Raw genomic sequence first — 57,671 nt, 5'->3', positions numbered from 1 at the left:
ACCCTGTCCGTAGGAATGAGTGGTGATGCAGAAGCTGCTATTGAAAACGGCTCGACCATGGTCAGGATCGGTTCTGCCATCTTCGGTGCCCGCGAGTAAAGCGCCTTTGGTCATCATATTGGTTTAAACAAAGAAATAGGGTATCCATGCAACAGAAAAAATTAGCATTTATCGGCGCAGGTAACATGAGTCGCAGCATTATCAGCGGCCTGATCCAGTCTGGCTACGACAAGGACCGTATCCTTGCCAGTAACCCGTCTACTCCGAAACTGGATAAGCTAAAAGAAGAATTTGGAATCCGAACCACCCAATCTAACGACGAAGCCTGTGACTTTGCCGATGCCATTGTCCTTGCTGTTAAGCCGCAAATCATGGGCGACATGTGTGCGGAATTGCAAAAAAATAACGACCTGTCAGATAAGTTATTTCTGAGTATTGCAGCAGGGTTGCCGGTTAGTCGGCTGCAGGCCATGCTGGGCGGTGACTACCCGGTTGTGCGTATTATGCCAAACACGCCAAGCCTGCTTGGTAAAGGCATGTCAGGCATGTATGCCGACAGCACCGTATCTGACGAAAACCGCCAGTACGTAGACGATGTGATGGGCAGTGTGGGCGAAACCGTGTGGGTTGAAGAAGAATCTGGTATCAATGGCGTGATTGCCGCCGCAGGCAGCAGCCCGGCCTATTTTTTCCTGTTCCTTCAGGCCATGCAGGAAGAAGCCATGAATATGGGCTTTGACAAAGCGTCGTCCAGAGCCATGGTACAGCAAGCGATGTTAGGCGCTGCAGAAATGGTTTGTCACAATCAGGACCTTGAATTAAGCGAGCTTCGGGCCCAAGTTACTTCTAAAGGCGGAACTACAGCTGCAGCCGTCAACACGCTGATTGATGAAGGCCTGCAGGAAACCGTATCTAAAGCAATGCGCGCGGCCGTGGCCCGTGCAGAAGAAATGGCTAAACAGCTTTAACCTTTCAGGATGTAGCAAGCATGAGCGCAACGGTATTTCTCGTCAGTACCTTATTTAATCTGTATTTAATGGTCGTGATTTTGCGACTGTGGCTACAAGTGGTGCAGGCGGATTTTTATAATCCCCTGAGTCAGTTTGTCGTGAAAGCAACCCACCCCATTGTGGGGCCGTTGCGCCGGGTCATTCCCTCTATTGGTCGCTTTGATACCGCGACCTTTGTGCTTGCGCTGGTGGTAGCCTGCGCTAAAATTTTCACCCTGGCCATGATGCTTGGTGGGGCAATTAACCCACTAACACTGGTTATTGTCGCCTTCTTTGATGTCATAAAAGAAACCTTATCCCTGATGTTCTGGGTACTGTTGTTGCGCGCGATTCTAAGCTGGGTCTCACAAGGCCAGTCGCCGATAGATTATGTTTTACATCAGTTAACCGAGCCGTTTCTGGCACCAATTCGCAAAATTATCCCGCCTATTGGTGGCCTGGATTTATCAGTATTGGTTGCGATTATTGTACTTCAGTTTCTACAATTACTGATTCAGGACACCTTTGGGGTGTTTTAATCCGGTAGTAAAGAGGTAGCTATGACATTACTGCGTCAGTTAGCGTGGGTTGGAATGCTGTTAATCACATTCCCGGCTCTCGCTGAACAAAAGGAGAGCCTTGGCGATTGGGACGTGCATTACATGGTTGTGAATACCACGTTCCTTACCCCTGAAGTGGCTTCAACGTATGGCATCGTGCGCAGCAAATATAATGCGCTGGTAAACATTTCCGTGCTGGATAAAGCCTCTCACAAAGCGCAGCGCCTTTCGGTATCTGGCGAGGCTACAAACCTGCTGGGTAACACGCGGGATTTGTCATTCAAAAAAGTAGAGGATGGCGACGCCATTTATTATCTCAGCGTGCTGCCATTTCGCGACCAGGAAACTTTCCGCTTCAATATCGAAATACGAAAGAATAATGATAGCGAGACGCTGCGGTTTAAGCAGCAAATGTACACCGACTAGCGAGCCTGTTAGCTATGCTGCCAGTATTTTATACTGAGTCCGGCTTGAGTTTGTGGCGCGCCACGTTGGTGAAGCGCCTCACATCTCAGCTGGCATTTTAAATTTGTTGTGCTGTCGCGTAGCAGGCATAAACCAAATCCGACATAACAGCGCTACCCTACCGTGCTACAACCATTCTATCTGCTGGTTCGTTTCCAGATGACGCTGCGCAATCAGTTGTTGCAAATCGATTACATCATCCAGCGCGCGAATTTCGCGTACTGAGACAAACGGCTTTGCAGCGCGGTAATCTTCTACTTTTTGCAGATGCAATTGTAATATCTCTTCGGGAAACAAGCTTTCGGCAACAGGGGTAACCAATAAAGAGGTATTGCTGTGCTCATCTTCACCTGCGCTTTCTGTAGTGGTACAGAGTACTGTCCCATCCGACATTAATGACTCAAGTTCCGTGATCCGTATTGCGGTCTCCGGCAACAATGTTCCTTTTGCAACGGTAGAGGTTTGCGGATGCAACAGATAGCGCGTGAAGGTATGAAGATCGGTTTGTTCTGTCAGGCGTTCCTCTTCCAGATCGGCAATGTGCGAGAACCCCAATGCGCGGAACTCGAGCGTTAACTCCTGATAAAATGTGGCATCAAGGTGAGGGAATCGTGCTGGCGTCGTGATCCTGAAAGACTGGCAGACTTCGCCACCCTTCACGCCGGGCTCCTGCCCGAGAATATGAAACTCCTCCCCGGAACTTACCGGCTTTGTCGCAACAAGTCTGCCACGATAAAGCAATACCTGCTCGACCAGAGTTTCACAAAACGCCTGTGTTTCGGGGCTATCCTGTGTAAGCAACCTGGCCATGGAACACAACCAGATTTGCGACGACTGCGGCGTCACCTCGCTTTCGCATTCGAGTTCGGCTGTTACCGGGTCATTAAGAAAATATCCTGCCTGATCCTGGCAATGAAATTCGCAAAGAAACAGAAACATTGTGGCATTGTTATGATTCAGACCTGCGCTTTGCACAGTTTGTCTGATGTTCCGCAGTAGCGCTTCTGGGGTGGTGAAGCCCAAATGCTGCTCGCTCATGGCCAAGTCCTCACATCTGAAGCTGCAAAGGAAATCCTTAACAGCTTGTTGGCTACATAAACGATACTAATACACTACTAGTCAGGCTAAGGTATTACGATAGACACTTAGTGAGAAGAAACCATACCCGTTAGCCAGTGAGCAGCGCAAACGTCGCCGGCTTTTCAGAAGTGAATCAGAACTGGTCAAACATGATCTGGTTGCCATCAGGATCTTTCAGTACACAATGCCCAGGGCCACTGTCGCCTTTCACCGGCACATCGATGTTTATACCCTGCGCTTTCAGGGACGCCTCGACAGCCCGGACATCCGTAGGGTTGAAGGTAATGATGTTTTCATCAAACATGCCCTCAAACAGGCCAATCATGACATCTCCGTGCTTCATGATCAGCCATTTATCCTCCACCGAGCCGCATTCGGTCATGGCACTGAACCCCAGCGCTTCATAGAATGCTTTTGATTTTTCAATATCTTTGACTGCAAGGCTTAAAGAAAATTGCCCTAGTGTCATGCCAGCTTCCCTGTGTGAGTGTGAAAACTATTACTTTAGTCTACCGGTGCTTCTTTGCAAATCGTTCTTCAATCACACCAGAAATTATGCGGTCTGTCAGATGCCTGACTCGACTTAGCCTTTGCCTGACGATGATAGCTGGCGCGTAACCTTATCCAGTTTAGCGGTGGGATAGTGTCCACCAAGAGGAATTGCCCCAAGGGACTTAACCAAAGCTTTTCTTAATAATCGGGAAATCCTGAACCGGTTTCCAACGGTTCTGTTTATGTACCGCATCAGACACAGGTTATTGTAGGCAGGGCTTCGGTTACTGACCCGCTGGGGAAAACGCAATTTATCGAGGTTATGGCTTTTCTTATCACCAGTAACAATGCTGAGAAGTGCTTTTTGCAATTCACTTCCATTGACATACCCTTTACCGACCTGAATTTGATGAACCGGAGAGTCCGGGAAAGCCGCCCGCCACTTTCTCAGCCTGTATTGATAATCGTATCGTGACTTTGTATTTACTGACGCCAGGAACATATCAAAAGACTCTGTGTAAGCACGCGGCCCCTTCACCAGTTGAGCGTAAGCGCTGCGGATGTACGCTTTCTGATCGCGGAATGTGAAAACAAGTTCAATCCGCTTGAAGTGCCTGCTCAGCAGCGAGTGTAATCTAACCAGATGCCTGTCGCTTTCACATTGTGAATACAGATACTCTGATGAGGCAAATACTGAGGCATTCGGATCATCGCGCTCGATTTCACTGATGATCCGACCAAATTGTTGTGGATAACTCAGACAATGGGCTTCCAGTTCAGAACGGGAAAAGCAATGAAGTGTATTCAGGTAGTAATTACTGTTTTCAGGATAAGCACTGTAGCAGGCCAACTCCCAGTTGCGTTTAAAGACCAGACATTCAGGCGCCCATAAATGAAAGTCAGTCTTCAATATCGTACGATTATCGTGAACAAAATCCTGTACACTGGTTGTACCGGATTTTGGTGTTCCTATATGAAGATAGAGTGTCGGTAACATGATCATCCCTAACGCACAGATAACCACTTACATGCGCACAAGCTGAAGACATAAATTAAAATGAGCAAGACTGCCTTCCAAGCCCGGTGTGCTGGTAGCGAACAAGGTCCACTGCCAGTCCTTACTACGCTAACAATAATAAACCGGATTGTCTCTAATCAATAAAACGGGCAAACGCTATTTCGATAAAAAGTCTGTTAATGCCTTACTAAAACCGCTTTCATCACACCATGGATCGCCATGACCACAATCTTTGTCCAGCGTAACTAAGGTGGCATCAGTAAGCGTTGCCAACGCAATGACCGGTTCCGGCGTCACGACACGATCGTCAGCTCCCACTACTATCAGTAGCTTACCTCTTATTTGCTGTGCCGCCACAGCCATATCATCATTGAGGTTACGGGCAATATTATGTGTCATCATCGCCTGTGCCTGCCGGACTTGATCCCACGCTTTACCTGCTGATAACTGCATTTCACTAGCCTCTTTTTCTATAGCAGAATGCACCTCCAGCCTGCTGACATCCTGACTAAGTTTCTCTGGCACGCTTCCCAGCATCCCTATTCCGGCTAACGCTTTTTTTGGCTCCTCACACTGGCATTCAAGATACCAGCGAAGCAATGTATTGCGGGTAGACCACAACGCAATATCAAAAGAGGCCAGTCGCGGCGTACCGATAATGGCTGCGTAGCGGGAAGTCATATTCGGGTATTGAACAGCCCATTGAAGCGTTTGCATTCCTCCCATCGACAGTCCAGCTACAGCGTAAAGCTCAGAAAGTCCAAGCACCTCTGTAACCAGACGGTGCTGGCTTGCAACAATGTCGGCAATCTGAAAGCGGGGAAACTTCTCTTCAGTCTGAACTTTACTATTAGACGGTGAAACCGACACTCCGTTGCCAATAGCGTCGACAATGATGACAAAGAATTTTTCCGGGTCGATAAACCTGGTATCAGCCAGATACGCGTGGTTTTCTGAGTTGCCCCCATACCAAGTAGGAACAAGCACCGCATTGCTTTTGTCTTTATTCAGAGTGCCAAAAGTGCGGTAGCCAATTACACAGTTTTCTACACGCTCTCCACTGGCAAGAGAACAGAACTCGAAGGTGGCAAAACGCTGTTCCTGCGCACTGACAAGAAAAGACGCAGTTAGCGTCAACATCAAGAAAAAACCAAGATATAGCTTACAATGTGACGTCATTTGTTGCTCCTTGCTCCAATCAATCGAAAAGTGTCGTGTTGGCGCCTGCCTAGCAGACTTAATACCAACTCGTAATAATGTGTGATCAGCTCAGAGTGAGCACTCATTATTGCAGATTGGAATTACAGAGACGCCGGAAGATGTGCAGTTTCATTTTTCCAGGCGCTTTCATAGGCCGGACGTGAAAGTACCCGGTTGCTGTATGCCACGACGTTTTCTATACCGATTGGAGCAGACGCGCCTTTTGCCCATGCCAGTAATTGCCCCGCCACGATATCAGCAACTGTGAACAAGTCTCCGCATACAAATTCACTATCGCCAAGCATTTGTGAAAACGCTTTAAGTGCCCTCTCGAACTCCCAAAGCGCAGTGTCTTGCATGGCTTTAATCCGATACTGTTCGGGTAACGCAAAATCGTGCTTTGCCATGCTCCATAACGGCTGCTCCAGTTCGGTAACCAGAAAATGCATCATTTGTTCGAAACAACCTCGCCGATAGGTTCCCGGCTTGGGAATAAACTCTTCCATGCCATGCTTTTCAGCCAGGTAGGTAACGATGGCTGCGGATTCAGCGAGCGGGCCGTCTTCTGTTACCAGCAAGGGAATTTTAGCTGCCGGATTCAGCGTCCGGAATTGTGCAGAAAGGTGCTCGCCAGCGCGCAAATTGACGAGTTGATACTGATAGTCCAGCCCGAGCTCTTCGAGAGCCCACGCCACACGCACTGAGCGCGTTTTGGGAAAGCCATAAAGGGTGTACATCGGTCGCTCCTTGGAATGTTGTAGCAACCGATACTGTTTAACATCAAAGATATCAGGCCAATACACCCGGTTGTAACATGTCCCTGCCATCGTAATGCATGCGATTGCGCATCAATCATTACCGACAGTGCCGCCATGTTTCGTCGGGCCTTTAGCTTTCCTGATTTCTTAAAAAGACCAGTTCTGTTGCACTACTTTGTTCTTCGCTGTATCGGTAGCCGTCAACATCAAATTGCTTGAGACCTGCTACGTCACTTACGCGATTTTCAATAATATAGCGTGCCATACTTCCGCGCGCTTTTTTGGCAAAAAAGCTGATGACCTTGTATTGACCGTTTTTATAGTCTTTAAAATTAGGCGTCACGATCATGCCGTCAAGCTCACGCTTCTTCACTGACTTAAAGTACTCGTTAGACGCCAGATTCACCAGTACATTATCACCCTGCTCCGCCAGCGCTTCATTGAGTTTACTGGTAATATCACTTCCCCAGAAGGCGTACAGGTCTTTGCCTTTAGCATTGTCCAGCTTGGTGCCCATTTCAAGACGATAAGCCTGCATTAAATCTAATGGTCTGAGCACACCATACAAGCCCGAAAGAATTCGCAGATGAGACTGGGCATAGCGGGCATCGTCCTCAGACAATGAATAGGCATCCAGTCCGGTATAAACGTCACCATTAAAGGCATACATCGCCTGGCGGGCGTTATTATCCGTAAATGGCGTTGTAAATTCCGTAAACCGGTTGGCGTTGAGTGTTGCCAGCTTATCACTGATACTCATCAGCGAACCGAGCTCAGCAGGAGAAAGTTCCCGGCAACGCGATACTAATTTTTCAGCCTGACTGAGCATCTCGGGCTGCGTATAGTCTTTGACCGGCACGTCGGTCTCAAAATCGAGGTTTTTCGCTGGTGAAACAACAACTAGCATCATGACTCCTTATTCGTTACTGGCGCAAAGTATACCACTGACACGCATTGAGATAAGTGCGATCTTGCGTGGTTTTATAGATTGAGAGGTTCGCTCCGTCCGATTACGTATCAACACACGACGAAACTGTAATTTCCGATGGGGGTTTGATATAACTACGGTAATAAAAACGCTGGCAGTGTTACGTCTGTCACAGCACCCCCTACAGACATTAGTACAATAAAACTTTCCCTCGGTTTGCCCGTATGCAATCAGCAAACCTGAGCAACAACTATTGATTTACATCCAGAGTTAGAGAGAACTATGAGCAATCAGTTAGCAGCATTACGTGAAATCACCACCGTGGTAGCAGACACCGGCGATATTGAAGCCATTAAAAAGTATGAACCGGTAGATGCTACTACTAACCCTTCTCTGCTTCTTAAAGCAGCCAGCCTTCCTCAGTACAGCGTGCTGATTGACGATGCGGTAGCATGGGCAAAATTACAATCGAAAGATGCCGAGCAACAACTGATGGATGCATCGGATAAACTTGCTGTTGCCATCGGTAAAGAAATTTCTGACCTGATTCCAGGTCGTATTTCAACGGAAGTGGATGCGCGCTTATCCTTCGATAAAAACGCCACGATTGAAAAGGCCGAACGTCTTGTCCAGCTGTACGAAGATGAAGGGGTAGATAAGTCCCGTATTCTTATCAAAATGGCATCGACGTGGGAAGGGATCCAGGCCGCTGAAGAACTTGAGCAAAAAGGCATCAACTGTAACCTCACCCTACTGTTCAGCTTTGCTCAGGCGCGTGCCTGCGCTGAGGCCGGCGTTTACCTGATTTCTCCTTTCGTAGGCCGAATTCTTGACTGGTATAAGAAGAGTACGGGTAAAGAAGATTACACCTCAGAAGATGATCCGGGTGTGGTTTCTGTTACCAGTATCTATAACTACTACAAAGAACACGGTTATGACACCGTAGTTATGGGTGCAAGCTTCCGCAACATCGGAGAGATTCAGGCTTTGGCAGGCTGTGACCGCCTGACAATCAGTCCGCAACTGTTAGAGGAACTGGCAAACACCGACGCCCCGCTGGAAGCGAAGCTGGTAGACAATGGCGCTTCGAAGACGCCGGGCGATCGCATGACAGAAACAGAATTCCGCTGGGAAATGAACGAAGACGCGATGGCGACCGAGAAACTTGCAGAAGGGATCCGCAATTTTGCTGCCGACCAGAAAAAACTCGAAACTATGTTGAAAGAGAAGCTGGGTATATAATAATACAATATTAATATTTTAGCGTTTGACATAATGGAGTACTGAGATGAGCAGATTGACCAGCCAGCCTGCCTGGCAACGTCTTTCACAACTTGCCGCCACGGTAAGAGATACACATATGCGCGACTGGTTTGCCGATGACCCGTCGCGTGCATCAATAATGCAAACCGAAGCCTGCGGCCTGTTTCTCGACTATTCGAAAAACCGCGTTACCACCGAGGTAATGGACACACTGGCTGCACTTGCTGACGCACAAGGCGTAGAAACCCAGCGACAAGCCATGTTTAGTGGTGACCACATCAATAGCACCGAAGACCGCGCGGTTTTACATACCGCACTGCGTAATTTCTCTGGTGAACCCGTGTATGTGGACGGCGAAAATGTGATGCCAGAAGTGCTGGCAACTCTGGACAAGATGGAAGCCTTTACGAAAGCCATCCACAGTGGCGAGCATAAAGGCTACACCGGAAAAGCCATTAAGCATATCGTTGCCATCGGTATAGGCGGTTCATTCCTGGGTCCGAAGATCATGACCGAGGCGTTGAAGCCCTACACCTCAGATGCAGTGAAAGTACATTTCGTTGCTAACGTCGATGGTTGCCACATCCACGATGTACTGAGTTCGCTGGATCATGAAGATACGCTTATCGTGATGTCTTCTAAATCCTTCTCCACGCAGGAAACACTGCAGAACACGCTGTCAGCAAAAGACTGGTTTTTAAAAGCGGGCGGCTCTCAGCAGGATATTGCCAAGCACTTTGTCGCCGTATCGTCTAACGTGAAGGCTGCAACAGAGTTTGGCATTGCAGAAGAAAACATCTTCCCGATGTGGGACTGGGTGGGTGGACGCTATTCATTGTGGTCTGCCATTGGTTTGCCAATTTCTCTGGCCCTGGGCTTTGAGAATTTTAAAGGCTTACTGGAAGGTGCACACGAAATGGACAACCATTTTAAATCTGCACCATTTCAAAGCAACATGCCCGTTATCCTCGCGATGCTGGGTGTATGGTATCGCAACTTCTTTGAAGCGCAATCGCATGTCATGTTGCCTTACTACCATTATCTGCGCGGACTGCCTGCGTACGTCCAGCAGCTGGATATGGAAAGTAATGGTAAACAGGTGACGCAGTCCGGGACGCCGGTTGATTATCCGACAGGCCCGATTATCTGGGGAAGCGAAGGCACCAATGGTCAACATAGTTTCCACCAATTGATCCATCAGGGCTCAGGCATTATCCCTGCTGACTTCATCATGCCGCTGACAGTGCCGAATCAGGACGATACGCACCATGCCATGCTGGCCTCAAACTGCTTTGGTCAAACGCAGGCATTAATGCAGGGTAAAACCTTTGAAGAGTGCTATGCAGACCTTGATGGCAAAGGTCTTACAGACGATGAGCGCACACGTCTGGCACATCACAAAACCATGCCGGGCAACAAGCCCAGCAACACAATTTTGTTCGAAAAACTGGATCCGTTCACACTTGGCGCGCTGGTTGCTATGTATGAACATAAGGTTTTCGTTCAGGGTGTTGTCTGGGAGCTGAACTCGTTTGACCAATGGGGCGTAGAGTTAGGAAAAGTCCTTGGCAATCAAGTTCTTGCAGGTATTCAGGGCGAAAAAGACAGCAGCGCGTTTGATACATCCACGCAGCAGTTGATTGAACGCTTCAGACACACCAATGCACCAAAATAAGGATATTTTAACTCGACAGAGTTAAAAAAGGTGCATGCTGACACGGCCGCGAGGCGGCCGTTCTACGCTGGATGATAACCACTGTAATCAGAATGTCACAATGTGTTAATAAAAAGTAAACTTACTTGTTTTATTTTCATCGTGGCTGTGATACAAAATTGTACAGAAGGATTAGATAAAACCTCTGTACTGTTGTTAGTGGTAATAAAAAGGAGATCCTCGTGGATAAGTCAGATCTATTTGCCATGCTTGATATTGAAACCAGTTCAGCTAAAACGAAAAGTAAAAAGCGTAAATGGAGAGAAATTGAAGCCCTGCAAGATCGCTTCGCTCTGGAGAAAGAGTTGTCAGAGTTAGATTGCGGATTTGAATACGAGTTAGAGACTCTGGAAAGATAAACAAACGGCCGCCTGATGATTCAGGCGGCCTTTTTACTTTTCAGACAGTATCTCGACCTAGTCGCAGCCACTAAGCAGCGACTCAAATAAAGACGCTCACAATGAAAACGTGACTGAAGGCGCAGGAATGTGTGTCTGCGGTTATCTGTTGGTTGATATTGTCAGTGTGGCGAAGCGTTGTACTGTTTACGCTCTGTACTGCCATGTTACGCAGAGAACGTAATATATGCCGTAATGGTTTACTGCGTGCGTTAGCCGTACTGTCTGATGAGTATACCTACCCAGGGTAATGTGAGTACCTGAGGCAGAGTCCGAAATCCCTGAGGATGCTGTTACGGGAGAGGATACTATCACCGATTTCTGCTGTCAGCGGTGCAAGCGAGCATCAATGACATAATCTGCAAGCCATTACCTTGGCATTTCTCAGCGCGTTAGTTATGCCCCCCGCTTATACAGATTCCACTTACTACAACTTTGCTATGATGTGTGCTCAGCACGAAGGAAGCGGATTGGTATTACACCTGCCAGTTAATCGGCTGTTTCCCCTTTGCCTGTAGATAGGCGTTAGCCTGGCTGAAATGCTTACAGCCTAAAAAGCCTCTGTGGGCTGATAACGGCGACGGATGCGGCGCTTCCAGAACCTGATGCCGGTCACGGTCGACGGCCCTCCCCTTCTTTTGCGCATGGCTTCCCCACAGCATAAATACGACATCCTCACAGGCCTGGTTCACGGCATCAATCACGGCATCGGTGAAGGTTTCCCATCCAAATTTAGCATGACTGTGCGCTTTGCCCTGCTCCACGGTCAAAACCGTATTAAGCAGCAGCACGCCCTGCTCTGCCCAAGGCATCAGATATCCATGCTCTGGTATACGAAAACCGTCCAGATCAGCAGCCAGTTCTTTGTACATGTTTTTCAGCGATGGCGGTATTTTCACTCCCGGCTGAACAGAAAAGCTCAGGCCGTGCGCCTGCTTCGGGCCATGATAGGGATCCTGCCCTAAAATTACGACTTTCACCGAATCAAGCGGCGTAGCGTCAAGCGCATTAAAAACCAGTTCCCTGGGTGGATAAATTATTTTTCCCGCTGCACGTTCAGCGTCAACACGTTGCATCAGGGCCTGAAAATAGGGCTTTTCTTTTTCAGGCCCAAGCAGCGATTGCCAGGTTTGCGTCATGACAACACGTCAAACATGTGCTTTTTCAGGGCCTCATAAGTGTTCGGTAACGTGACTGCCAGACTGTCCTTACCGGCAACATCGGCGAGCGCTTTTGGCAGATGCAGTGGCGATCCCAGAACGTTTTCCACCGTTTCGCGGAATTTCGCCGGATGCGCTGTACCCAGAAACAGGCCTGTTTCTCCCGGTTCCAAATCATGACTTACCGCGCGATAAGCTATGGCAGCATGGGGTTCGCTGGTATAGCCCGCCTGAGCAAGTTGTCGCATCGCCAGTTGAGTGTATTCTTCATCTACCGACTCTCCTTTCAGGCACGCCTTATCGATATAGCCTTGCTCTACCAGCGCTTCAATCCGCGGCCAGTTATTTGGCTGGCTTACATCCATGGCATTAGACATGGTTGCCACGGTTGATTTCGGATCCCATTCGCCCGTCTTCAGATAACGGGGAACCGTATCGTTGAGATTAGTTGCGGCAATAAAGCGCTTAATCGGCAGTCCCATCGCTTTGGCAATCATACCCGCAGTCAGGTTACCGAAGTTGCCGCTAGGCACAGAAACCACGAGTTCCTTACGCGCTTCCTCAGACAGCTGACTCACTGCCTCAAAGTAATAACAAACCTGCGCCAGCAGACGACTGATATTAATTGAGTTAGCTGAGTTCAGGTGCAGTCCGTCACGGACATCAGGATCGTCAAACGCGGTTTTCACCAGAGACTGGCAGGCATCAAAGTCAGACTCGATGGCCACCGTGTGGATATTGTCACCCAGTGTAGTAAACAGCTTTTCCTGCAGGGCACTGATTTTTCCTTTCGGAAACAGGATCACGACATTGATATTCTCAATCCCGTGAAACGCCCGTGCCACGGCGGCGCCGGTATCGCCCGATGTCGCGGTAAGTATCGTCACGGGTTTGCCTTCGCTGATCCGCGATAATGTCTGCGCCATAAAGCGGCCACCGAAGTCTTTAAAGGCCAAGGTAGGGCCATGAAACAACTCCAGCGTATAAATGTTATCTTTCACCTGTGTGACAGGCGCGGGAAAGGTGAAGGCAGTATTCACAATCTCTTCTAGCTCACCCTCATTCAGTTCATTCCCGATGAGAGCACGCAGGATCCGTATGCTACGCTCGGCAAATGGCAACGCGAGCAAGCCATCGACATCATCCAGTGACGGTATATGCGTAGGAAAGTACAGCCCCTGATTCTTGCCCAGGCCACGTTTTACTGCTTCTGAAAACGATGCGGTGTCCTGCGCATCTTTTAAATTGACCAATTCCACAATGTCACCTTTTCTAAATTATCGGTATCGACGTAAACGTTCTGCACCACGCCGTCATTCTGACAGCATTGTCTGCGCAGTGTACGTCATGACTTCGCTACTGCACCTTGTGCAGGGATTCGACACACATGGCTAAAGCCATCGTCGTTTTGTATATAGTTCGCATCCAGCCAACCGGCGATCTGCTGTGCCTGTTGCTTATCGTTGCAGACGGCAAACACCGTCGGGCCCGAGCCGGAAATTCCAAATGCCAGAGCCCCGTTTGTCATACTATACGCCCGTGCTTCATCGAACCCGGGAAGCAGAGATTTGCGATAAGGTTCGGCGATCACATCCTGCATAACGGATGCTGCCATAGTGGCATCACCCGCATGCAGCGCATGCACAAACACGCCTAACTGACGGCCAAATGTGAGCGCCGTTGGCACAGGCACCGTCTTGGGCAAAATGTCTCTGGCAGCGGAGGTCGATACACTGATACCTGAATAGCAGGCTACCCAGTACCAGTCTTCAATCACGGGTAACTTCACAGTTACTGGCGACGGTGCGCCGGTCATTAACGTCATGCCTCCCTGATAACAGGGCGCAACGTTGTCATAGTGGATACTGCCGCTGATTTGTCCTTCCAACGCGCCCATCATGGTAAGTAACGTATCCTCATCAAACACGCTATCAACATACACATTCAGGGCATGAAAGGCCGCCACTATAGAGCTGGCGCTAGACCCAAGCCCACTGCCTATTGGCAGATTTTTATTCAGCGTTAACGCGACAACAGGTGCTTCGACGCCTTTTTTCACCAGTGCGTCACAAAAATAATGATAGCAACGGGTAACGATGTTGGTATCAGGATCCGCTGGCAGTTTATGCGCAAAGGGGCCGGAAACCGTTAACGAGAAAGCGCCGGCCTGCTCAACAATAACTTCATCTCCCAGCGACGTACCATCTATCGGCTCCAGCGCGGCGCCCAGCACATCAAAACCCAGGCTCACATTACCAATTGAGGCTGGTGCATACGCACTCACTTTTTTCATTACAACTTCCTCAACGTGTCAGTGGGCCATCTGTTTCCACGGCATGGTTCGTAATACATCGGCAAACACACCTGCCGCGGTTACCGTGCCACCCGCGCCATAACCACGAATTACATAAGGGATTGGCTGATAATAATCTGAGCTGATTGCCAGTGCATTCTCACCGTCTTTTACTGCCGAAAGCGGGTTGTCAGCGGGGACGGCCTGAATAGTAACCTTACACTTTTCGCCTTCGATTGAGCCAATATAGCGCAAGACCTTACCTTCGGCTTTGGCGGCTTCTACACGATCATTAAATGCACTGTCCAATTCAGGCAGCTGGCGCATAAATTCATCAATACTGCAGTCTTCTGCAAAACCGTCCGGTAATACGGATTCAATCTCAATGTCTGACAACTCAAGTTCTAAATCCGCTTCACGGGCCATAATCAACAGTTTTCTGGCCACGTCCATACCACTTAGGTCATCACGCGGGTCGGGCTCAGTAAAGCCATTTTGCTTCGCCGACTCGGTGGCTTCAGACAGTGTCATGCCCTCTTCCAGCTTACCGAAAACATAAGAAAGGCTGCCTGATAAAATGCCCTCGAAACGATGCAGTACATCACCGGCACTGAACAGCTTTTGCAGATTATCGATTACCGGCAACCCTGCCCCTACGGTGGTTTCGTAAAGGTACTGGCGATTAGTACGAAGCGCGGTTTTCTTAAGCTGGCGATAGTAACCCAGTGAACCGGTATTGGCTTTTTTGTTTGGCGTCACTACGTGAAAACCGTTTTCCATCATTTCCACATATTGTGTGGCAACTGCCTCATGACTGGTGCAATCCACAATGACCGGATTGACCAGACTGTTGTCGTTTACAAAGTTTGCCACAGCTTCAATCGAAAATGACGCGCCGGACTCATCCAGCTTGCCTTTCCAGTCGTTGCTGACATCAATGCCGTGTTTGTCCAGCAGTAACTTTCTGCTGTTCGCGATACCGTAGACCCGCAACTGAATATTGCGTTTTAACAAAGCCGGTTGCTGCTTGGCTATCTGGCTTAGCAGCTCTGTGCCTACATTGCCACACCCTACCAGAAAGACGTCAATGGTATGGCGATCGCTGAAAAAATTCTGGTGAATCACGCGAACCGCTTTTTTCGCGCGCTTGCTTTCTATAACAGTAGAAATGGAACGCTCAGAAGATCCCTGGGCAATCGCCACATTGTTAACCCGTGCCTGCGCCAGAGAATTAAAGAAGCGTGCAGCCAGCCCTTTGGTCTGGCGCATGCCGTCACCCACCAGCGTGACGATAGACAAGTCGTGGCGAACCTCAATCGGATCCAGCAACTGATTCTGCAGCTCAAGCGCAAAGGCATCTTCCAACAGGTTCTGCGCACGTACCGCATCTTTACTCTGAATACAGAAACTGATGCTGTATTCCGATGAAGACTGCGTGATAAGGCTAATAGAGATGTTGGCATTGGACATCACTTCGAATACCCGGCTTGCCATACCTACCATGCCTTTTAATCCCGGACCAGCCACGTTAAACATGGTGACATCATCAAGCTGTGAAATGCCTTTCACCGACGTCCACACCGAACTGGCTTCATTGCTGATTAGCGTGCCGGGGGCGGCGGGGTTTAATGTATTGCGGATGAGACAGGGAATATGATGCTGGGCGATAGGACCGATGGTTTTGGGATGCAGCACTTTGGCACCAAAATAGGACAGTTCCATAGCTTCTTGGTAAGTGAGCTTATCCAGAAGCACTGCCCCTTCGACCTGATTCGGATCGGCGTTGTACACTCCATCCACATCCGTCCAGATTTCACAGCAGGACGCATCGATGCAGGCCGCCAGTACCGCGGCGGAATAATCCGAACCATTGCGCCCCAGCGTGACTTTCTCACCGTCTTCATTAGCAGCAACAAATCCGGGCATGACCAGCAGCTTAGAACCATCCGCGGGAATATCCGCAAAGCGGGCTTTGCTTAGTGCCACATCGGCGATGCTGTCCAGATAATCCCCTTCGGCAAGAATGTGATAAACAGGATCGATTACCTGGTTAGTTATGCCTTTGCTGCTTAAGATAGCACTGAACAGGGTGACACTGATGTATTCACCAATACTTAAAATACCAGCGCTTACCGCATCCGGTGCCACGCTCAGTAGTTTAATTCCTTCAAGATGCTGCGTTAACGTTGCCAGATGACCGTCAATATAGTCACTGACGCGGGCATGTTCGTAACCGTCCAGCTGGGCGTTAAGCTCGTCGTTTATCCCTTTTACGGTCGTCGCCAGTTTTTCCAGCAAGGGCTGATAATCCTGATTACCAGCAGCTTGCTCACACAGCAATGACAGCGCGTTGGTGACGCCTTTGGGAGCCGAGAGCACAACCGCAGCACCGTCGGTTTGGTGTGTGGTCGTGCTAATCTCTGTCACACGCAGATAACGTGTTGCATCGGCTAGAGACGATCCACCAAACTTTAAGACTTTCATGTGTTGCTCCTTCATATTACGCCCGTCAATTCTTACAGCGATTTAGGTAAAAAAAAACCCGCTCTCTCTGAGGGCGGGCTTTCGGTGTCTGTTGCTATTGCGCACTAGCCAGCGACCGCCCTCCTTGAGGTGGTAATAATCATGCCGGTGGTGCGAATCATTGTTCTCTTTTTCATGGGTTCAATTTGCCGTATAGACGTCTATCTGTCAACCGTAAGGCCGATAAAAAACCGTTTTTTCTGATCTTTTTCTTTATTAAGCTGCATTTCTGTCACGAATTACAGAAAACAAACGATGACAATTAGATTACCGCTTATCTATTTTCGATTAATTTAGGATATACATAACAAATTTCAAATTTAGCCATCTATACCGCCAAAACATCACCTGGCTAGCTTTTCTCCTAAATCTGCCAGCGAAGTGATCTGACCTGCAACGAACCGGGAATGCATCTTACTTGTAAAGTAACGTGTCCAATCAGGAGAAAGTCATGGAGCAAAAAATTATTCTCATCACTGGTGCGTCCAGCGGGATAGGAGAAGCAACCGCCAGACGTCTGGTATCAGATGGCCATAAGGTCGCGTTAACCGCGCGCAGCGTGGACAAACTGAATGCACTGGCTAAGGAGCTGGGGAGCGACAATGCGCTGGCGGTGCCTGCCGATGCCACAGACTACTCAGCGACCAAGTCGGTAACCGAGAAAACCGTTGAGCATTATGGTCGTCTTGACGCCGTTTTTGCTAATGCCGGAACCGGTGTCTCTACACCCGGCACACAGGATGGCGATCCGGAAGAGTGGGACAACATGATAGACATTAATATCAAAGCCCTGCTCTGGTCAGCAAAAGCCGCGATGCCGCACCTTAAAAAAACCACGGGTCACTTTATTCTGACCAGTTCCGCCGCGGGACGTATGAGCATAAAAGGCTCCATCTACGGCGCGACCAAATGGTTTGCCTATGGGTTCGGACGCAATCTGGCTGAGGAAATGGCAGCGTGGCAGGGCCGCTGCACTACGATTTGTCCGGGTATGGTGAATACGCCGTTTTTTGATGAACCAAAAGAAGACAAATTGCAGCCTGAAGATGTCGCTGACGCTGTAGCTTACGCTATTAATGCTGACAGCAGAAATAATGTCAGGGAAGTGTTTCTGATGCCCTCGAAAATGGGCTGAGTAAAAGATTACCCTAACCGGCGAGCGCTTCGGTAAGAATAAAACCGTAGCGCTCCAGCACAGATTGCAGTGCAGGCTGAGACACCGGCTTTGGCAGAAAGTCCAGCGCGCCAAGACTCATTACCTTTTCGCGTTGCTGAGGCTGAATATCGCCAGACACTACAATGACAAACACTTCAATACCCTGTGCTTTAATCGCTTCGAGAACGGCAACACCATCCATTTCCGGCATGGTCAGATCCAATAACATCAAATCCATACGGTTTTGCATCAGCACGTCCATGCCTTCAGCGCCGTTTGCGGCCTGAAATACATTTTCGGCAAATCCGTCAGGAAGGCTCTTTACTGCCATTTTTCTTGCCAGCGAAGAGTCGTCACAAACTAATACATTGAAGCTCACAATGGTGTCCTTTTCGGCTTTCTGCGGTTACCTGAACAAAGAAAACCAGCCGGTTAACATCACGTAACGTGCACTTACCGTACCCAAAAACCGTCGATTAGGAAAGCAAAATTCAACTTTAGTATCAAGACGCTTTGCCACAGTCGTATTGTGGTACGCTAAAGCCGAATCACCGGAGGAAAGTCAATGAGCGACCTGGGCCTGCCAAGAAAGGTAGCATATCTGATTATCAGCAGCTTCGACAAAAGCTATCGCTGGTTTACCCGCATCACCCGGGGAGCACAGCACCGCTTCGAGGCCGCGCAATGGAAAGAAACGCAAAGCGCGTCCCGCGAGCGGATAACGATTTACGAGCAAAGTCTGGCCGATGCGGTGGCTGAAATTTACCATCTCATTGAAGTGCATCAGAAGGATGATGCTTTCTGGCAGCAGATGAAAAAAAACTATGCAAGGTTACTGGAAGGTCACCCACAGTTTGAACTGGCAGAAACCTTCTACAATTCGGTTATCGGGCGCATATTCAGGCACCGTAAAATTGATGACAGCGTCATGTTTATGCTGCCAAGCCGCTGTTTTTTGCCAGGTCAGGACCGACATAATATCATCAATAGCTTCGATACCACCACCACGGTACGGGAGATGTATGAATCTATTTTCAACATCTACCGGTTCAATATTCCGTTTGAAGATTACGAGCGCGACCTGCAGCACCTCGAAACCGCATTGCGCGAGCGCCTCAGTCGTGAACAGCTTGCCAGCGTAGTGGCGGTTGAGTTACTCAAACCGGTCTTTTTCCGGGGAAAAGCAGCTTATATGATTGGACGTATCTGCATGCCTGAAGAAACGCTACCGTTTGTCATCGCCCTGCAAAATAATGAATCGCCCGCGATCGTTATCGACGCGTTACTGACTGACCGCAAAGATCTCAGCGTGATATTTGGTTTTGCCAGAAGCTATTTTATGACAGATACCCAGTACCCTGCTGAAACAGTGGCATTTTTGCAGGAACTGTTACCCAATAAAAAGCACTTTGAACTGTATATGGCACTGGGTCACTTTAAGCACGGTAAAACGGTGTTCTACCGTAACTTTCTGCAACATCTGGACAGCAGCGACGACCATTTCGAGGCTGCTCCGGGGACCCGTGGCCTGGTTATGATGGTATTTCACCTTCCCTCCTACGGCGTGGTTTTTAAGATCATTAAGGACGAGTTTGCGGAAAGTAAGAAAATCACCCGCGAGCATGTGAAAGACTGCTACCGGCTGGTGAAGATGACCGACCGGGTCGGTCGCATGGCAGACACGCACGAATACGTAAACTTTCGATTTCCTCTCGACCGGATATCACCGGCATTACTCAGCGAATTACAGGAAACCTGTGCCTCCAGCCTGGAGTTCTGTGGTGACGAGTTGATCGTCAAACACATGTATGCCGAGCGTAAAATGACGCCACTGAACCTGTACCTGCAACAGGAAACCGATCCGGATAAAATCCATAACGCCATCAATGAACTTGGTCTCTGCATTAAGCAAATTGCACTGGCGAATATCTTTCCCGGCGACATGCTTCATAAAAACTTTGGCATCACCCGCCACGGCAGAGTGATTTTTTATGATTACGATGAAATTTGTCTGATGAGCGAGCGCAATTTCCGGGAGCTGCCAAAGTCAGACGATCCCTACGCCCTGGATACCCTGTCGGTAGCGCCCAATGATGTTTTTCCGGAACAGTTTGAGCACTTCATTGTGGGTAAAAAACAGTTCAAAGATATTCTGAAATCGCTTCACGGCGATCTTATGACACCAGAGTACTGGCGGGAAGTTCAGGCGATTACGGCGAAAGGTGAAGTCCAGAATTTCACGCCCTACAATCCGCAGATGCGTTTTCCACGTGAGTCCACCTGACCACTGCGGCAAAAGTGATCGGAACACTCACCGGCAGGGTAATACAGATAGAAAACAGGAAACCCTTCTGGGATGGATTCAGACTATGTATACGGTAAAGTACAATGAAAGTGTTAGTAATTGAAGATGATGTAACCGTTGCAGAAAACATTGAGCAGGGAATGCGCACTGCAGGTCATCTTTGCGACATATGCCATGACGGAGAGCAAGGCCTTTATCAGGCCATGACGCAGGAACACGACCTGATTGTGTTGGATATTATGCTGCCTTCTATCGACGGAATGAGTATTCTCGATGCCCTTCGTAAAGAAGAAATACTCACGCCGGTTTTGCTGCTCAGCGCCAAAAGCAACGTAGATGATAAAGTCAAAGGCCTGCGTAGCGGTGCCAATGATTATCTGACCAAACCTTTCGCTTTTGAAGAATTACTAGCCCGCGCTGAGGGTCTCGCTGGCCGTAAAGCTGACGCCGATGATGCCACGCAGGTGAAAGTCGGCGACCTGATCTTAGACCGCCTGAACCGCAAGGTCACCCGCGGCGATACTGAAATTGAATTGCAGTCCAAAGAGTTCCAGCTTCTTGAGTGCTTGTTGCGTCACCGCGGAAAAGTGGTAACCCGCAGTATGCTGCTGGAACATGTGTGGAATTACCATTTTGATCCCCAGACTAACGTTATCGATGTTCACATCAGCAGGTTACGACAAAAGGTAGATAAAACCTTCAACGTACCGTTAATTGAAACCGTCAGAGGCACGGGCTACCGGATATCGGAAGACCTGCAGTGATTGCGATTGGAACTTTCACCCGAAGTTCAAGCTTCCGGGTGGGAGTGATACTCGCCAGTCTTTCCATAGCCGCCATTCTTTTTGTCCTTTACACCTGGAAAGTGTCCAGCGGTGACAGTCTGCTACGCGAAGCAAGGTCAGCTCTGAATGCTGACACATTGCTGTTGCGCACGTTGCACGAGCATGTCCCCGCATCAGCCCTTCAGGCAAAAATTGCTGATGCCTTTTCAGACGACCCCGCTCCGCCGCTTTACGCAATAAAATCGCCGGATGCCACCTTGCTGGCAAGTAACATCTCGCGCTGGCCGAGCAGTGTCACATCAGAGCAGCGCAATGGCACCATGCCCATCTCTCCCGATGGGAGTCCTGATACCCACATTGATACGCTCTATCAGGTAGTAGAGTTGCAGGATGGCAGCCTGCTTTTTACAGGTAGAAATATTGATGAGCTCAATACCGCCCAGTGGATTGCACAGACATTCGGCTGGCTGGTCGTGGCATTATTAAGCATAGTTTGCGTACTAAGCTTTACTGTTGCGCTTTATGTAGTGAATCGTATCAATCGCATGTCGGAAACCGCAGACAATATCATCCGGACTGGCAGCCTTAAAGAGCGTCTGGAAATAGACAGCAACTGGGATGACCTGAGTCAGCTAGCTGTTATGTTCAATGGCATGCTGGACAAAATTGAAGCGTCGGTCGACAACATTAAAAGTGTTACCGATGCGATTGCCCATGATCTCAGAACCCCGCTATCCCGATTGCGCGGCACGCTGGAGAACATCGATGATCCGGCGCTGCGCGACCGGGCCACATCAGAGGCTGATACTATTCTCAACATGTTTAACAGCTTGTTGCGCATCAGTGATATTGAATCGAAACGTCAGCGTCAGGGCTTTACTGAACTAAAATTACATACCATCGTCGCCGATGTTATCGAGCTGTATCAGCCAGTGATGGAATGCCAGGAAATGCCTTTAGCTACCAACATTGGCGAGGTGACGATGACCGGCGACCCCAACCTGCTCTTTCAGGCTGTGACAAATGCCATCGATAATGCAATTAAATATGCCGGCGCAGGCAAACGTATTGAGGTCTCCTTACGGCATACACCAACGCGCTATATATTGACGATTTATGATAATGGACCAGGGATCGAAGAGGCTGAATTCAGCCATCTTGAGCGCCGGTTCTACCGTGCATCTGCCAGTCGGACGTCACAGGGTAATGGTCTTGGTTTATCTTTGGTTTCAGCCATTGTCGCCTTACACAACGGTGACGTCTGGTTTGTAGACGATCCCCTCTGTGAAGGTTCAGGCTTTGGTATCGTGTTCAGCTTCCCCAAATAACACTGTCAGCATGAAGAGTCCGTCCCCTTAGATAACCCGCCCTGCGTTTGACGTTAATTCTTTACCCGGTTATAAAATCATACAAAAGTACAAGTTTTTGTTGCTCTATTTTGTTTTACAGTAAATCCTCAATAACCTGTTTCCAGATGACTTCGCCGTCTGGTATCGATGTTGCGCCGGGGTTCAGTTCGCCCTGACGCTGAACGGCAGATGCCAGTGGTCATTTCTGCACTTGCATGTAAATAACAGTGCGACTCAATTTTTTCCTTTTGCTGATGCCACCTGAATGCTCAGGTACCGCACAAAACGATGCTGCGCCTGACGTGCCATCACTTAGCAACGCGTTACAAGTTGACATAGTCGTGCTCTGCTGCCGGAGAAAAGCCATGGCGTTTTGTCAAAAAGCGTTAAGAGTCAATAACCCTGATGCGGTAATGCCTGTACTTGAGGCGGTAGCCAGGTCAGTATTTCATTGTCCGCGGCCGGTTCCGCTGCAATATGGCTATTTTGCAATCGACGGGAAGGACAATAATGTAAGAGCGCTCGTTATGGGTGACGGCGCGACAGCGATCCGATTCTGTTGTCGCTACCAGCATGATGTCCCGGTGGTCGAGAAAAAGGTGGTAGCGTTTGTTCAGACCCACGAAGCCGTTTGCGAATTAACAGACTGGGTTGAGCGTGACGGCTAATTCGGTCTCGCGCGGTGAGTTGCGGTGGCACGTGCGGCGAATAAATTAATGGCTCATAAAAATATACAATCGATGTATAACACGATTTATATCGTTGCGGGCACTGTACGCGTTTGCATGCACGACAGCACCCGTCTCGTCTGTCCAGCTTACTGACGCTGCATGAAAATCGTGACTTCCGCCATCACCAGTCCGAATTTTCGGATATATGAGCGGTTCATCATCGTTGTGTCATCAAATGCCCAGAACCAGTCATCGAACGTTACGCGGTAGGTGGTATCATCGACCGGCAAGTCCATCTCGTAATGAAAGTTAAATGCATTCCCATACGCGGTGCCATCAGCCGGGCCTGCGATGTCTCCAGCATTTCCGACAAAACTGTTATTACCTGTTTGCTCAATGCGCCATGTGCGGTTTTTCACGCCATCACCCACACCGTAATCAAATGACTCATCCAGGATAAGCACGTCATTTTCAATACGTCCATTGATATCCACAATAAAACGTTGCACCACCTTACCTGAGCGATTCTGCACGATGCCCCAGGCTTTCACGTCGCCGTTGAAAAACTCTTTAATTTCGAAGTCCGGAGACACATTGGTATAATCCTTTCCGTCAACCGATACCGAACAGCCGCTCAGCGGTAAAATCAACACCATGACTGCCAGTATTCCTGCTTTTATTTTCATTATTACTCTCCGTTTATCAATTTATCTCTGAATTCCGGTTCAGTTGTCTTCTCACCAACCCAGATATTAAAAAACCAGCGTGTAAACTCCGGATCTTCCACTTCGCCCAACAGGCTATCCTGCTGATAAAACAGCGCCTCACCGTTATTTCCCACAACGCCCAGCAAGTGTTCGTCCTCATTAATGTCCGGAAAAATATCGTTCATTGCCTGCAACCATGACGATATCTTTTCTTCGTCTTCCAAACCCTGCGCTTTCATTTCTTTAATCGAGCGTTCGGCAATCTCTTTGCCTTCAAAATCCCGAAGATAGGTGAGACGAAGCGCAAAGCGTTCTGCCGGCCACTTGCCTTCAGGAGCATAGAGAACCGCATCGTAAACATCCCAGAAATAGTAGGTAAAGCGGGCCTCACCGACGACTGACGCATTGGGAATACGCTCTTGTATTGGCGCAGGTATCGCGGCCTGACTGCTGAAGGTCATAACCAGAAATAAAAAACAAAGGGTTCGCAGCATAATTGGGTGTCCTTACTAAACAGATAAAGCTTATACAGCACTCACAATAAGGATGATCATCCATTACACAGCCTTAATAAATGTCCGGCATTGACAACACACAGGTAAATGGCAGGCTGTCGGGTACGCTGTCACTTTCTGCTAAAACCTGTTGCCGTTATTATGAAACCCGAACTTCCTTCCCCGCTGGTGCAAATACGCCCGGATTGGCCCGGCGCTGACGCGCTTTCTATATTGGTTAAGCGTGATGACCTGATCCATCCGGTGATATCGGGTAATAAATGGAGAAAGTTGCAGCCACTTTTAACGTCGTCGAACCAGCACCTTGCAGGCATAGTGAGTTTTGGTGGTGGGTTTTCCAATCACTTACATGCACTGGGATATGTGTGTGCACAGCAGCATATTCCGTTTGTCGCTATCGTACGGGGCGATTACCGGGACAACCCTACCCCGATGCTGCGCGACCTGAGTGACTGGGGGGCAAGTATAAGGTACGTGACGAAGCAGGAGTATCGTGAGCGCAGCGAGCCGGAATACCTTCACACACTCAGCACCCGATACCCCGGTTACAAAATTATTCCGGAAGGCGGTAGTCAGCACGAGGCGTTAGCCGGTATTGCCGCGCTGACAGAGGAGTTGCCGGACAATTTTGACGTGATGTTATCTCCGGTAGCCAGTGGCGCGACGCTGGCAGGACTGAGTATGTCAATGAAGTCTCATCAGCAGGTGATTGGCGTCGCCGTGCTCAAGGGCGAGGGGTACCTGGAGTCCCTGGTATCCTCACTCCTGCCCCGGCCTAATTCCGCCTGGACAATCACCCATCAGTATCATCACGGTGGTTATGCCAGGACCAGCGCGCCGCTATTGTCCTTCTGTCGGTCCTTTGAGGAAGACACGCAAATTCCCGTTGAACCGGTCTATTCCGGAAAGCTCTTCTTTGCTCTGAAACAGATGATTGGTGACGGCGTATTTTCAGCAGGGCAAACTATTATCGCGTTGCATACCGGTGGGTTGCAGGGGAAAAGAAAATAAGCGGATAACAAGCACCATTCCGTGAAATCAGCTCTGAAACCAGCAAGGCACACTGATCTTAAAGACAGCTTCAGGCATAAGAAAAGTTTACTATCCTGTGGTGATCTTATACTCAACATTACACGTTTGTAATGTTACATCATTTAGAGATAGTTTATTTTTTCTACAACGGTGTTATTTTTCAGACAACACGGAGAACACTTGTGATCCACGGTCCTAAAACACTGCCAAAACCTATTCAAATGCTGGTGACCCGGTCACTCGGCCTGTGTGAAGCAATGCTACCGCACTGCCGTGCTTTCTATCCGTTTGCTGCAGTATATGAAGACGGCAAAATAGGCTGCCTGTTTACCGATGAGAACGACCAGTTCGGTGGTGACAGCAATCTTATTGAGAAACTGCAGTGGCGCATTATTGATACCACTACTGATGCGGAGAGTTACAGCGTGCTGGTTTACGCCGCCAAGGTAAAAACCGATCGTCAAGACGACATGGATGCCATTGCTATCACCACCACACAGCCCACGGGTGAAGAGTCCATGCTGCTATACCCTTATTTCAGAGTGGGAAGCCGTATTGTCCTATCGCCCCCTATTCATGGGTAAGCAGGGGTACCATAGATACTTCGCTTTCAGGTCAGGCGCTGGCAGAATATAAGCTTTATTTGCGATGCGTTGTCAGCGAAGATACAAATCTAATTGACAGTCAGGCGACATTTTTATGTCGCCTTATTTTTACAGGCGAACAACACACTTTGCTTGCCAATTCAGTGTTGTCTGCTAGCATTCAGCGCAATTCAAAACAGCTACATTGGGAATAATTGATTATGTCTCGCGTGTTAATAATCGGAGCCGGTGGCGTTGCCGCCGTTACAGTTAAGAAATGTGCCCGTCTGCCGGAGCATTTCGATGAAATTTATCTTGCCAGCCGCACCGTTTCCAAATGCGAAGCGTTGCAAAAAGAAGTCGGCGAAGATCGGGTGAAAGCCGTCTTTGCCGTTGATGCTGACGATGCCAAAGCCGTTGAAGCTCTGATTAACGACGTAAAGCCAGACCTTGTTATTAATCTGGCGCTGCCATACCAGGACCTGCCGATCATGGATGCCTGTCTGGCAACCAAAACTGATTATCTGGATACCGCGAATTACGAGCCAAAAGACAAAGCTGAATTTGAGTATTCGTGGCAATGGGCGTATCAGGAACGTTTCAAAGAAGCGGGCATCATGGCCCTTCTGGGCAGCGGCTTTGATCCGGGTGTAACCAACGTATTTACTGCGTATGCGGCTAAGCACTACTTTGATGAGATCCATTATCTGGATATCGTCGACTGTAATGGTGGCGACCACGGTCAGGCGTTCGCGACGAACTTTAATCCGGAAATCAACATTCGCGAGATTACCCAACGGGGTAAATATTTTGAAGACGGTGAGTGGAAAGATACTGATCCGCTAAGCGTTCGCGAAGATCTGGATTACCAGAATATCGGTGTGAGGGCCTCATACCTGATGTTCCATGAAGAGCTCGAGTCGATTGTTAAGCACTTCCCGACACTGAAACGTGCCCGTTTCTGGATGACATTCGGAGACGCCTACCTGAATCACCTGCGTGTGTTAGAAGGTATCGGCATGACCAGTATCGAACCCGTTGAATTCCAGGGTCAGAAAATTGTTCCTCTGGAGTTTTTGAAAGCGGTACTGCCTAATCCCGGATCGCTGGCTGAAGGCTATACCGGCATGACCTGTATCGGTACCTACATTACCGGTATCAAAGACGGTAAAGAAAAAACCATCTTTATCTACAACAACTGTGAGCATGCGAAATGTAACGACGAAGTAGGTGCTCAGGCAGTTTCATACACCACAGGGGTTCCTGCCATGATTGGTTCGATGCTGATGCTAAATGGCACGTGGAAGCAGCCAGGCGTATGGAATATGGAGCAATTCGATCCAGACCCGTTCATGGAACAATTGAATCAGCACGGACTTCCTTGGCACGTGCTTGAGTGCGACGACAGCCCGTTCACTAAGTAAATCCGGAGAGATAGCGTTGACCGATTTGACACAGCGTAATGACATTCCGTCTCCGTGCTATGTACTGGAAGAGGAAAAGTTACTTCGAAATCTTGAGCTGATGAAGCGCGTCCAGGACGGCTCTGGTGCCCGTATCATTCTGGCACTGAAAGGCTTTTCCATGTGGTCAAGCTTCGACATCATTAAGCCCTATCTGCATGGCGCGACAGCCAGCTCGGTGTGGGAAGCAAAACTGGCGGCAGAAATGGGCAAAGAAGTTCATGCTTATGCGCCTGCTTACAAAGCCAGTGATATCGAACAGCTGAAATCATTGGTCAACCATTTATCTTTCAACAGCCTGACTCAATGGCAAGCTTATAAAGACAGCTTGCCTGGCGTATCGTTAGGGCTGCGTATCAATCCGGAACATCAGGAGGCCGAAACGCCGCTTTATGATCCGGCAGCGCCGGGCTCTCGTCTTGGGATCCGGGCGTCGCAACTGGAAGGCGTCAATCTGGACGGCATCGACGGATTTCACTGTCACAACCTTTGTGAATGTGATTCCTTCGCTACCGAGCGTACGCTGCAGGCAATTGAGAAGCGTTTTGCAAAATGGCTGCCGCAACTGAAATGGCTGAATCTGGGAGGCGGGCATTTGATGACCCGTCAGGGTTATGATGTAGAGCACTTAATTACTACGCTGAAAGCGTTTAAAATAAAGTATCCGCATCTGGATGTCATTCTTGAGCCTGGCTCAGCGGTAGCATGGCAAACCGGCCCGCTTATCGCGGAGGTGGTGGATGTAGTTGACAATGAAGGCCCCATCGCCATTTTAGACATCTCTGCTACTGCGCACATGCCCGATGTGCTGGAGATGCCATACCGGCCTGCTGTACGCCACGCTGGGATGCCAGGAGAGAAAGCATACGACATCAAACTGGGTGGTAATTCCTGTCTTGCCGGAGATGTGATTGATGTCTATTCTTTTGATGCTCCGCTTCAGCCCGGCGATCGTCTGCAGTTTGAAGACATGATGCACTACACGATGGTAAAAACCACATTTTTCAATGGTGTAGAGCATCCCGCTATCGCGATATTACGTACCGATGGCACGCTGGATATTGTTCGCCAGTTCGATTACGCGGACTTTAAGTCCAGACTGTCGTAAATGCTGATAAACACCACAATAAAAAAGCGCGCTGCAAGGCGCGCTTTTTTTGTTTCCAACATGCTTAAAAATGCATATCAATGAATAGCCAAAGCCGTGACCAGAGAAGACACGAACAAACCTATGGTCACTCAGCGAGTCCTGATTTTGCATCAAGACCGGCCTGATATAAGGCGTTCTTCTTCAGGTTATAGTGAGAGGCGACGACTGCAGCGGCTTTTTTCAATGGTAAATGTTCACTTAGTGTAGTGAGTAATGCCATCGCCTCCGGCGGTATCTCGGTAACATCAACAACGGCGGGAGACACCATCACAACAAACTCTCCCTTCTGTCGCACCGCTTCAGCTTCCAGCCAGTCTCCCACTTCTTGCGGCGTGCCACTAATGTACGTCTCAAACGCCTTGGAAATCTCTTTCGCTACCACTATCTGGCGTTCCTTTAATACGCGCTGCATATCGCGCACCGTATCCAGGATACGTCTCGGTGCTTCGTAAAATACAGAGGTACAGGTACGTTCAGCCAGTGAGCTCAACATATTGTTTCTTGCCTGGCTTTTTACCGGCAGAAAGCCCTCAAAAATAAACCGGTCGGTGGGTAAGCCCGATGCACTCAATGCGGTGATCGCCGCGCAGGGACCGGGTAAGGCGATTACCGGGATCCCCTCTTCCCGACATCGTCTTACCAGCACAAATCCCGGATCGCTAATCAAAGGGGTACCCGCATCGCTGATAAGCGCCACATCATCACCGCTTAACAGCCTGTGACAAAGCATTGCAGCACGCTTATCTTCGTTGTGTTCATGCAGACTGAGCGTGCGCGTAGAGATAGAAAAATGCTGCAGTAAGCGGGCACTATGGCGCGTGTCTTCTGCTGCTATCCAGGCAACACTGGCCAGCGTATCCAGTGCGCGAGGAGAAATATCCTCCAGGTTACCAATAGGGGTGGGAACAATATAAAGGGTGGCTGGCTCTGACATAAACTAGTGCGGTAAAAGTATGAATAGATAAAGTGTATCATGCCGGTGGAACAGTTTATCGCCTTAGACGTAGATTTTCGTGCGTGTTCAGATAAACTTGGCATCGAACTTATATAGAAGGAATGCGACGTGCGTCATGGTTTTTCTCTGCGCTACATGCTGTTAAGTGCCTGCCTGGGGACGGTATTTTTTCTCAATGGCTGTAGCTCACCTGCCCCACGTACGGCCAAACCGGTAGAGAACGTCGAGCCGTTACCGGTTGAGCCTGTCGATACCAATGCGACACCGGAAACACTGATTGCTGATGCGCAGAGTGCGTGGGAGGAGCAGCGCGACGCGCTGCAGCGCAATAATCTCCTGCTTCAGGCAGTACAATTGCTTTTAGATAGCAATGATATCGCCCGCGCTCAACAAATTCTGTTGCAACTTCAGCAAGAAGGTGTCGATGACAGGCTCCAGACCCGCGTAAATGTATTAAGCGCGCTTGCCTGGGCGGATGCCGAAAATGCGGATACGGAAGCATTACTGGCACTGCTTGATGAGCCTGTTAATGACGATGCCCTGCGTTACAAACAACTGGATTTACAAACCGTACTTTTCCTGCGAAAAGGAGATTTACTGGCCGCCGCGAACAGCTACGAACAGGCGATGCCGCCGTCAGAAGAGAGCGTTCGCCAGGTCTGGGAATGGGTTAACGAGGCCCGCTATCAACTTCCTGAAGACGTGCAGTCAACGTACCCTGCGTTGCGTCCTTATCTGGCATTGCTGAATCTGGTACAGCAAAACGGGCTATCGCCGCAGTCGCTTGCCGACGCAACAATGCAATTTAAACAGGTATATCGTGGTCACCGTCTCGTTACCCACTGGCCTGAAGAAGTGACGCAGGCCAGTGAGCTTGCGCCCGCGTCTATCCCTCAAATCCTGGTCATGCTGCCGCTCAGCGGCCGTCTTGAAAATACCGGAATGGCAATTAAAGAAGGGATTTTGTCTGCCTATTATCAGGCCTTACAGAACGCCTCAGACACCCGTGAGATTCCCCAACTCGAGTTCGTCGATACCGTCGGTAAAACGCCCGAGGCATTGGCCGAATCAATTGGTCAGCACCGCTGGGTGATTGGTCCCCTGCTTAAAGAAACCATCGAAGAGGTGGTTCCGTTAATTCCGCACAATGTAAATGTTCTGGCGCTTAACCGTGCTGAGCTTGCCCCCGTGAACACACCAACCAACATGCTGGACCCGGAGAACACACCATCAGGCATGCTGGACCCGGAGAGCACACCAACCAACATGCTGGATCCGGAGAACACACCATCAGGCATGTTGGACCCGGTGGCCTCACCGGCAGAGGAAATGCGCATTCACACAGATCCAGGCTTTTTCTCACTGGCCCCAGAAGATGAAGCGTATCAGCTGGCCGATCATATCTTTAACAGCGGATATCGGGCGCCGATTGTCGTAGCGGCACAAGGCAGCATTTATCAACGCATGAACGAGGCTTTTGCACAGCGCTGGCAAACGCTGAACACGCGGCACGCCTCCAGAGAAGAAGTGAATCTGACATCTATCGATTTTTCAGATAGCACGACGTTACGGGAAGGCATTACCCAGGCGCTGGATGTCGCGCAAAGTAAAGACAGGATCAACCAGATCCGCTATATGGTAAACGAAGAGCTGTATAATGTGCCTCGCAGCCGTGGCGATATCGACGCCATTGTCGTGTTTGCCTCACCGGAGCAGACTGAATTACTGAACCCGATGGTTGAGGCCAGCCTGAGTCCGTTTGATGGCAAGGTAGTGCCGGTTTATGCCACCTCTCGCTCGATGGAATATGACAGCAGTAAAAACCAGTGGCGCGATTTGCAGAATGTTCGCTTTCTGGATATGCCGTGGATGATGCCTGACAATCAATGGCAGGCATTACAGTCGCAAAGCGAAGCGCTTTGGCCCCATCGCAGTACGCAGCTTAACCGGTTATTTGCCTTCGGCGTGGATGCCTACAATTTGCTACCGTCACTGCATACTATGGGCTTATTGCCGCAAGTCGAAGTCGCAGGTCTGACAGGATCGCTGTCAATGAACGACGATCATCAGATTGAACGTCGACTTCCGCAGGCAAAAATAGACAACGAGCGGGTAATCCCGTTATCGACCAACAAATAATCAGTATCTGGTGAAGAAAGGATGAATTCACCAGACAGTGTAAAACGGCATAAAAGCCAACACCAACCAGGGAAGGAAACGACATGTCGACAAGACAGGGAACCAGCGCAGAAAATGACGCGATAGATTATCTGGAAGCACAGGGACTGGAGTTAATTACAACCAATTACCGCACGCGCTTTGGAGAATTAGATTTACTGATGTGGGATGGCCTGATACTGGTCTGCATCGAGGTAAAATACCGACGCCAAAGCCGTTTTGGTCAGGCTGCTGAATTTGTAACAGCCAAAAAACTCCAGCGAATGCGTACTGCGTTTGAACAATATTTATTAGATAATGGTCATAGTCCTGTATCCACGCCGGTTCGTATCGATGTGATAGCTATTGACGGTGACGACTACCAATGGATTAAAAACGTGGTGTGACGTGACCAGACACTTTAAAGTTGAGAAGTATGATTGAAAACATAAAAGCCAATTTCACCGAAAGCATTCAGACTAAAATTGCGGCGTCGGAAATTCTGCCCGAGTCCATCGAAAAAGCGGCGATGATGATGGTTGAGGCACTTATCCGTGGAAACAAAATACTAAGCTGCGGCAATGGCGGGTCTGCTGGCGATGCGCAGCACTTTTCCTCTGAAATGCTTAACCGTTATGAGCGTGACCGCCCCAGTCTGCCGGCCATCGCCCTGAGCACAGATACCTCAACGCTGACCTCGATAGCGAACGACTACAGCTACGATGAAATCTTTGCCAAGCAGGTGCGCGCACTCGGTCAGCCCGGCGACATTTTGCTGGCGATTTCCACCAGCGGGAATTCGCGCAATGTCATTGCCGCGATGGAAGCCGCTTTATCCCGGGACATGACCATTGTAGCGCTCACAGGCAAAGACGGTGGCGAGATGGCTGGTTTTCTCAGCGAGCACGATGTTGAAATTCGCGTGCCATCAAACCGCACCGCGCGGATCCAGGAAGTGCATTTGCTGGTGATCCACAACCTCTGTGAATGTATCGATGACAGTCTGTTCCCGGCAGATCATGGTGATGAATAGATGACTACACAAGCAAAGCTGATAGCAGCACTGATACTGTCACTGGGCGTTACCCAGCTACAGGGCTGTGCGGTGGCTGTCGTAGGCGCAGGTGCCGCCGCAGCCAAAGTGGCGAATGACAGACGTACTGTGGGTACCCAGCTTGATGACCAAAACGCCGAAAGCGCTATCGCCTACCAGTGGTCAAAAAGCGACGCGCTTAAAGCCGAAGCTAACTTACAGGCTGATGTTTACAACGGCGTGGCACTGATCACCGGTCAGGTGCCTGGTGAAGCGTTGCGGGATGATGCCATTGCCCGGGTGCAGAACGTGGAATACGTAAAGAAAATCCACAATCAGTTGCGTATCGGCGAGTCAATTGGGGCATCCCAACAAGCCACAGATATCTGGCTGGCATCCAAAGTCAAAACCAAGCTGGTTGCAGATGAGCGCGTGCCCGCGTTGCAGGTTCGGGTCGTCGTGCAAAATGCAGAGGTTTTTCTGATGGGGCGGGTATCTAATCAGGAAGCCACTGCCGCAGTGGACATTGCACGTCATGTGGGTGGCGTTCAGCGCGTGATCCGCGCGTTTGAGATTATGTGATTCAGGTGTGCGGACAGTCGCGTTTACCGCGTGTCCGTGCCTTTCTGCCGGTGTTATACCAATCCGCATAGGAGTTTACCCTCTCAGAGTGCTCCCTGAGGGCTAGTCGAAAAACGACTTAGATCACGACGCGTTCTCTGAGGCATAGTCATTCTATGTCCAGAGGACGCAACACAGATGTAAGTCGTTTTGGCCACTCCCTTCGGGCAAGGCTGTCAGACTTTCCGGCGTTGTTATGCTTGCTTGATTTGGAACCACCAAATCTGCGCAACCAAGCCTAGCCAGAAAGCCTGACAGTCTTGCTGAGTGGGCAAACTCCTATGCGGATTGGTATTAACTACCTGTTTTTTCAAGCGGTCTGCCTTTTTGCCGCGCGCTGCACGCCGCTGCGGATGTCACACACTAACAGCGCTTACGTCGCATCCAGCTGTAGTGACCACCAACGGCTAACGCGCTGGCCCAACAGAATGCCAATATTCTGGTGGCAGTACGCACAACGCCGGTTGAAGCCGATCCAGCTGTGGTTTTACCCCGTATTTCATCATCTTACACCGTCATAAACCGAAAATAGTCGGAGCGATGCACGCACCGATGTGACGGTCATGGTCTTAGCCGTGGTACTCCTTCGTCGGGTTAGCGCAGCGACAGATAACTCGCAACACAATGACCTGCGCTCAATACAGCAATGGTGGTATTGGTCTGGTCAGATAATCCGCATTGCAGGCAAGTCCCGGCAATACACAATTTACACAGAGAGAGCATGTTCACACTTGACCGACGCGCCGCCACCGCCCTGCTGGTTGCCGGTGCGTTATTTATGGAAATTCTGGATGCCACGGTAATTACTACGGCATTACCTATCATTGCTGCTGACTTTAATGTTCCGGCAGCACATCTGTCCGTGGGTGTCTCTTCCTACCTTGTGGCCGTTACGATTTTTATTCCTATCAGCGGTTATGTTGCAGACAGATTTGGTGCCAGACGTATTTTCATGCTGGCTATTTCACTTTTTGTCTTCGCGTCAGTGCTGTGCGCCATCAGTTACGATGTGCTTACTTTTACCGCGTCACGAGTGCTTCAGGGCATTGGTGGGGCGCTTATGGTGCCCGTGGGCAGGCTGGTGGTGCTGCGCGATCTCCCCAAAGAGCGATTAGTAAACGCCATCGCCATTATTACCTGGCCTGCGCTTGGTGCGCCGCTGCTGGGGCCGGTAATCGGTGGCTGGATAGCCACACACTGGGGCTGGCCCTGGATCTTTCTGATCAATGTACCACTTGGGGTTGTCGCCTTGGTGGCATCGTCATTATTGCTGGAAAATTATAAAGGCAACGCTACGCGCTTTGATTGGCCGGGTTTCCTGTTGTGTGGAGCAGGCTTCGGCGTGCTTATGGCGGGGCTGGAAATGCTCAGTAGTCTGAAAGGAAGCTGGGCTGTACCGATTACCCTGATTGGTAGTGGCATACTGTTACTGGCTATCGCTGTGATATATTTACTGCGCGCTCCCTCACCACTGTTAACCTTCAGCGCTCTACGCAGCCGCACATTCAGGCTAACGATTATGGGCGGTTCTGTGGTCAGAGTTGCACTCTCCAGCACACCGTTTCTCATTCCTCTTATGTTGCAGCTTGGCTTTGGCTACTCAGCAGTAGAAGCGGGTGCCTTATTGCTCTGGTTATTCGCAGGTAACCTGGCCATTAAGCCGGCAACCACGTGGCTGATGAACACATTCGGCTTTAAGCGTTTGCTGATTATAAACGGTGTGGCAATCGCAGGCGGCTTTTTCTGGCTGGGACAGTTAGACGACACAACACCCTATTGGTTTCTCGCTGTGGTGCTTTTTATCTCCGGTATAAACCGTTCTATTCACTTAACGGTGCTGAATACCATCAACTTTGCCGACATTCCGAATAATCAGATGCGAGATGCCAATACCCTGAGTGCAGTATTGATGCAGATGAACCGTGGTCTTGGTATCACCGCTGGCGCACTTTCCCTGGCGCTGGCCAGCTTTCTGCTGGGCGGCTCCAATGCAGAGCCTGTGTCTGAGCATTTTCAACTGGCAATGGACTTCATGGGCGTACTGGCGTTTCTGAGTATTATTGACAGCTTCACCCTGCCACGTGATGCCGGACGCACTATTCTTAAAAAACAGCGAAGTTAAGCGGGTTCTCTGTAAATGAGACAAGGCAAAAATAGAGAACTTGCAGGCATTCGTCCTAATGCCCTTGCCGCGAAAAGTGTAAGTCACTAACAGTTAAGCCGGTCATTGTGATGTCTTCCGAGACTGTGAACTCTGGCCCGTAAAAGAAAAACACAATGAAATTTGCAAAAACATTCATTTACGCTGCAGTTGCCAGTGCGCTTGTTTCAACACAGGTTGCAGCCAGTAATGAAGTCGCGTAACCCGCTCCCCTGCCCGGTTCAACAGCCGGGCTTCCCTCTTTAAGTATCAACATTTTCTCCCGACTGGTTACGACCAAGGTAGTAGATACTGGTGATATCACGTTTATCTTATTGAAAAAGCAGAAAAAACAACATTCATCCACGCGCAGATAACGCAATTCCACTGCGCAGGTTGTCGACAATCAAGCCGGTTTACTGTTGACGACACTGGGTTTGATGGCTATATTGTCGACACTTTAGTTATTCAGATAAAGGCCTTTCACTCATGTCGTTAGCCATTGAACAACCTGTTACCAATGCTGACAGAACGTTTTTTCAGTTAAGAAAAGACATTGTGGAAGGCGATATCCCGGCTGGGGCAAAACTCAGCGAAACCGAATTGTCGACAAAGTACGCGGTCAGTCGTGCAGTGATTCGCGAAGCGATTAACCGCCTGATGAGCTGTCATCTGGTTGAACGCCGTGCCAATGTCGGCGCCCGCGTCGTGTCGCTGACGCCGGAAGGCCTTGTTGAGCTGTATCAGGTTCGTGAATCACTGGAAGGGATGGCTGCCCGTCTGGCAGCTAAAAATATGTCCGACAGTGAAATCAGTGATCTTCAGGGGCTGTTGAACCGACATTTCGATAAGGTGAAAACCGGCGAGTCGTATTACCAGGAAGCGGGTGACGTCGACTTTCACTACCGCATAATTCTGGGTAGTAAAAACCAGCATCTGATAGCAGTACTGGTTGACGGCCTTTATCACCTGGTACGGATGTACCGGGTACAGCTGGGCATGGCCGGGCCTCGTGTCACCACCGCCTTCGATGAACACAAACATATTGTGCAGGCCATTGCCAATCGTGATGAAGAGCTGGCGGAAATCTTGATGCGCCGGCACATTCTTTATTCAAAAAACAATATTGAAAACAAGCTTACCTCTCACCCTAACAAATAAGAGATTGATTATGAGTGCAGGAAAAAAATTCAGACAAGCGCTTGTCGACAACAAGCCATTACAAATCGTCGGTACTATTAATGCCTACAGTGCCATGATGGCCAAAGCCATTGGTCACAACGCCATTTATCTGTCAGGCGGCGGTGTAGCGAATGCGTCATATGGCCTGCCAGACCTTGGCATGACCTCGTTAAATGATGTCATCGTCGATGTGCAGCGCATTACCTCGGCCTGCGACCTGCCACTTCTGGTGGATATCGATACCGGCTGGGGCGGCGCGTTCAATATTGCCAAAACCATTCGCGATATGGAAAAAGCCGGTGCAGCTGCGGTGCATATGGAAGACCAGGTCGCGCAAAAGCGCTGCGGTCACCGCCCTAACAAAGAAATAGTGTCTACCGCAGAAATGGTTGACCGGATTAAATCGGCAGTTGATGCCAGAACGGATCCTGATTTCTTCATCATGGCGCGCACAGACTCATTTGCTCAGGAAGGTCTGGATGCGGCTATTGAACGCGCAAAAGCCTACGTTGAAGCAGGCGCTGACGGCATCTTCGCCGAAGCGATTCAAACCGAAGAACACTATCGGGCGTTCGCCGAGGCGCTGGACGTACCCATTCTGGCAAATATTACGGAGTTCGGTAAAACCGAGCTGTGGAACAAAGAAGAGTTGGGCGAATGGGGTGCCGACATGGTGCTTTACCCGTTAAGCGCATTCCGTGCGATGAATAAGGCGGCAGAAACGGTATATCGTTCTATTCTTGAAAATGGCGACCAGAAAGCCGTTGTCGATATGATGCAAACCCGCATGGATTTATACGATTACCTGGGCTACCACGATTACGAGAAGAAGCTTGATGAGCTGTTCTCTCAGGGCAAAAATAAGTAAACACACAGAATAAAAACGCATCGGGCACACTACGTGCCCGTTGCCATACAAGACTCTACAACAAATTAAACATCAGGAGATTTATCCATGGCTAAACAACTCTCTGGCGCAGGCCTGCGCGGCCAGGTAGCAGGAAAAACAGCACTGTCTACCGTAGGACAAACCGGCTCAGGTCTGACCTACCGTGGTTATGATGTAAAAGATTTAGCGAATCACTGCCAGTTTGAAGAGGTGGCGTACCTGATTCTGAAAGGCAACCTGCCTACTCAGAACGAGCTGGATGCTTACAAAGAAAAGTTACGTGGTCTGCGCGGCCTGCCGCAAGCGCTAAAAGACGTACTGGAGCGCATACCAAAAGAAGCGCACCCGATGGACGTACTGCGTACCGGCTGTTCGATGCTGGGTAACCTGGAAACCGAAACGGATTTCGAAGAGCAGCAGGATGTGACTGATCGCATGCTGGCTTGCTTCCCTAGCATTATTTGTTACTGGTATCGCTTCAGTCACGACGGCGTAAAAATCGATGTAGAAACCGATGACGACTCCATCGGCTCACACTTTCTGCATATGCTGCATGGCGAGAAGCCCAAGGAACTGCACGAGCAGGTGATGCACGTGTCATTAATTCTGTATGCAGAGCATGAGTTTAACGCATCGACCTTTACCGCGCGCGTATGTGCATCCACCTTATCCGATATGCATTCCTGCGTAACCGGCGCGATTGGTTCACTGCGCGGCCCGTTACACGGTGGTGCTAACGAAGCCGCCATGGAAATGATTGAAGGCTTTACCTCGCCTGATCATGCTGAAAAAGAAATGATGGGCAAACTGGAGCGCAAAGAGAAAATCATGGGCTTCGGGCATGCCATTTATTCCGAGTCAGATCCGCGTAATGAAATCATCAAAGGCTGGTCAGAAAAACTGTCAAAAGATGTCGGTGATGAGGTGCTGTATCCGGTATCGGTACGTTGTGAAGAAGTGATGTGGCGAGAGAAGAAACTGTTCTGCAACGCTGATTTCTTCCATGCATCTGCGTACAACTTCATGGGCATTCCCACCAAGTTGTTTACCCCCATTTTCGTCATGTCGCGACTGACCGGCTGGGCCGCACACGTGATGGAGCAGCGCGCTGACAACCGTATCATCCGTCCTTCAGCAGAGTACACAGGCGAAGATTTACGTACTGTTACGCCTATCGCTGAACGCTAATACTGTCTCATATGACGCCACCCGTTTTTCAGGCACAGGTGGCGTCAGGACAACCTTGAGGGACTATTATGAATACTGATTACCGCAAACCGTTACCCGGCAGCAAGCTGGATTATTTTGACACCCGCGAGGCTGTGAACGCTATTGAGCCGGGTGCTTATGAAAAACTGCCTTACACCTCTCGCGTGCTGGCTGAAAATCTGGTCAGACGCTGCGACCCGAACGTGCTTAACGATTCACTGAAACAGCTGATTTATCGCAAGCGCGATCTCGACTTTCCGTGGTTCCCTGCCCGCGTAGTGTGCCATGATATTCTTGGCCAAACCGCACTGGTGGACCTGGCAGGCTTACGTGACGCTATCGCCGAAAAAGGTGGCGATCCGGCCAAGGTAAATCCGGTAGTGCCTACACAGCTTATCGTGGACCACTCACTTGCCGTTGAGCACGCTGGTTTTGAAAAAGACGCGTTTGAAAAAAACCGGGCGATTGAAGACCGTAGAAACGATGACCGTTTCCACTTTATCAACTGGACCAAAACCGCGTTTAAAAATGTGGATGTGATCCCGCCGGGTAACGGCATCATGCACCAGATTAACCTGGAAAAGATGTCACCAGTGATCCAGGCCCGTGACGGTGTAGCCTTCCCGGATACATTGGTAGGTACCGACAGCCATACGCCGCATGTTGATGCATTAGGCGTTATTGCGCTTGGCGTAGGTGGCCTTGAAGCCGAAAGCGTAATGTTAGGGCGTGCGTCGTATCTGCGCCTGCCTGACATTGTGGGTGTTGAGCTAACCGGCAAACCGCAGCCAGGTATCACTGCCACCGATATCGTACTGGCACTGACCGAGTTTTTACGTAAAGAACGCGTGGTTTCGGCCTATCTGGAGTTTTATGGCGAAGGTGCCAGCCACCTGACGCTGGGTGACCGCGCCACTATTTCGAATATGACGCCGGAATACGGTGCATCTGCCGCCATGTTCTACATTGACGAACAGACCATTGATTACCTGAAACTGACTGGTCGTGAAGACGAGCAGGTTGAGCTGGTAGAAAACTACGCCAAGCACACCGGCCTGTGGGCAGACTCGCTGGAAACGGCCGAATATGAGCGTGTGCTGACATTTGATTTATCCAGCGTCGGGCGCAACATGGCAGGGCCATCGAACCCGCATGCCCGTTTACCGACCAGCGACTTATCAGCGCGCGGTATCGCCAAACATATCGAAAACCCGGAAGACGGTAAAATGCCGGATGGCGCGGTCATCATTGCCGCTATCACCAGTTGTACCAATACCAGTAACCCGCGTAACGTAATTGCCGCCGGCCTGCTGGCCCGCAATGCCAACAAGCATGGCCTGACCCGCAAGCCATGGGTAAAAACCTCACTGGCACCGGGCTCCAAAGCGGTTCAGCTGTATCTGGAAGAGGCGAACCTGTTGCCAGAGCTGGAATCACTGGGCTTCGGCGTGGTGGCATTTGCCTGTACTACCTGTAACGGGATGAGCGGCGCGCTGGACCCGGCTATCCAACAGGAAATTATCGACCGCGATCTGTATTCCACTGCTGTACTGTCGGGTAACCGCAACTTTGACGGCCGCATTCACCCTTACGCCAAACAGGCATTCTTGGCCTCACCGCCGCTGGTAGTTGCCTACGCGATTGCCGGTACGGTGCGTTTTGATATTGAAAAAGATGTGCTGGGTATCGACCCTGACGGTAACCCTGTCACACTGAAAGACCTCTGGCCGACTGATGAAGAAATCGATGCCATTGTGTCTGAGTATGTGAAGCCAGAGCATTTCCGCAAAGTCTACGAGCCAATGTTCGACTTAAAAGTGGATTACGGTAAAGACATCAACCCACTGTACAACTGGCGTGAGCAAAGCACCTATATTCGTCGTCCTCCTTACTGGGAAGGCGCGATGGACGCTGAGCGCACCATGACGGGTATGCGACCACTGGCGATCCTGGGTGACAACATCACTACCGATCACCTGTCACCGTCCAATGCCATTTTGCCAACCAGTGCCGCAGGTGAATACCTGGCCAAAATGGGCTTGCCGGAAGAGGACTTCAACTCTTATGCGACCCACCGCGGCGATCACTTAACCGCACAACGGGCGACGCTGGCGAATCCAAAAGTTTTCAACGAAATGGTGATTGAAGATGGCGAGGTAAAACAGGGGTCGCTGGCGCGCATTGAGCCCGAAGGTAAAGTCGTGCGTATGTGGGAAGCGATTGAAGCCTACATGCAGCGAAAACAGCCGCTAATCATCGTGGCTGGCGCGGACTATGGCCAAGGCTCTTCCCGTGACTGGGCGGCCAAAGGTGTACGCCTTGCGGGTGTCGAAGTGATTGTTGCCGAAGGGTTTGAGCGTATTCACCGCACTAACTTAATTGGTATGGGTGTACTACCACTTGAGTTTAAACCTGGCACAACACGCAAGACGCTCGGGCTGGATGGCACCGAGACCTATGATGTGAAAGGAACGCCTTCAGCAGGCGCTACCCTGACATTGGTGATACATCCTGCAGACGGCGAGCCAATGGAAGTGCCAGTCACCTGCCGACTGGATACCGGTGAAGAGGTATCCATTTACGAGGCCGGTGGTGTGCTGCAACGCTTTGCCAAGGACTTCCTGGAAGCTGAGGAAGCGGTAAGCTAAGCAGGTGTACATCGCCAAACGCTAATAAACGTGCGCCGGCAACACGTGTTATCACAATACTGCCGGCGTTTTTATTTGATTCGCAGTGACTAGCTGCAACATTTTTTCAGGAGCTCCAAGAATGAAGGCGCATCCTCCACAGACACGTATACCTGCCACCTATATGCGAGGCGGTACCAGTAAAGGCGTATTTTTTAATCTGACAGATTTGCCGGAACGCGCGCAGCAACCCGGCCCCGCTCGCGACGCCATGCTGCTGCGCGTCATTGGCAGCCCGGATCCTTACCAGAAACAGACTGACGGCATGGGCGGCGCAACATCCAGCACCAGTAAAACTGTGATTGTAAGCAAAAGCGAAAAAGACGGTTTTGATGTCGATTACCTGTTCGGTCAGGTCGCCATCGACAAGCCTTTTGTCGACTGGAGCGGCAACTGTGGCAACCTGACTGCCGCTGTTGGCGCGTTTGCGATCAACAACGGCCTGGTGGACAGCAACCGCATCCCGGAAAACGGCATTACGGTAATACGGATTTGGCAGGTAAATATCGAAAAAGCCATTATTGCCCATGTGCCAATCACTAACGGTGGAGTGCAGGAAACCGGTGACTTTGAACTCGATGGCGTGACGTTCCCTGCCGCCGAAGTGCAGATTGAATTTATGGATCCGGCAGACGGCGACGGTGCCTTGTTCCCTACCGGACGCCTGGTGGACAAGCTTGATGTTCCGGGCGTGGGTACCTTTGAGGCCACCATGATCAACGCTGGCATTCCTACTATCTTCGTCAACGCCCAGGACATCGGTTATACCGGTACCGAGCTGCAGGGCGATATTAATGAGAGTCCTGATGCTCTGGCTATGTTTGAAGCCATTCGCGCGCACGGTGCCGTCAAAATGGGGCTTATCAGCGATGTGGGTGAAGCGGCCTCACGTCAGCACACGCCAAAAGTGGCCATGGTTGCTCCCCCTCGCGATTACAAAGCCTCCAGTGGCAAAGACGTGCTTGGCAATGAGATTGACCTGTTAGTACGTGCGATGTCGATGGGCAAACTGCATCACGCCATGATGGGTACCGCGGCGGTTGCCATTGGTACCGCCGCAGCCATTTCGGGCACGCTGGTAAACCGCGCAGCAGGAGGCGGTGAACGGGATGCGGTAGTATTCGGGCATCCGTCAGGCACCCTGCGCGTGGGTGCAGAAGCGAAAAATATCGATGACCAGTGGCAGGTTACCAAGGCGGTAATGAGTCGCTCTGCCCGTATTCTGATGGAAGGCTGGGTGCGCATACCGGAAGACAGCTTCTAAAGCGATGCTCTGACCTTGTCCCAATTTGTCATGGTATGAGATTGGTATTAACACGCCGGCGCTTTTAGAATCACATCCAGGAGCGCCGGCTTTTCTCTGCCACATAAAGCAGTTCATTTGCCAGTTTCCAGGCATTTTGCTCGGGCATGTAGGGTATCGTGATATTTCCGCTGGCCAGCAACACATTTAACGTCGCCACCTTGCGCCTTTTCATCAGTAAACTCTGACTCACTTTCACCTGCTGTACTTTGTATTTCTCAAAGCACTGGTAGTCCAGCCCGATACGCCCACTTCTTACATACACGTATCTGGCATCATCCCCATAGCCCCAGCGCCACCAGCGCAAAACCAGAATAAGCGACAGTAGCACCGCAACAACACTGGTGCCTATTGCCAGCTCCCATGCCTGGTTGTAAAGGTAAATGCCAACGATAAGTAGGGTCGGCGGCCACACCCATACGCCCAGCCAGTGCCACAAATAACGCAGTGATACTGGTTGGTAAGTGGTTTCATACAGCTGGCTTTCTGGCATCGCCTCTTTCACCAGCGCTTGTGTTTCTTTGATAGTGACAGAAGGTACCAGCAGCTTATTGGGCGACATTAACTCAGCCTGTTGCTGCTGGTTACCTGACGTATTCTGCTCGAAATAAAGGTTCACCCTGCCCAGAATGTTGTCCAGCCAGTCCTGCTTCGCCGTTACCATCTGAATGCGTGACTGACGCATGCTGACTTCCTGTTTATTGAGCAAACCGCTTCGCCGTATATAACGATCGCCATCCCGGCTTAAGGTATAGTCATAGAAAGTCAGCAGTGCACCACCTACCGATAGCAACGCCAGCAAGGCCATAATCAGCATCAACAGAGTCAGGGTATACAAGCCGATTTGCCACCAGGCAGCGGTTTGCTCACTAATAAGTTGTTCAAGATTCAGCCCCCGGGCATTCAGCCAGCGAAAGACAACATCTGAAATGGAATCATAAAACGGCGCTGCCGCACCTAAGATAATCCAGACCCGGTTATTGGTGATCCCGTGAATAATCAAATCACGGATCTTGCGCCGGGTCAGCACCTCTTCGTCCTCACCTGCACTCGCCTGCTTACTTTCCTCTTGCGCAGCGACGGGCTTTTCATCGGTATGGTACGCCAGGATCTGCTTTCTTAGTGCCTGCGCATAACTCAGCGGTACGGCGACAATTTTGGCTTCTTCCTGAGCGCTTCCTGCAGTGTCCAGAATCACCAGCGCAAACTGCATGGGACGATAGTAAATGGGCTGCTCAATTTTTACGTTCTGGATGCGCCAGAAAGGCAGGTTCATATGCCGTCGGTTGAACACACCGTCTTTCACCTCAACGTGTTGTTCACTAATCCGGAAGTGATAGAAGAAGTAACTGATAACGCCGCTGACTGACAGTGATACCAGCAGCAGAAGCGCTACCGGAATGACGTAAGGAGAGTCTTTCAAGTCCAGCACATTTGCCGTAACGGCCACAGCCGGAACAACATAAATCAGAAATTGCGCCAGTTTCTTAATGTTGCTGGCAGTAAAGTAAAGAATAGAAATCGGTGAGAGTCGCTGCCACTGCTCTCCGGTCTCGACAGCAGTGGTCGATACGGACTCCTTGTCGGAAACGGTATCCATCGAAGGCTCACTCATCGGGCATCAAGATCTTTGTGATCAAGAATGAACTGGCGCAACTGCTGGGCACGCGTTACCGGTAGACCTGGTATTTCAAACGTATGTGCGCTGCCGCCGGCAGAATACACCTGCAGCTTAGCCATGTTAGCTATACGATCCAGCGGGCCACGCTTTAACTCAATATGCTGTACCCGCAAAATAGGCTGGCACACGGTAGCCCGGAAAAACAGTCCTTTTTGCAAAATGAGATCCTGCTCACGGACTGCATAGCGGATTAGTGGATCGGCAAAGACATGGTACAGGAATGACAACACACCAAGCGCAGCAAGTATCACTACAACAAAAGGATACACTTTCACCAGCCCTTCTGCTGCCGGAATAAACTGCTGAAACCGCACAACAGTTATCGCTATCAAAAGAAGTGAAAACACCACGCTGACGATGGCCAGGTTCAGTGTCCGGTAATGCGGCGACAACGGGTTGGTTTCCAGTGTCTGTGCATCAGGTAAGGCGTCGGGTGTTACCAGCGCATTAGAGAATGGCGGTGCATCGGGTTGTGTATCGGTCACTTAATCATCCACCATTTGTTCATTTAGCCAGCCGTGCAGCGCTTTCATATCGTGAGCGACGGCCATTTGCAGCTCTTCTACCCAGTCGTGCACATTTTGCCACCAGGCAGGATGATCGCCCTGCTGGATCTGATTGGCAATGCGTTGCACTCTTGCAAGTCCCACCGAGCCCGCTGCGCCCTTAATTTTATGCGCCTGCGAACATACCTCTGATTTTTCATCGGCACTCAGTGCCAGCTGCAATATTTCCATGTATTCAGGCATTTTGTCCTGGAATACTTTTACTGACGCACGCACCATATCTTCGCCAATGGTATCAACCAGCATCTGTAATAAATCCATATCAAGGATGTTTGTGAGCTTTTTCGCGGGTTCGGGCTTGGCTGGCTCATCCGCCTCCGCTTCAACAGGCGCAGGAGGTGAACTGAAAAGCTCATTGAACACTTCAATAACGCGACTCTTTTTCACTGGCTTGGCAATGATATCATCCATCCCGTTTTGCAGATATTCTTCGCGTTTCTTAATGACATTCGCAGTCAGTGCAACGATTGGCGTTCCCATGACCAGCTCCTCTTCGTGCAGCGTGTTGGCCACGTCAAAGCCGGTCATATCCGGAAGCTGTATATCCAGTAGGATCAGGTCATACTGATTTTCTCTTGCCTTATCGATAGCTTCCTGGCCAGTCATGGCGACATCGACATGTTGGCCCAATTTCTCAAGCAATGCCTTGGCAACCATCACATTCAATTCGATATCTTCCACCAGCAATATATTCAGATCGGTTACCTGAAGTTGCGCGACCTGCATGGGGCGTTTGGAAATCTGTAGCGGCAACTCAATCTCAAACCGGGTCCCGTTGCCCACCTTACTGGTCACGCGAATATCGCCTTTCATCAAGTCCACCATCTGCTTACAGATGGCCAGACCGATACCGGTGCCGGTAGCAGACTGGTGGTCTGGGTGATCGACCTGATAGTACATAGCGAAAATCTTATCGATTTCCTCTTCCGGGATCCCTACGCCGGTATCTTCAATGACATACGTCACCACGCTGATGTCATTGGTCGGCCTGGTGGCCGAGACGGTCAGGCTGACATGACCTTTCTGCGTAAACTTCACGGCATTAAACAGAATATTCCACAGGATCTGACGCAGGCGCGTACCATCTACTTCAACCAGTTGTGGCAACGGCTCGTCAATGGTGGTGATAAGCTCCAGTGATTTGTCCTGTGCCAGCAGACGAATGATGCTGCTGAGCTCTTCGGTAAAGTCGCGTAGCGAGACCGTTTTCAGACTAAGCTCAAGTTTATCTCTGTCCAGCTTGTCCAAGTCGATAATGTCATTGAAGATATTACCCAGCGTGATAGCACTGGCGTAGATGGTACTGACCCAGTTAAATTGCTCTTCACTTAATTCGGTATCGCGCAGCATGCGGCTTAATCCAACAATGCCGTTTAGCGGTGTGCGTAATTCGTGGCTGATAGTCGCGATAAACCGGGTTTTGTCGGTACTGGCTTTTGCTGCCGCGTTCTCTGCCTGCTTACGCTCGGTCATGTCGCGGCCAAATGCCAGTAAGCCCAGCCGGTTACCCTCTTGGTCGAAAAACGGCACCTTGCGCATTTCAAAGTAACGGCGGCGGCCATCAGCAAATCGCAGCCACAGTTCTTCAGTAATGCTGGCGTTGGTTTCAAGGACTTCATGATCGCTTGCCACCACCTGGCGGGCCAGATCTTCTTCATACACATCGTGCGGAGTGAGTCCCAGCAGTTCTTCCTGGGTTTTACCTGTCATCATCTCGGCAACCCGGTTACAGCCAGCGAAGCGGCCCTCTTCGTTACGGTAGTAAATCAAATCCGGCGAGGCATCAATGATTGAGCGAAGCAATGTCGATAAACGCCGGGCCTGCTCTTCCTGTTGTGATTTATCCTGAATTTCCTTCTCAAGATCTTTAAATACCGCCTCGCGTTCTTCCTGCGCATGTTTGCGCTGTTCGATTTCATGATTTAGCTGGCGAATGTTGCTTTGCAGCTCACGGTTGAGAAACACATCCTCTTCACGTAAACGTTCAAGCTGACTGACCACTTCTTTCAGGTTCGCTCTTGAGTTTTCAAGCTGCTTTACCAGCTCGCTGAAGAAATAAAGCACCCAGGGGGCGCTTAGCATAGTCAGTACGACGGCGCTGATAAAGTCGTCAGGGTCGACCTGACTGCCCATTGATACCCGGATGACATAAGAGCCTCCCAACGTAAACAGTAACGTGAGTACCACAAACAACACGCTGAGCTTGATAGTGCCAAACCGCTGGACAAATTGCGCGAAGCGAATTGCCCAGGAATCATTAGGGGAATCTGAGTGCATAGAAATGACTGCCTGTAAAACTTGCGTTTATCCTAGCAGGCTTTGCTATTCAGGCAAACGACTGAAATGTCGGGGGGTTAAGAGAAAAAATAATCGGTAAACCCTGATTACCGCATTGCTAAGGAAGATGGGCTGGCAATTTCAGGCACCATGACATCTTTTTTATGTTGGCGCGGATGATTACCCCGCGTTGGCTCTCCTCAGATTTTACTCAGAGATAACTGATAAGCGGGCCGTCTTGCCATGGCCTGCAATACGAGGCTACTCGATATCATGCAAATATTGATTGCTTACCCACCCCGTTGTTTCAAACCGTACCTGCGCCCAGCCGTTGCTTTGCTTTACGATAGTTACCGGCGTGCCCTTAGTAAGTGGCTCAGCGACTTTCTCATGCTGTGTGCCGGGCCCCGCCCTTACGTTCAGGCCAGTTGCATTTACCACTGCTTCTCTGGATACGGTTGTGGCTTGTATTTTCGCTACCGGATGCGATGCCGGCTCAGTGCCAAGTAACCGCTGGCGCAATTTATCCAGCGGAAAAGCCGGGCCGGGATCTGTCTTTCTTCCCGGCGAGATCTCTTCATGTCCAACAATGGTGTGTATTGGATAGTGCTGACAAAGCGCCTGACACAGCGAAAACGTTGCCTGTATCTGCGCTTCAGTATACGCATGCCAGTAAGAGAGTGACTGCTGGTTGCGATGCACGCCACGAAACACGTCATCGCCGCTGTACGCTTTGTTAAACCAGCTAAGAAACGCGCCATTTCCGTTAGGCGTCAGCTCGCCCGCATTGTCCAGCTCAATGCCTATCGAATAGCGATTCAGTCGTTCGCGCCCCTGCCACTCACTTCGCCCTGCATGCCAGGCAATGTGATTAAAGGGTACCATTTGCACGATTTCCCCATCACGACCAATACAAATATGCGCAGAGACTTTATTCGCCGGATTCGTCATGACACTGACTGACGACGACAGGCTACTGCCAGCGGTAAAGTGAATGACGATGGTATCCGGGGCACCGCTGGAAAATTCACCGGATTGGTTAGGCGAGGGCTCAAACGTGACTGATTCCCCCTGCAGGCGGTTTGCGTTAATTTCAAAACTGAACACCAGAATTCTCCTTATCGGTGTTGTGCGTAATACTGTTGGGATAACACGACTTGCGCAAAACCTCCTGGCATGTCGGCCTGAGAGGATGTCATGCGTTCCCCCGTGACATCCTGCTCATGTTCAATTATTATACAGTTTCGGTATTGATCAACTTGTTATACCAATCCGCATAGTTTTTTTGCGTTACAGCATTTGTATCCGGTTAGCTTGGGTTAGCATCCATTCGTAAACGCGATGGGAAAATGCCTGTGGTTAGCGTGGCGTTCGGAGAACATTGCAGCCTATCCGGCAATGCTGCCGGGCACCCACACACAGGGCCCGACGTGCTCAACGGTGTGTAACGACCTAATTCACTATGCAGAATGGTATTCATTCCAACCAGAATGACTGCCTATGTCATCACCTGATAGCCGACATCTAATAAGGACGCGGTTATAATGAATACTTATTCAATATAACGGAACCAGTGACTTTCAAACTTTAGTATAAACATACTAATAACTGGGAAAAACGTAGTTTTAGAGCAAATTTCGAGCACCAATAAAAAACCAGTAAGCTCATGAAAATAATGCAGTTATAACTTGTTAACATTAATGCAACATTGTCTGTCGTGATTAGCGTTTGATTTTATTTTGCAATGTGGGTATTTTGGACGGCCCGCAACGCAATAATGCATAAAAATGCGGTACACGACTGGAATCCTCTAATAATAATTAACGACAAAAAAAGACGCTGGATGCCGGATTACCCTGCCTCGAAATAAGACGTCTGACAATGTTGTGATGGACATCCTAATGTTCATCAAAACGCAACACGTACCTTGCCCAGTCTAAGGTTGAAGGAGTTAAGAGATGAGTTTATATAACCCCAATGATTCCCGGGATAACTGTGGGTTCGGCCTGATAGCCCATACTCATGGTGAAGCCAGTCACCAGTTGGTAGAAACCGCAATACATGGTCTGGACCGTATGCAACACCGTGGAGGTATTGCAGCTGACGGAAAAACCGGCGACGGTTGTGGCCTGTTGCTGCAAAAACCGGATGCATTTTTTCAGGCTATTGCCGAAGAAAATGGCTGGAAACTCAGCAAAAAATACGGCGTAGGTATGATATTTCTGAGCCAGGAGGACACCCTGGCGCAGACAGCACGTGACGTGCTGAACGAAGAACTGGAAAAAGAAACCCTGGGCGTGGTTGGCTGGCGGAAAGTGCCGGTCGATAACAGCGTGCTCGGTGAACTGGCGTTGACCGGTGTTCCACAAATCGAGCAGGTATTTGTAAACGCCCCTGCAGGATGGCGTAAGCGTGATTTGGAACGCCGCCTTTATATGGTGCGCCGCCGGGCAGAAAAACGTCTGGAAAAGGATCCTGATTTTTATGTTGCCTGTCTTTCGGGACTGGTAACTATTTATAAAGGGCTGGTCATGCCTAAAGACCTGCCCGCGTTTTATGCTGATCTGGCAGATGAACGCATGAAAAGCGCCATCTGTGTATTCCACCAGCGTTTTTCTACCAACACCCTTCCCCGCTGGCCGCTGGCGCAGCCGTTCCGCTTCTTAGCGCATAACGGGGAAATCAACACCATTAAAGGTAACCGCGACTGGTCGATGGCCCGCACATCTAAGTTCGCCACGCCGTTGATCCCGGACTTAAAAGACGCAGCCCCCTTCGTCAATACCGAAGGCTCTGACTCTTCCTCTCTGGACAATATGCTTGAGCTGTTCCTTGCCGGCGGTATGGACTTGTTCCGTGCTATGCGCCTGCTTGTGCCGCCAGCCTATCAGAACAACAAAACAATGGATGAAGAGCTGCGCTCATTTTATGAGTTCAATTCCATGCATATGGAGCCGTGGGACGGCCCGGCAGGTATCGTGTTAACCAATGGTCGTCACGTGGCGTGTAACCTGGACCGTAATGGGTTGCGTCCGGCGCGTTATGTCATTACCAAAAACGGCTTTATCACCCTGGCCTCAGAAATTGGCATCTGGGATTACAAGCCTGAAGATGTACTGGAGAAAGGCCGCGTAGGCCCCGGTGAAATGCTTGCGGTGGATACGTACACGGGCAAAATCTGGCGCTCTAATGAGATAGACGAAGAGCTGAAAACCCGCCACCCGTACCGCGAGTGGCTGGAAAAACATATTCGTCGGTTAACGCCTATTGAAAAGCTGGATGCGTCGCTGATTGGTCAGCGCGTGTTTGACGATGACACCATGGCGGTCTATCACAAGCTGTTCAATTACAGCTACGAAGAAATTCAGCAAGTGGTAAAAGTCCTGGCGAAAGACGGTCAGGAAGCGGTTGGCTCCATGGGTGATGACACTCCGATGGCGGTAATGTCTTCGCGCCAACGCACCGTTTACGATTACTTCCGTCAGCAATTTGCTCAGGTGACCAATCCGCCTATCGATCCACTACGTGAAAACCACGTGATGTCACTGGCTACCTGTATTGGTCGCGAGCAAAACGTGTTCAGCGAAACCTCCGGTTACGCCGACCGCGTGCTGTTCGAAAGCCCAATCCTGATGTATACGGATCTCAAGCAACTGCGTGAGTTTAATCCGGATAACTATTATTCAGAGGTCGTCGAGCTACAATATGCGCCGGAAGAAGGTCTGAAGAAGGCCATTGAGCGAATTTGTAATGAAGTCGAATATCTGGTGAAACAGAAACGCGCTGCGTTTGTGATTTTGTCAGACCGTAACATAAAGCAAAACCGCTTACCTGTTCCAGCAGCAATGGCAGTAGGTGCAGTACAGCGCCGTTTGGTGGACAAAGCACTTCGCTGCGACGCAAACGTGGTAGTAGAGACTGCATCAGCGCGTGACCCGCATCACTTTGCCGTACTGATTGGCTTAGGTGCGACAGCGGTGTATCCGTTCCTTGCTTACGAGACTATCGAACAGCTATGCGACAAAGGCGAGCTGGATATCAGCGTGATGCAGGCTACCCTCAACTATCGTAAGGGTATCAATAAAGGCCTGTATAAAATCATGTCCAAAATGGGCATCAGTACGGTTGCCAGTTACCGCAGTGCCAAACTGTTTGAAGCCGTGGGCATCAATACTGACGTGATGGAACTATGCTTCAAAGGCATTACCTCACGTATTCAGGGTGCCGGATTTGATGACTTCGAGCAGGATACCATCAACCTTAACCGCGTAGCGTGGCTTAAGCGTAAGTCAATCCAACATGGTGGTCTGCTGAAGTACGTGCATGATGGCGAATATCATGCCTACAACCCGGATGTTGTTACGTCGCTGCAAAAAGCGGTGGTCTCCGGTGAGTACGACGATTATCAGGTATTTGCTAAACTTGTAAACGAGCGCTCACCTGCGCATCTGCGCGATTTACTCGGCCTGAACCCTAAGAATGAAGCCATTGATATCAGTGAAGTCGAGCCGGAGGAGAACCTCTTCCCACGCTTTGATACTGCGGCAATGTCGATTGGCGCATTGAGCCCGGAAGCCCATGAGGCGCTGGCGATTGCCATGAACCGCCTGGGCGGGCAGTCAAACTCTGGTGAGGGTGGCGAGCATCCATCACGTTTCGGCACCGAGAAAAACTCCAAAATTAAACAGGTCGCTTCAGGCCGATTTGGCGTAACGCCTCATTATCTGGTGAACGCCAACGTTATCCAGATAAAAGTCGCACAGGGTGCAAAACCCGGTGAAGGTGGCCAGTTGCCTGGCGACAAAGTGAATAAGTATATTGCCCAGCTTCGATTCTCGGTACCGGGTGTAACGCTCATTTCACCGCCGCCACACCATGATATTTATTCGATTGAAGATTTAGCCCAGCTGATTTTCGATTTGAAACAGGTAAATCCGACGGCGCTTATCTCCGTTAAGCTGGTGTCAGAGCCTGGCGTTGGCACTATCGCAACAGGTGTCGCGAAGGCGTATGCAGATCTTATCACGGTGTCCGGCTATGACGGCGGCACGGGCGCAAGTCCGCTGACGTCGGTGAAATATGCCGGAAGCCCATTTGAACTGGGTCTGGCAGAAACGCAGCAGGCGCTGATTGAAAATGGCTTGCGCCACAAAGTGCGTGTGCAAACTGACGGTGGCCTGAAAACCGGTCTGGATGTTGTGAAAGCGGCACTGCTGGGGGCAGAGAGCTTCGGCTTTGGTACCGGCCCTATGGTGGCGCTGGGCTGTAAATACCTGAGGATCTGTCACCTGAACAACTGTGCTACCGGTGTGGCAACGCAGGACCAAAAGCTGCGCGATGACTACTTCATCGGCTTGCCGGAAATGGTGATGAACTACTTTAAGTTTATTGCCCGCGAAGTGCGCGAAATTATGGCCGCCATGGGCGTGCGTAAATTCGATGAACTGGTAGGTCGTACCGAGCTGTTAAAAGTGCTCGAAGGTATTACCGCTAAGCAAAACCGACTGGATTTGTCGCCGCTGCTGGCAACCCCTAAAGAAGGTGAACATACGCGTCTGTTCTGCTCTCAGACGACTAACGCGCCAATGGACAAAGGCGAGCTGAATGCCCGTATTCTGGAAGATGCACGTGAAGCGGTGCGCACCAGTTCCGGTGCACAGCTTGCTTATGACGCGCGCAACACAGACCGTTCGATTGGCGCGCTGCTGTCTGGCGAGATTGCCAAGCACCACGGCAACCACGGCATGGAAGAAAACCCGATTGTTATCCACCTGACTGGCACCGCCGGACAGAGCTTCGGCGTGTGGAATGCAGGCGGCCTGCACATGCACCTGATGGGCGATGCCAACGATTACGTCGGCAAAGGCATGACGGGCGGAAAGCTGGTAATTCATCCGCATCAGAACATTAACTTCAACGCCCACGAGAGTGCGATCATGGGTAACACCTGCCTGTACGGTGCCACTGGCGGTAAGCTGTTTGCTGCAGGCCGTGCCGGTGAGCGTTTCGCCGTACGTAACTCAGGTGCCATTGCTGTTGTTGAAGGTATCGGTGATAACGGCTGTGAGTACATGACCGGCGGTATCGTTGCCGTTCTGGGCGAAGTAGGCGTTAACTTTGGTGCCGGTATGACCGGCGGTTTTGCCTACCTGCTGGATGATAAAGGTGATCTTGCAGACCGGGTAAATGAAGAGCTGGTGGAAGTGTTAACCATTGACGACAAAGTCATTTTGGCTGAGCACCTTCGCGGCCTGATTAACCAACATTATGAAGAAACCGGCAGTGAACAGTCGCTGTCGCTTCTGACCGATTTTGCGTCGTCGCTGACACGCTTTAAGTTAATCAAACCGAAAACCAGTGATGTGAAAAACCTGTTGGGCCACATCAGTCGTTCCAGCGCAGAGTTGCGCATTCAGGCTCAGTAGGAGGGGTGTAAGTTTATGGCAAAGAATGTATATCAGTTTGTCGACGTTGAACGTATCGATCCGCCTAAAAAGCCGATTATAGTACGTAAGTCTGAATTCGCTGAAATTTACCAGCCTCTGACACAGTCGCAAACAGAAGGTCAGGCTGACCGTTGTCTGGATTGTGGTAATCCATACTGTGAGTGGAAGTGCCCTGTGCACAATTACATTCCGCAATGGCTGAGCCTGGCAAATGAAGGGCGGATTATCGAAGCGGCAGAGCTGTCGCATAAAACCAATAGTTTGCCGGAAGTGTGTGGCCGCGTATGTCCACAGGACCGGTTGTGCGAAGGCGCGTGTACACTCAACGATGACTTCGGCGCGGTAACCATTGGCAGTATCGAAAAATACATTACCGATACCGCGTTTAAAATGGGCTGGCGTCCGGATATGTCGGACGTAGTCTGGACCGATAAAAAAGTAGCAATTGTCGGGGCCGGCCCTGCCGGGCTTGCCTGCGCCGATATTCTGGTTCGTAACGGGGTGAAACCTGTTGTTTACGATAAATACGAAGAAATCGGTGGCCTGCTGACCTTCGGCATCCCCTCTTTTAAACTGGAAAAAGAGGTCATAAAACTGCGTCGCGAAATCTTCACCGACATGGGTGTTGAGTTCGTGCTGAATACCGAAATTGGTAAAGACATCGGGTTTGAAGAGCTAATTGACAAGCACGATGCCGTATTCCTCGGTATGGGTACCTATAAGTCAATGCAGGGCGGTTTTGAGCACGAGCATGTGGAAGGCGTATATGAAGCCCTTCCGTTTCTGGTGGCCAATACCAACCGCACCATGGGACTCGAAAAAGATCCCGCTGACTTCATCGATATGAAAGGCAAGCGCGTGGTGGTACTCGGTGGTGGTGACACCACCATGGACTGCGTACGTACATCGATTCGTCAGGGTGCCAAAGCGGTAACCTGTGCTTACCGTCGTGATGAGCAAAGCATGCCTGGTTCACGCAAAGAAGTGGTTAACGCCCGCGAGGAAGGTGTCGAGTTTAAATTCAACCTTCAACCGCTGGATATCGCCATTGACGACAACGGCAAGGCATGCGGCGTCAAGCTGGTGCACACCGAAATGGGACCACCTGATGTGAACGGCCGTCGCCGCCCGGTAGAAGTCGAAGGCTCTGAGCACATTCTGGAAGCCGACGCGGTGATTATCGCCTTTGGTTTTCAGCCAAGCCCAGCCAACTGGTTTGCTGATTACGGGATCGTGCTGGATGACAAGGGCCGCGTCATTGCGCCATCAAAAGGTAAATTCGCATACCAAACCGCTAACCCGAAGATTTTTGCCGGTGGCGATATGGTGCGCGGTAGTGACCTGGTAGTCACCGCCATTGATGAAGGCCGTAAAGCTGCAGAAGGCATTATGGATTACATCGGCGTCTAAACCACACCAACACTATTATTGAGGGAAGCTTCGGCTTCCCTTTTTTGTATCCGCAATAGTGAATGCCATTCTCTCAGCGAAGCCGGGCGTGCGACTGTAGTCAATAACATGGGTGGGTATGACCATATCATTGTCGTAATGCCTGCTTCCAACCCGCTGAATACCTTCGCGATTTCTCCTGCAATTAAAACCTTAACTTTCTCAGTACAAACCTTTTAATTTTAATTTAGAGCGGGTATTATCACACACCATCGAGAATCATTATCATTTTCATACGTGTTTACATGCGTATCAGGAGGTCAATTGAACAAGCGTATTTCTGCGGTAGCAACCGCGGTATCTCTGGTCATTTTTGGCGCTGCAGCACAGGCTCAGGAAGCACAAAACGATGTCCCGGATGTTGAACGTATTACCGTACGTGGTGCCTTTTTTGGTCAACAAGTCGCTGATGCTGTTAAAACGCCTACCCTGCTGGTAGATGTCCCTCAGTCTGTTTCTGTTGTCAGCGCGGAGCAAATTAACGAACAAGCGCTTTTCAGTGTCGCTGACGTTATGCAGTATACTCCGGGCGTCAGTGTGGGTTTAGGTGAAGATCACCGCGACCAGATCACCATCCGTGGCCAGAACACGACTGCAGACTTTTTCGTCGACGGGCTGCGTGACGATGTGCAGTATTTCCGTCCACTGTACAACCTTGAGCGTGTAGAGATCCTGCGTGGTGCGAATGCATTGCTATTCGGTCGCGGTGGCGGCGGCGGTGTGGTTAACCGCGTGACGAAAGTAGCCGAAGTTAATGAAGACTTCACTACTCTGTCTGCCGGCATCGATACTTTTGGTGCAGGCTCTGTAAGCATTGATACCAATAAGGTCATCGACAGTGAAAACGCGTTTCGTCTGAACGGTGTGTTCGACAACATCGATAATCACCGCGACTTCAAAGACGGCGAGCGTTATGCCGTTAACCCAACTTACACCTGGCTGGCATCGGAAGATACCACGGTTCGCGCATCATACGAATACGTGAACGACGACCGCCTGGTTGACCGCGGTGTGCCGGCCTTAGGTGGCGAGCCTCTGACAGGCTATGACGATACGTACTTTGGCGATCCGAATTTCAATAACACCACATTAGAAGCGCACATTGCACGCATCCGTGCCGAACACGCTCTGAATGATAACTGGAACGCCAATGCGACTGTCCAGTTCGCAGATTACGATAAGCTGTATCAGAACCTGTACCCGGTAAACTTTGATGCTGCCGCCGGCACAGTTACTCTGGACGGCTACCGCGATACGACTGAGCGTGAAAACCTGTTATTCCAGTTCAACCTTGTAGGTCAGTTTGAAACAGGCGCCTTTTCTCACACCATGTTGATGGGTGCTGAATACGGTAATCAGGATACCGAGAACGCGCGTCGCGATGCCTATTTCACCGACACTAAAGATGACCAGATTACCTTTATGTTTTCTGATCCGTTGATGATCCCTGAGCGCTCACTCACTGCGCCGGTACGTGACCGCGCCTCAGACGTGACCTTCACCTCCGCGTTTATTCAGGACGAAATCGGTATTGGTGAGAACTGGATTGTGGTCGCCGGCCTGCGTTACGACAACTTCGATATTGACGTTACCGACAATATCGAAATAGCCAACGGCAGCGAAGACGGCAACAACGGCCTGCTAAGCAGCTCAGACACCGAAGTGTCGCCGCGCTTTGGCCTTATCTACAAGCCAATGAAAGACGTGTCTGTTTATGCCAGCTACAGTAAATCCTTCCTGCCTCGCTCTGGCGATCAGTTCCTGTCATTATCGCTGTCATCGCAAGCGTTGGACGCGGAAGAATTCGAGAACAAAGAAATCGGTCTTAAGTGGAATCTGAGCGATGCACTAAGCCTGACAGCTGCGGCGTTTGAAGTAGAACGTGAAAACGGTACGGCGCAGGATCCCGCCAATCCGGAACGCTCTATTCTGACCGGAACCGAAACCACAGGGTTTGAAATTCAACTGGTTGGCCAGCTAACCGACGCATGGACCATTAACGCTGGCTACAGCAACCTTGATGGTGAAGAGATGGGCCGCGTGGTTGATGGAGACCTGGCAAACCGTGAGCTGGCTCAGCTTCCTGAACATATGCTGACATTGTGGAATCAGTATCAGGTAGCAGAAGACTGGAAAGTGGCGCTGGGCGTGATTTATCAGTCAGAGCAATATGCCTCACTGAGTAACGCAATTGAACTGCCAGACTTCTGGCGTGTCGACGCTGCGGTTTACTATGATTACAGCGAAGACCTGAGCCTGCAGCTGAACGTTGAAAATGTGTTTGACGAAGACTACTTCCCGTCTGCACATAACGACAACAACATTGCCACAGGCAAACCAGTAAACGCGCGCATCAGCATGCAATACCGCTTCTGATAACAGGTAAGTGCACTACTTTTGGTAGCGCGATACCTGATCAGAAAAAAGGGGGCCACACGGCCTAATGCCGATCAGTTAAGAGATTGACATTGGCTGTAAGAGGATCAAAATCCGATGATCGTAAGGTCATCGGATTTTT

At 50.2% G+C, this 57,671-nt stretch carries 47 protein-coding genes (1 of these 47 running past the window's edge); 29 read left to right on the top strand and 18 right to left on the bottom strand.

Going from position 1 to position 57,671, the window contains the following annotated elements:
* The 4 genes in view from JKP77_RS04340 to JKP77_RS04325 are tightly spaced (at most 47 nt apart) and all read left to right on the top strand, a layout consistent with a single transcriptional unit that may run on beyond the window.
* Positions 1 to 99: the final stretch of a YggS family pyridoxal phosphate-dependent enzyme gene (locus JKP77_RS04340; RefSeq protein WP_218309974.1), read on the top strand. Its footprint begins 588 nt before the window's first position; the window shows 99 of its 687 coding nt (coding positions 589–687); its start codon lies beyond the left edge, outside the window; it ends in the stop codon at positions 97 to 99.
* Positions 100 to 146: 47 nt separating this feature from the next.
* Positions 147 to 968, top strand: coding sequence for a pyrroline-5-carboxylate reductase (gene proC / locus JKP77_RS04335; protein ID WP_218309973.1), 822 nt, complete (start codon positions 147 to 149; stop codon positions 966 to 968).
* A 20-nt stretch (positions 969 to 988) separates the two neighbouring features.
* A complete protein-coding gene (locus JKP77_RS04330) occupies positions 989 to 1,528 on the top strand; it encodes a YggT family protein (protein WP_218309972.1) in 540 nt (179 codons plus the stop codon).
* 21 nt (positions 1,529 to 1,549) lie between these two features.
* Positions 1,550 to 1,975 (top strand): DUF4426 domain-containing protein, encoded by a 426-nt coding sequence (locus JKP77_RS04325; protein WP_218309971.1) that lies wholly within the window; start codon positions 1,550 to 1,552, stop codon positions 1,973 to 1,975.
* Positions 1,976 to 2,140: 165 nt separating this feature from the next.
* Here the strand turns inward: JKP77_RS04325 and JKP77_RS04320 are convergent, their stop codons facing one another.
* The 6 genes from JKP77_RS04320 to yaaA form a co-directional block, all read right to left on the bottom strand.
* Complete coding sequence (locus JKP77_RS04320) at positions 2,141 to 3,052, bottom strand: hypothetical protein (RefSeq protein WP_218309970.1); 912 nt, start codon at positions 3,050 to 3,052, stop codon at positions 2,141 to 2,143.
* Positions 3,053 to 3,227: 175 nt separating this feature from the next.
* Positions 3,228 to 3,563 carry a VOC family protein gene (locus tag JKP77_RS04315; RefSeq protein ID WP_218309969.1) on the bottom strand — a complete coding sequence of 112 codons (336 nt, stop codon included), beginning with the start codon at positions 3,561 to 3,563 and terminating at the stop codon, positions 3,228 to 3,230.
* A gap of 114 nt (positions 3,564 to 3,677) precedes the next feature.
* Entirely contained in the window at positions 3,678 to 4,583 is a 906-nt protein-coding gene (locus tag JKP77_RS04310; protein ID WP_218309968.1) for a hypothetical protein, read from the bottom strand.
* 177 nt (positions 4,584 to 4,760) lie between these two features.
* Entirely contained in the window at positions 4,761 to 5,783 is a 1,023-nt protein-coding gene (locus JKP77_RS04305; RefSeq protein WP_218309967.1) for an alpha/beta fold hydrolase, read from the bottom strand.
* A 122-nt stretch (positions 5,784 to 5,905) separates the two neighbouring features.
* A complete protein-coding gene (locus JKP77_RS04300) occupies positions 5,906 to 6,541 on the bottom strand; it encodes a glutathione S-transferase family protein (protein ID WP_218309966.1) in 636 nt (211 codons plus the stop codon).
* Positions 6,542 to 6,692: 151 nt separating this feature from the next.
* Positions 6,693 to 7,469 carry a peroxide stress protein YaaA gene (gene yaaA, locus JKP77_RS04295; protein WP_218310144.1) on the bottom strand — a complete coding sequence of 259 codons (777 nt, stop codon included), beginning with the start codon at positions 7,467 to 7,469 and terminating at the stop codon, positions 6,693 to 6,695.
* Between the two features lie 303 nt (positions 7,470 to 7,772).
* Here yaaA and tal point away from each other — a divergent pair, with 303 nt between their 5' ends.
* The 3 genes from tal (at position 7,773) to JKP77_RS04280 (ending at position 10,826) form a co-directional block, all read left to right on the top strand.
* Positions 7,773 to 8,732, top strand: a complete 960-nt coding sequence (gene tal, locus JKP77_RS04290) for a transaldolase (RefSeq protein WP_218309965.1) — start codon at positions 7,773 to 7,775, stop codon at positions 8,730 to 8,732.
* 46 nt (positions 8,733 to 8,778) lie between these two features.
* Positions 8,779 to 10,428 carry a glucose-6-phosphate isomerase gene (gene pgi / locus JKP77_RS04285; RefSeq protein WP_218309964.1) on the top strand — a complete coding sequence of 550 codons (1,650 nt, stop codon included), beginning with the start codon at positions 8,779 to 8,781 and terminating at the stop codon, positions 10,426 to 10,428.
* Positions 10,429 to 10,649: 221 nt separating this feature from the next.
* Positions 10,650 to 10,826 carry a DUF3545 family protein gene (locus JKP77_RS04280; RefSeq protein WP_218309963.1) on the top strand — a complete coding sequence of 59 codons (177 nt, stop codon included), beginning with the start codon at positions 10,650 to 10,652 and terminating at the stop codon, positions 10,824 to 10,826.
* Positions 10,827 to 11,341: 515 nt separating this feature from the next.
* Here JKP77_RS04280 and ung read toward each other — a convergent pair.
* From ung to thrA, 4 genes are all read right to left on the bottom strand, one after another.
* Positions 11,342 to 12,004: a uracil-DNA glycosylase gene (gene ung, locus JKP77_RS04275; protein WP_218309962.1), complete on the bottom strand. Its 663-nt coding sequence runs from the start codon at positions 12,002 to 12,004 to the stop codon at positions 11,342 to 11,344.
* Positions 12,001 to 13,284, bottom strand: coding sequence for a threonine synthase (gene thrC / locus JKP77_RS04270; RefSeq protein ID WP_218309961.1), 1,284 nt, complete (start codon positions 13,282 to 13,284; stop codon positions 12,001 to 12,003). The genes ung and thrC overlap by 4 nt, the downstream gene beginning before the upstream one ends.
* Before the next feature lie 86 nt (positions 13,285 to 13,370).
* Complete coding sequence (gene thrB, locus JKP77_RS04265; RefSeq protein ID WP_218309960.1) at positions 13,371 to 14,318, bottom strand: homoserine kinase; 948 nt, start codon at positions 14,316 to 14,318, stop codon at positions 13,371 to 13,373.
* 18 nt (positions 14,319 to 14,336) lie between these two features.
* On the bottom strand, positions 14,337 to 16,802 hold the full coding sequence (gene thrA, locus JKP77_RS04260; protein ID WP_218309959.1) for a bifunctional aspartate kinase/homoserine dehydrogenase I: 2,466 nt from the start codon (positions 16,800 to 16,802) through the stop codon (positions 14,337 to 14,339).
* Positions 16,803 to 17,292: 490 nt separating this feature from the next.
* On the opposite strand from thrA, the gene JKP77_RS04255 reads away from it, so the two are divergent.
* The gene (locus JKP77_RS04255) at positions 17,293 to 17,976 is read left to right on the top strand and encodes an SDR family oxidoreductase (RefSeq protein ID WP_218309958.1); all 684 of its coding nucleotides are present in this window, start codon (positions 17,293 to 17,295) and stop codon (positions 17,974 to 17,976) included.
* Between the two features lie 13 nt (positions 17,977 to 17,989).
* Here JKP77_RS04255 and JKP77_RS04250 read toward each other — a convergent pair whose 3' ends face one another.
* Positions 17,990 to 18,376, bottom strand: coding sequence for a response regulator (locus tag JKP77_RS04250; protein ID WP_218309957.1), 387 nt, complete (start codon positions 18,374 to 18,376; stop codon positions 17,990 to 17,992).
* Between the two features lie 186 nt (positions 18,377 to 18,562).
* Here JKP77_RS04250 and aceK point away from each other — a divergent pair, with 186 nt between their 5' ends.
* From aceK to JKP77_RS04230, 4 genes are all read left to right on the top strand, one after another.
* Positions 18,563 to 20,281: a bifunctional isocitrate dehydrogenase kinase/phosphatase gene (aceK, locus tag JKP77_RS04245; protein ID WP_218309956.1), complete on the top strand. Its 1,719-nt coding sequence runs from the start codon at positions 18,563 to 18,565 to the stop codon at positions 20,279 to 20,281.
* Between the two features lie 104 nt (positions 20,282 to 20,385).
* Complete coding sequence (locus JKP77_RS04240; protein ID WP_218309955.1) at positions 20,386 to 21,066, top strand: response regulator transcription factor; 681 nt, start codon at positions 20,386 to 20,388, stop codon at positions 21,064 to 21,066.
* Positions 21,063 to 22,415: a sensor histidine kinase gene (locus JKP77_RS22660; RefSeq protein ID WP_218309954.1), complete on the top strand. Its 1,353-nt coding sequence runs from the start codon at positions 21,063 to 21,065 to the stop codon at positions 22,413 to 22,415. Before JKP77_RS04240 ends, JKP77_RS22660 begins: the two co-directional genes overlap by 4 nt.
* A gap of 386 nt (positions 22,416 to 22,801) precedes the next feature.
* Positions 22,802 to 23,104 (top strand): hypothetical protein, encoded by a 303-nt coding sequence (locus JKP77_RS04230; RefSeq protein WP_218309953.1) that lies wholly within the window; start codon positions 22,802 to 22,804, stop codon positions 23,102 to 23,104.
* A gap of 149 nt (positions 23,105 to 23,253) precedes the next feature.
* Here JKP77_RS04230 and JKP77_RS04225 read toward each other — a convergent pair whose 3' ends face one another.
* A complete protein-coding gene (locus JKP77_RS04225) occupies positions 23,254 to 23,793 on the bottom strand; it encodes a DUF3833 domain-containing protein (protein ID WP_218309952.1) in 540 nt (179 codons plus the stop codon).
* A 2-nt stretch (positions 23,794 to 23,795) separates the two neighbouring features.
* On the bottom strand, positions 23,796 to 24,308 hold the full coding sequence (locus tag JKP77_RS04220) for a chalcone isomerase family protein (protein ID WP_246601073.1): 513 nt from the start codon (positions 24,306 to 24,308) through the stop codon (positions 23,796 to 23,798).
* Between the two features lie 162 nt (positions 24,309 to 24,470).
* Between JKP77_RS04220 and JKP77_RS04215 the strand changes: the two genes are divergently transcribed.
* The 4 genes from JKP77_RS04215 (at position 24,471) to nspC (ending at position 28,516) form a co-directional block, all read left to right on the top strand.
* On the top strand, positions 24,471 to 25,340 hold the full coding sequence (locus JKP77_RS04215; RefSeq protein ID WP_218309951.1) for a 1-aminocyclopropane-1-carboxylate deaminase/D-cysteine desulfhydrase: 870 nt from the start codon (positions 24,471 to 24,473) through the stop codon (positions 25,338 to 25,340).
* Between the two features lie 203 nt (positions 25,341 to 25,543).
* A complete protein-coding gene (locus JKP77_RS04210) occupies positions 25,544 to 25,945 on the top strand; it encodes a hypothetical protein (protein ID WP_218309950.1) in 402 nt (133 codons plus the stop codon).
* Positions 25,946 to 26,166: 221 nt separating this feature from the next.
* Positions 26,167 to 27,369: a saccharopine dehydrogenase family protein gene (locus JKP77_RS04205; protein WP_218309949.1), complete on the top strand. Its 1,203-nt coding sequence runs from the start codon at positions 26,167 to 26,169 to the stop codon at positions 27,367 to 27,369.
* Between the two features lie 16 nt (positions 27,370 to 27,385).
* Entirely contained in the window at positions 27,386 to 28,516 is a 1,131-nt protein-coding gene (gene nspC / locus JKP77_RS04200; RefSeq protein ID WP_218309948.1) for a carboxynorspermidine decarboxylase, read from the top strand.
* 127 nt (positions 28,517 to 28,643) lie between these two features.
* Here the strand turns inward: nspC and rsmI are convergent, their stop codons facing one another.
* Positions 28,644 to 29,492: a 16S rRNA (cytidine(1402)-2'-O)-methyltransferase gene (rsmI, locus tag JKP77_RS04195; protein ID WP_218309947.1), complete on the bottom strand. Its 849-nt coding sequence runs from the start codon at positions 29,490 to 29,492 to the stop codon at positions 28,644 to 28,646.
* A 129-nt stretch (positions 29,493 to 29,621) separates the two neighbouring features.
* On the opposite strand from rsmI, the gene JKP77_RS04190 reads away from it, so the two are divergent.
* From JKP77_RS04190 to prpF, 10 genes are all read left to right on the top strand, one after another.
* On the top strand, positions 29,622 to 31,652 hold the full coding sequence (locus JKP77_RS04190) for a penicillin-binding protein activator (protein WP_218309946.1): 2,031 nt from the start codon (positions 29,622 to 29,624) through the stop codon (positions 31,650 to 31,652).
* 83 nt (positions 31,653 to 31,735) lie between these two features.
* Complete coding sequence (locus tag JKP77_RS04185; protein ID WP_218309945.1) at positions 31,736 to 32,077, top strand: YraN family protein; 342 nt, start codon at positions 31,736 to 31,738, stop codon at positions 32,075 to 32,077.
* A gap of 29 nt (positions 32,078 to 32,106) precedes the next feature.
* Complete coding sequence (locus tag JKP77_RS04180) at positions 32,107 to 32,703, top strand: phosphoheptose isomerase (RefSeq protein WP_218309944.1); 597 nt, start codon at positions 32,107 to 32,109, stop codon at positions 32,701 to 32,703.
* Positions 32,704 to 33,285 (top strand): BON domain-containing protein, encoded by a 582-nt coding sequence (locus JKP77_RS04175; protein ID WP_218309943.1) that lies wholly within the window; start codon positions 32,704 to 32,706, stop codon positions 33,283 to 33,285. It abuts the gene before it with no gap.
* A gap of 760 nt (positions 33,286 to 34,045) precedes the next feature.
* Positions 34,046 to 35,446 (top strand): MFS transporter, encoded by a 1,401-nt coding sequence (locus JKP77_RS04170; RefSeq protein WP_246601072.1) that lies wholly within the window; start codon positions 34,046 to 34,048, stop codon positions 35,444 to 35,446.
* Between the two features lie 507 nt (positions 35,447 to 35,953).
* Entirely contained in the window at positions 35,954 to 36,625 is a 672-nt protein-coding gene (locus JKP77_RS04165) for a GntR family transcriptional regulator (protein WP_218309942.1), read from the top strand.
* Positions 36,626 to 36,635: 10 nt separating this feature from the next.
* The gene (prpB, locus tag JKP77_RS04160; protein WP_218309941.1) at positions 36,636 to 37,514 is read left to right on the top strand and encodes a methylisocitrate lyase; all 879 of its coding nucleotides are present in this window, start codon (positions 36,636 to 36,638) and stop codon (positions 37,512 to 37,514) included.
* Positions 37,515 to 37,601: 87 nt separating this feature from the next.
* Positions 37,602 to 38,723: a bifunctional 2-methylcitrate synthase/citrate synthase gene (prpC, locus tag JKP77_RS04155; RefSeq protein WP_218309940.1), complete on the top strand. Its 1,122-nt coding sequence runs from the start codon at positions 37,602 to 37,604 to the stop codon at positions 38,721 to 38,723.
* Positions 38,724 to 38,791: 68 nt separating this feature from the next.
* Positions 38,792 to 41,392, top strand: a complete 2,601-nt coding sequence (gene acnD / locus JKP77_RS04150; RefSeq protein WP_218309939.1) for a Fe/S-dependent 2-methylisocitrate dehydratase AcnD — start codon at positions 38,792 to 38,794, stop codon at positions 41,390 to 41,392.
* Between the two features lie 121 nt (positions 41,393 to 41,513).
* Entirely contained in the window at positions 41,514 to 42,695 is a 1,182-nt protein-coding gene (prpF, locus tag JKP77_RS04145; RefSeq protein ID WP_218309938.1) for a 2-methylaconitate cis-trans isomerase PrpF, read from the top strand.
* A gap of 70 nt (positions 42,696 to 42,765) precedes the next feature.
* Here the strand turns inward: prpF and JKP77_RS04140 are convergent, their stop codons facing one another.
* From JKP77_RS04140 to JKP77_RS22250, 4 genes are all read right to left on the bottom strand, one after another.
* Positions 42,766 to 44,349, bottom strand: coding sequence for a PH domain-containing protein (locus tag JKP77_RS04140; RefSeq protein WP_246601071.1), 1,584 nt, complete (start codon positions 44,347 to 44,349; stop codon positions 42,766 to 42,768).
* Positions 44,346 to 44,900: a PH domain-containing protein gene (locus JKP77_RS04135; protein WP_338024833.1), complete on the bottom strand. Its 555-nt coding sequence runs from the start codon at positions 44,898 to 44,900 to the stop codon at positions 44,346 to 44,348. Before JKP77_RS04135 ends, JKP77_RS04140 begins: the two co-directional genes overlap by 4 nt.
* Positions 44,901 to 47,258 carry an aerobic respiration two-component sensor histidine kinase ArcB gene (gene arcB, locus JKP77_RS04130; protein WP_218309937.1) on the bottom strand — a complete coding sequence of 786 codons (2,358 nt, stop codon included), beginning with the start codon at positions 47,256 to 47,258 and terminating at the stop codon, positions 44,901 to 44,903. It lies immediately after the preceding gene.
* A gap of 261 nt (positions 47,259 to 47,519) precedes the next feature.
* Positions 47,520 to 48,365 (bottom strand): N-acetylmuramoyl-L-alanine amidase, encoded by an 846-nt coding sequence (locus JKP77_RS22250; RefSeq protein WP_420840039.1) that lies wholly within the window; start codon positions 48,363 to 48,365, stop codon positions 47,520 to 47,522.
* 851 nt (positions 48,366 to 49,216) lie between these two features.
* On the opposite strand from JKP77_RS22250, the gene gltB reads away from it, so the two are divergent.
* The 3 genes from gltB to JKP77_RS04110 all read left to right on the top strand — a co-directional run bounded on the left by gltB (position 49,217) and on the right by JKP77_RS04110 (position 57,529).
* Positions 49,217 to 53,683 carry a glutamate synthase large subunit gene (gene gltB / locus JKP77_RS04120; protein ID WP_218309936.1) on the top strand — a complete coding sequence of 1,489 codons (4,467 nt, stop codon included), beginning with the start codon at positions 49,217 to 49,219 and terminating at the stop codon, positions 53,681 to 53,683.
* A 15-nt stretch (positions 53,684 to 53,698) separates the two neighbouring features.
* On the top strand, positions 53,699 to 55,114 hold the full coding sequence (locus JKP77_RS04115) for an FAD-dependent oxidoreductase (protein ID WP_218309935.1): 1,416 nt from the start codon (positions 53,699 to 53,701) through the stop codon (positions 55,112 to 55,114).
* Positions 55,115 to 55,417: 303 nt separating this feature from the next.
* On the top strand, positions 55,418 to 57,529 hold the full coding sequence (locus tag JKP77_RS04110; protein WP_218309934.1) for a TonB-dependent receptor: 2,112 nt from the start codon (positions 55,418 to 55,420) through the stop codon (positions 57,527 to 57,529).
* Positions 57,530 to 57,671 lie beyond the last annotated feature (142 nt).

Origin of the sequence: Alteromonas antoniana (assembly GCF_019249295.1) — a bacterium.
Lineage (GTDB): Bacteria > Pseudomonadota > Gammaproteobacteria > Enterobacterales > Alteromonadaceae > Alteromonas > Alteromonas antoniana.
The sequence above is the reverse complement of the archived record's forward strand: the minus strand, read 5'-3'. Positions and strand labels throughout refer to the sequence as shown.

Bases quoted from the DNA above. Each gene is read 5' to 3' on its own strand.
- proC (WP_218309973.1), top strand. From the start codon at position 147: ATGCAACAGAAAAAATTAGCATTTATCGGCGCAGGTAACATGAGTCGC.
- JKP77_RS04330 (WP_218309972.1), top strand. From the start codon at position 989: ATGAGCGCAACGGTATTTCTCGTCAGTACCTTATTTAATCTGTATTTA.
- JKP77_RS04325 (WP_218309971.1), top strand. From the start codon at position 1,550: ATGACATTACTGCGTCAGTTAGCGTGGGTTGGAATGCTGTTAATCACA.
- JKP77_RS04320 (WP_218309970.1), bottom strand. From the start codon at position 3,052: ATGAGCGAGCAGCATTTGGGCTTCACCACCCCAGAAGCGCTACTGCGG.
- JKP77_RS04315 (WP_218309969.1), bottom strand. From the start codon at position 3,563: ATGACACTAGGGCAATTTTCTTTAAGCCTTGCAGTCAAAGATATTGAA.
- JKP77_RS04310 (WP_218309968.1), bottom strand. From the start codon at position 4,583: ATGTTACCGACACTCTATCTTCATATAGGAACACCAAAATCCGGTACA.
- JKP77_RS04305 (WP_218309967.1), bottom strand. From the start codon at position 5,783: ATGACGTCACATTGTAAGCTATATCTTGGTTTTTTCTTGATGTTGACG.
- JKP77_RS04300 (WP_218309966.1), bottom strand. From the start codon at position 6,541: ATGTACACCCTTTATGGCTTTCCCAAAACGCGCTCAGTGCGTGTGGCG.
- yaaA (WP_218310144.1), bottom strand. From the start codon at position 7,469: ATGCTAGTTGTTGTTTCACCAGCGAAAAACCTCGATTTTGAGACCGAC.
- tal (WP_218309965.1), top strand. From the start codon at position 7,773: ATGAGCAATCAGTTAGCAGCATTACGTGAAATCACCACCGTGGTAGCA.
- pgi (WP_218309964.1), top strand. From the start codon at position 8,779: ATGAGCAGATTGACCAGCCAGCCTGCCTGGCAACGTCTTTCACAACTT.
- ung (WP_218309962.1), bottom strand. From the start codon at position 12,004: ATGACGCAAACCTGGCAATCGCTGCTTGGGCCTGAAAAAGAAAAGCCC.
- thrB (WP_218309960.1), bottom strand. From the start codon at position 14,318: ATGAAAAAAGTGAGTGCGTATGCACCAGCCTCAATTGGTAATGTGAGC.
- thrA (WP_218309959.1), bottom strand. From the start codon at position 16,802: ATGAAAGTCTTAAAGTTTGGTGGATCGTCTCTAGCCGATGCAACACGT.
- JKP77_RS04255 (WP_218309958.1), top strand. From the start codon at position 17,293: ATGGAGCAAAAAATTATTCTCATCACTGGTGCGTCCAGCGGGATAGGA.
- aceK (WP_218309956.1), top strand. From the start codon at position 18,563: ATGAGCGACCTGGGCCTGCCAAGAAAGGTAGCATATCTGATTATCAGC.
- JKP77_RS04240 (WP_218309955.1), top strand. From the start codon at position 20,386: ATGAAAGTGTTAGTAATTGAAGATGATGTAACCGTTGCAGAAAACATT.
- JKP77_RS04230 (WP_218309953.1), top strand. From the start codon at position 22,802: ATGGCGTTTTGTCAAAAAGCGTTAAGAGTCAATAACCCTGATGCGGTA.
- JKP77_RS04225 (WP_218309952.1), bottom strand. From the start codon at position 23,793: ATGAAAATAAAAGCAGGAATACTGGCAGTCATGGTGTTGATTTTACCG.
- JKP77_RS04220 (WP_246601073.1), bottom strand. From the start codon at position 24,308: ATGCTGCGAACCCTTTGTTTTTTATTTCTGGTTATGACCTTCAGCAGT.
- JKP77_RS04215 (WP_218309951.1), top strand. From the start codon at position 24,471: ATGAAACCCGAACTTCCTTCCCCGCTGGTGCAAATACGCCCGGATTGG.
- JKP77_RS04205 (WP_218309949.1), top strand. From the start codon at position 26,167: ATGTCTCGCGTGTTAATAATCGGAGCCGGTGGCGTTGCCGCCGTTACA.
- rsmI (WP_218309947.1), bottom strand. From the start codon at position 29,492: ATGTCAGAGCCAGCCACCCTTTATATTGTTCCCACCCCTATTGGTAAC.
- JKP77_RS04185 (WP_218309945.1), top strand. From the start codon at position 31,736: ATGTCGACAAGACAGGGAACCAGCGCAGAAAATGACGCGATAGATTAT.
- JKP77_RS04180 (WP_218309944.1), top strand. From the start codon at position 32,107: ATGATTGAAAACATAAAAGCCAATTTCACCGAAAGCATTCAGACTAAA.
- JKP77_RS04175 (WP_218309943.1), top strand. From the start codon at position 32,704: ATGACTACACAAGCAAAGCTGATAGCAGCACTGATACTGTCACTGGGC.
- JKP77_RS04170 (WP_246601072.1), top strand. From the start codon at position 34,046: ATGTTCACACTTGACCGACGCGCCGCCACCGCCCTGCTGGTTGCCGGT.
- JKP77_RS04165 (WP_218309942.1), top strand. From the start codon at position 35,954: ATGTCGTTAGCCATTGAACAACCTGTTACCAATGCTGACAGAACGTTT.
- prpB (WP_218309941.1), top strand. From the start codon at position 36,636: ATGAGTGCAGGAAAAAAATTCAGACAAGCGCTTGTCGACAACAAGCCA.
- prpC (WP_218309940.1), top strand. From the start codon at position 37,602: ATGGCTAAACAACTCTCTGGCGCAGGCCTGCGCGGCCAGGTAGCAGGA.
- acnD (WP_218309939.1), top strand. From the start codon at position 38,792: ATGAATACTGATTACCGCAAACCGTTACCCGGCAGCAAGCTGGATTAT.
- prpF (WP_218309938.1), top strand. From the start codon at position 41,514: ATGAAGGCGCATCCTCCACAGACACGTATACCTGCCACCTATATGCGA.
- JKP77_RS04140 (WP_246601071.1), bottom strand. From the start codon at position 44,349: ATGAGTGAGCCTTCGATGGATACCGTTTCCGACAAGGAGTCCGTATCG.
- arcB (WP_218309937.1), bottom strand. From the start codon at position 47,258: ATGCACTCAGATTCCCCTAATGATTCCTGGGCAATTCGCTTCGCGCAA.
- gltB (WP_218309936.1), top strand. From the start codon at position 49,217: ATGAGTTTATATAACCCCAATGATTCCCGGGATAACTGTGGGTTCGGC.
- JKP77_RS04115 (WP_218309935.1), top strand. From the start codon at position 53,699: ATGGCAAAGAATGTATATCAGTTTGTCGACGTTGAACGTATCGATCCG.